Source organism: Mucilaginibacter terrigena, from assembly GCF_004168255.1.
Lineage (GTDB): Bacteria > Bacteroidota > Bacteroidia > Sphingobacteriales > Sphingobacteriaceae > Mucilaginibacter > Mucilaginibacter terrigena.
Genome location: NZ_SEWG01000008.1, coordinates 115,343 through 157,741, shown reverse-complemented (window position 1 = coordinate 157,741; position 42,399 = coordinate 115,343). Strand labels below are relative to the sequence as shown.

Here is a 42,399-nt window from a genome sequence, read left to right as displayed (position 1 = left end):
CCTACATTTCTGTAAGGCTTTGTGGGAGTTACTGGGTTCGAACCAGTGACCCTCCCGATGTAAAATCGGGATGCACTGAACCAGCTATTTTGAACTGGCAATAAGCTGTTGTATCATTTTTTTACTTTTCCAGGATTTTATCTGACGCTCGCGCATGCCTGCATCTTCTTTTGTAGGTAATGTTTCTGACCATTTAATTACCCAATCGGGAGCCCTGCCGGTGAAGCCTTTGTGGTTAGTATTATGTTTTTTTACACGTTCATCCAAGTTGGATGTAGAACCAACATAGTATTTGTCAAGCGACATAGAATATAGTATGTAAGTGAAAAACATATGCTTAAACAAAAAGCCCTACATTTCTGTAAGGCTTTGTGGGAGTTACTGGGTTCGAACCAGTGACCCTCCCGATGTAAAATCGGGATGCACTGAACCAGCTATTTTGAACTGGCAATAAGCTGTTGTATCATTTTTTTACTTTTCCAGGATTTTATCTGACGCTCGCGCATGCCTGCATCTTCTTTTGTAGGTAATGTTTCTGACCATTTAATTACCCAATCGGGAGCCCTGCCGGTGAAGCCTTTGTGGTTAGTATTATGTTTTTTTACACGTTCATCCAAGTTGGATGTAGAACCAACATAGTATTTGTCAAGCGACATAGAATATAGTATGTAAGTGAAAAACATATGCTTAAACAAAAAGCCCTACATTTCTGTAAGGCTTTGTGGGAGTTACTGGGTTCGAACCAGTGACCCTCCCGATGTAAAATCGGGATGCACTGAACCAGCTATTTTGAACTGGCAATAAGCTGTTGTATCATTTTTTTACTTTTCCAGGATTTTATCTGACGCTCGCGCATGCCTGCATCTTCTTTTGTAGGTAATGTTTCTGACCATTTAATTACCCAATCGGGAGCCCTGCCGGTGAAGCCTTTGTGGTTAGTATTATGTTTTTTTACACGTTCATCCAAGTTGGATGTAGAACCAACATAGTATTTGTCAAGCGACATAGAATATAGTATGTAAGTGAAAAACATATGCTTAAACAAAAAGCCCTACATTTCTGTAAGGCTTTGTGGGAGTTACTGGGTTCGAACCAGTGACCCTCTGCTTGTAAGGCAGATGCTCTGAACCAGCTGAGCTAAACTCCCTTTTTGATTTCAACTCTTTGGCCAGTGACTCTTCCGATTTAAATCGGAATGCTCTGAACCAGCTGAGCTAAACTCCCGTTCGTTTTGGGACTGCAAATATAGAATTTGCAGCCAATACCTCAAAAAATAATTTAAATTATTTGTAAATGGTAGATATACAGCTTGTTGTATTTATCACATGGCTATATTTTGGCTTCCGCGCGGGTCTTCGGGCAAAATTTCCATATCGGGGTACTCAATATAATCAGCATACCATTGTATCGCGCTTACTACATCAAGCGCGTCATCAGCGGTAATGTTAATGGTTTCAAAAGCGTAAAGCTTCCCAAACGCGTATCCGTATAGTTGAATTTCGCTGTCGCTGGGGTTAAACTTATCTTCACTAAGGCAAAAAACCCTGATCTTTAAACCGGTGTCTCTCGAGTGTATCACATCCCTGCAAGGGTTGTTAGGGTCGGTAGCCAATAAATACACATTGTAATCCATACTAACTGTAACATTGTTAGTTATAATAAGTTTCTAATAAATTATCATAAGGTTATAAACAAATTATACGCCCGGTTAACATACGGGTAAATTTTTTTCTACACAGTGAGAACCAATTTCTACATTATAAAAACGGGTATTATTTATAAAGTGCAGGTTTTAAGCCAAAACAGGCATTTTATAAACAGGCACTGCATTTGTATATAGTTAAGCAACCCTTCTCAAAGGGAGTTTTTCATAGGTAGATGTAGGGCCGAAATACTGCGAGAGTTTTTCGGCCTTTTTTGTGCTTTTAAACCTTTTCTTACTCCAATTTGCTATAAACGATACGATTTTAAATCCGGGTTAAAACTTTGTGCGTAAGTGACTGTAATAATCTTACAAAACATTTACAAATTAATCAACTTATGAAAACAGACTTTAACCCAACTACCGGCGGGGCAAATATGGCCAGAAGGTCGTTTTTGCGTTATGCCGGCGCCAGTGCAGCAGCAGTAGCTGTTATGAGCGCAGCATCCTGCACAAAAAATGACCCTATCATTCCTGGTCATAAACCAGACACAGGTGGTAGCACCGATGGCAAAGGCATTACCGATATTGGTTCGGGCGATATAGGTATACTTAACTATGCTTACGCGCTTGAGCAACTGGAAGCCGCATTTTACGTACAGGTAGTTGCTAACCCATATAGTGGTATATCGGCTACTGAAACCGCTTATCTTACAGATATACGCGGCCACGAGGTGATACACCGTAAATTTTTTAAAACCGCTTTGGGTGATAAGGCCATAATGGACCTTACCCCTGATTTTAGCAAAATAGATTTTAGCGACCGCACAAGCGTACTAAAGGCTGCAAAGTTATTTGAAGACACTGGTGTAAAGGCCTATAACGGCGCAGGTTATTTAATAGAAAGCGACGAGTATTTAACACTTGCAGGCAAAATAGTTTCGGTTGAGGCCAGGCATGCCGCCCTTATATCAAACTTATTGGATAACGGCACTTTTGTAGCGTCAGACAACGTTGATGCCAACGGTTTAAACGAATCGGCTACTATTGCCCAGGTCCTCGCCGCTGCAAATGGTTTCTTAAAAACCAAAGTTACTGCACCAAGTTTTCAATATAACTTTAAATAATACCGCCATGAATTTATTCAACATATTAGACGAAATAGAAACAGTAGATCCGGAAATAAATGAGCGCCTGAGCCCTCGCCGCGATGCTATTAAAAATATAACCAGCTTTGGCTCTAAAGTAGCCGTTGCAGCCCTGCCTTTTGCTTTAGGTACAATGTTTAAAAAAGCTTACGGGCAAGCTGCTTCACCTGCGGTTATCGAAGTATTGAATTTTGCACTTACCTTAGAGTTTTTGGAGGCAGAGTTTTACAATACTGGAAAATCTTCGGGAGTGATACCTGCCAGTGACAAGCCGTATTTAAATGTAGTTGCACGTGACGAAAACGCCCACGTAAAATTTTTACAGGATACCATCGCCGCTTTAGGCGGTACAGCCGTGTCAAAACCAAATATCGACCTATCGGGTGGTAATGGTAGCGGTAATGGCCCCTTCAAGAACGCGTTTAACGATTACGCTTTGTTTTTAACTGCCGCTCAGGTTTTTGAAGACACCGGTGTACGTGCTTACAAAGGCCAGGCGCCAGCCCTTAAGGGTAACCAGGTGGTGTTAACGGCAGCTTTATCAATACACGCTGTTGAAGCCCGCCACGCCTCGGCTATACGTAAATTGCGTTTTGATAAAGGGATGACCGATAATAAACCCTGGATAGAAAGCACGCTTGATAACGGTAACGATACCAAGGTATCTTTAGCCAATGGCAATTATGCCGGCGAAGAGAATATTACCCAGGGTGGCGTAAACTTATCAGGTTTGGCTTCTACACGTATCCTAACCGCATCGTTTGATGAACCGCTTTCAAAACAAGCAGTACTTGACCTTTTAGTAGGTTCATTTATAGTTGCATAATCAGTATAAAAAACTACTGATCTTATAAAAGAGTTACCTGCGCAAGCCGGTAGCTTTTTTTTTGCAGGTATTTTCCTGGCGGGTGCCGGTAAATAAAAGAGCACATGTTAAAAACATGTGCTCTTTGTAAATAGGGTTATTTATTAGCTACGCGGGCGATGACCAGCGGCCGGGCTCTGTTGCTGGCGTTGCTGTTCCTGTTGTTGCCTTTGCTGTTCGCGTGCCTGCTGCTGTTGCTGGCGTTGCTGCTCCTGCTGTTGTCTTTGCTGTTCGCGTGCTTGCTGCTGTTGCTCCTGCTGCTGGCGATGCTGTTCGCGTGCTTGCTGCGCTTGCTGGCGTTGCTGCTCCTGCTGCTCGCGGGCCTGCTGGCGTTCCTGCAGTTGCTGGGTTTGCTGTTGCTTTTGTTGCTTTTGTTGCTCGCGTGCTTGTTGTGCTTGCTGGCGCTGCTGCTCCTGCTGCTCGCGGGCCTGCTGGCGTTCCTGCAGTTGCTGGGTTTGCTGTTGCTTTTGTTGCTCGCGTGCTTGTTGTGCTTGCTGGCGCTGCTGCTCCTGCTGCTCGCGTACTTGCTGGCGTTCCTGTAACTGCTGTTTCTTTTGTTCTAATACTTGCTGGCGCGCCTGTTCCTTTTGTTGCGTTTCGGCAGTATTATCGGTAACTGCCGGGCGGGTTGCGCGCTGTTGCCTATGGGCCTCCTGTTGTTGTGCGCGTTGCTCAGTGGCTTGTTTTTGCTGTTCGGTTTGCTGCTCACGCGCTTTCTGCTGCTGTTCGCGCATTTGCTGGCGTTGGGCAACACTTTGCTGCTTATCTATATCGCGCTGGTGTTGTACATCGCCGGTAACTGCCGGCCTGTTTGTACGGTCGGGTTTGTTATCATTATTGCGGGTTGCAGCATCGGGCCTTGCAGGGCGTGTTGCCGGGTTAGCGTTGGCGCGGCCATCAACATTGGTGTTTACCCTTACCAACTTCGAATCGGGCTTGCTATCCCTTGCTGCCTGCGCCAGTTTAGCTGCATTTGCCGCATTGTAAATTGTGCCTTTGCTGCGGTTGCTGCCGGCTATACGGTGCGCCGGGTTTTGCTGTTTGTAAGCGGCACCATCAACCACCCTTGCAGGGCGGGCATCAGTGTTTTGCCTAACAGCGGGCCTGTATATATTAATAGTGTTCTTGTTCACTGTAATACGCGATGGCCTGTTTACATTAGTTATGTTGTAAACGTGCACCGGGCGATGGCTGTAACGCTGTATATCCTCGCGGCGCGGGCCTGCGTTGTAGTTATGGTTATTGCGGGTGTACCTGTTACGCATCCAATGCGTGTTCCTGATAATATAATTTACCCTGGTATGCGGTACATAGTAATTGTACACATTGGTGTAGTTAATGTAAGCGTATGGCGCAAATATCCAGTAGTTATCAGGCACGCTGTAATTGTCGGCATATGATGCATCAAAACTTACGCCCGGCTCCATTGGCGCCCAGCCATAATAGCCGCCGCCATCTCTCCAGGTAACCCATGCCGGTGCCCATTCGTTCCCGGGGATCCACTCCCATCCGTAATAATCGTCAAAATGCCACCTGCCGTAATGGAAGGTTGCCCATCCCCACGGATAATCTGATACCCAGGTGTTGCCATATTCGGTTAATGCCCAGTGGCCGCGGGTTGCGTAAGGCCTAAAATCTTCTTCAACATCGGGCACCCAAACAGTACCATACTGCGGGTCTTCTACCCAGGTGCCGTAAGGCTGCAATTCGTCGTAAAACTCCTGGTCGGATATATATTGGCCCTCTTGCTGGGCTATGGTTTTGTGCGGGGCGGCTAACATCAGCATAAATGCTAATAAGCCTATTCCCCATATTTTATTTAAAATTTTCATGTTGTACGGTATTAAAACTGGTATATAGCATTTGACTTGCTTTAATCAGAAACGTTTAAACCTGTAATTGTTTTAAAGCCAATGTCATAAAACAATTACACAGCTACGGATATTTTATCAACCTGGCGGAGGATTATCTCCGCTGTTTTAGATAATTTTGGCTTTTAATATCGAAACTATGAGTACAGTAAATATCCCCCGGCTTGATCTTAACACGTATATAAATGGTACGCCCCAGGAACGTAAGGCTTTTTCAGACAGTATTGGCAAAGCTTTTAACGAAACCGGCTTTGTAACCATTACCAACCATGGCCTTAGTAAGGCGCTTATTGATGAACTTTACACCCAGGTAAAAGCGCTTTTTGCCTTGCCCGAAGAAGTTAAAGATAAGTATGAGATCCCCGGCCTTGCAGGGCAGCGCGGTTACACCGGCAAAAACAAAGAAACCGCAAAAGGATTTAAAGTGCCCGACCTGAAAGAGTTTTGGCAAATAGGCCAAACCGTAACCGATGGCGACCCCATAAAAGAAACCTACCCGGATAACATTGTAGTTGCCGAGCAGCCTGGATTTAACAGCACCACATTAGAGGTTTATAAGAAATTGGAAGCAGCAGGAACGCATTTGCTGCGTGCCATAGCGGTTTACTTAGGCCTTGATGAAAATTACTTTGACGATAAAGTGCACAACGGTAACTCGATACTGCGCACCCTGCATTACTTCCCGATTGAAAACCCCGATGCATTGCCTGACGATGCGGTACGCGCCGGTGCACACGAGGATATTAACCTGATAACCCTTTTGATAGGCGCAAGCGCCGATGGGCTTGAACTGCTTACCCGCGATAATACTTGGTTCCCGGTTACCGCTTTTGGCGAAGATTTGGTGGTTAACGTGGGCGATATGCTGCAGCGTTTAACCAACAACAAGCTAAAATCAACCACGCACCGGGTGGTAAACCCGCCGCGCGAGCAAATGAAGAATTCGCGTTTTTCGGTGCCATTCTTCCTGCACCCTAAAATAAGTATGGACCTTACCAGCTTGCCATCAACTATTGATGCACAGCACCCCAAGCTCTACACCGATATTACCGCCGGTGAGTACCTGGACGAGCGTTTAAGGGAAATTGGTTTGAAGAAATAATAGGATACAAGAAAGCCCCGCAATTGCGGGGCTTTCTTGTAAGGAAAATTTTGAAAGCTCAATTCCCTCCCTTGGGAGGGGTGCTGTTGGTTTGCGCGATGGGAGGGAGGGGTTTGTACGCCTTGTTATTAAACATGGCGAATAACCCCTACCCCCTCCTTCCCCAGGGAAGGAATCGCATGTCCCTTTACTCATATTATTCCAACACCACTTTCTCGTGCTGGTAGGGGATCTGGATATTATCAAATCCTTTTTCTTTTATTTTTTCAGCAAAGTGCTGCTGTACCTCGTATTCGCCGTGTACCAGGAAAACTTTCTTAACCATTTCAGGGTCCTGGCAGGATAGAAAGTGCAACAGGTCCTCGTAATCGCCGTGGGCGCTCATACTTTTGATAGATCGCACATCGGCATTCACCTGGTATTGCTCGCCAAAAATGTAAACCTCTTTTTCGCCGCGGGCAAGCCTGCCACCCAGCGAATTTGGCTCGGCATAACCCACCATTAGTATAGTGTTTTTTTGATTGCTGATGTTGTTTTTGATGTGATGCTTCACCCGCCCTGCCTCGGCCATGCCCGATGAGGAGATGATAACACACGGCCTCACATCATCGTTAAGTGCTATAGATTCCTCGGTTGATTGTACAAACCTAAGCCCCTTAAAACCAAATGGGTCGGCATCAACCTTCATTACTTCTTTTACATCCCTGTTATATTCTTCGGGGTGGTCTTTTAAAACCTGGGTAGCTTTTTCAGATAGCGGGCTATCCACATAATAGGGTACATCGGGTAATACGCCTTTAAGCTCTAATGCATTTAAGGCGTACAGTAACTCCTGGGTACGGCCCACGCTAAACGCCGGGATAATCACCTTGCCTTTTTTTACCTCGCAGGTTTGTTTAATAACATCTAATAAGGCTTCCTCAATGGGGCCAATATCTTTGTGGAGGCTGTCGCCATAGGTCGATTCCAGTAAAATATAATCGGCCTGCGGGAAGGTTTGCGGGCTTTTAAGTATCAGGTCGCCGTACCGGCCAACATCCCCGCTAAAAGTAATATAAGTTTTTTTGCCGTTTTCGGTAGCTGCTATATGTACTGCCGCGCTGCCCAGCACATGCCCGGCATCGGTAAATTTAAATTTAAGGTTTGGGTTGATATGGTATTCCTGGTGGTAATTAACAATTTTAAACAGGCCTAACGCGGCAATAGCATCTTCTTCGGTATATAGGGCTTCTAACAGGGGCTGGCCTTTGCGGGCGCGGTGCTTGTTGCTATATTCAATATCCTGCATCTGGATCTTGGCCGAGTCCATCAACAGTATGCGCGCCAGGTCCATAGTGGCAGCGGTGCAAAATATCTGCCCTTCAAAGCCCTCTTTAACCAAACGGGGTATCAGGCCGCAATGATCTATATGCGCATGCGACAATATAAGGTAATCAACCTTTTTGGGGTTAAAGCCAAAGTGTTCGTTCATGTCCTCGGTTTGTTCGCCAAGGCCCTGGAACATGCCGCAATCTAAGAGGATGCCTGTGCCATCCTGTAGCCGTAGTAAGTGCTTGCTGCCGGTTACGTTACGGGCGGCTCCGTGAAAGGTAATATCCATTTATAATAGGTTGTAATAAAATTAAGCCCCCTCTAAATCTCTCCCAGTAGGAGCGACTTTTTAAACCCCTCCCTTCCGGGGAGGGGTTGGGCAAAATAAGTTGTGATTGATAACCAAATAGACAAATAAAAGTTTAATTAAAAAATAAACTAAACATTTAGTTGTAAATTAAATTTATATGATATACCTTAGCATTAACATACCAATAATCATCTTAAATAAATGGAAATAAAAGATTTAACCCGCGCCGAAGAGCAAATTATGCAAGTGCTGTGGCAGCTGGAAAAAGGCTTCGTAAAAGATGTTTTAGATGTTTTGCCCGAGCCGAAACCCGCTTATAACACCGTATCAACCATCATCAGGATACTGGAAACCAAAGGATTTGTTGACCATAATGCCTTTGGTAAAAGCCACGAGTATTACCCGGTTGTAAGCAAAGAGGAGTACAAGAACTTTGCCGCTGATAAATTACTTACCGGCTACTTTGATAACTCGGTGAACAGGATCTTATCCTTTTTTGTGAACAAGGAAAAAATTAACCTGAAAGAGGCTGATGAGATCATGAAACTGATTGAGAAACTTAAAGACAAATAATTATGAACTGGTGGCATTATTTATTGCTGGTAAATATTTACCTGACGCTGTTTTTCGGCTTCTATAGTTTACTGCTGCGCCGCGAAACGTTTTTTCAGCTTAACCGCGTGTACCTGGTGGGCACTGCTATCCTTTCGTTTTTTATCCCGTTGATACAAAGCGAATGGGTTAAAGGCCTGTTTATTACCCAAAAGGTACAATACGGCATTTACGGCGGCAATGCCATCACCATTACCGATCTGGCCCCCATAAAAGATAACCCCATAACCATAGGCCAGGTATTGATAGCGCTGTATACGGTAGGGGTTATCATATTAGCTGTAAAGCTTATTATTCAACTGATTTTATTGAGACGAATAATTAAAGACCCTTCACCATCAGTATCCTATTCTTTTTTTAACAAGATAAGGGTAAGCGATGGTATAGATGGCAAGGAAGTAATAGAAAGCCACGAGCTGGTGCATGCCCGCCAGTTCCACTCAGCAGATGTGCTGATCATAGAAGCGGTGATGATCATCAATTGGTTTAACCCCGTGGTTTACCTTTACCGGTTTGCTATTAAACACGTGCACGAGTACATCGCCGACAGGCATACGCTTAAAGCAGGCACCAACAAGGCAGCGTACGCATTGTTATTGCTGAGCCAAACGTTTGACACGCCGGCACACCAGTTAGTTAACCCATTTTATAATCACAGTTTACTAAAAAAACGGATCATGATGTTACAAAAGGATAGATCGCAGCGCATAAAACTGATCAAATACGGCTTATCTGCACCATTATTTATACTAATGTTGGTGTTATCGTCGGCAACTATAAGCAATAGCAACGCGGTAAGTACTATCCACGAAAAAGCCGAAAAGGTATTCCGGGCACCGGCAAAGGAAGTATTGATTGATACTACCTACAAAACAACCATCGTTACATACGACCCGAAAAAGGATAAATTACCTTTATTGGATACCATCCCGGAAGAAAACAAGACGCAGGTTTTTACCGCGGTGGAGCAATCGCCGAGGTTCCCGGGGGGGCAGGCTGCATTTGCCAAATATTTAGGCAAAAATATTAAATACCCTGCCGAAGCGAAAAAAAATAAAGTGGAAGGCCGCTCGGTTTTAACTTTTGTGGTAGAAACGGATGGATCGCTTACGGATATTAAAGTGTTAAGAGCATTAGGCAGCGGCACGGATGAAGAAGCGGTACGGGTGCTTAAGGCATCGCCAAAATGGGTGCCGGGCATACAAAACGGCAGAAAGGTGCGTGTTCAGTATTCGGTACCGGTAACTTTTTCACTGGGAAATAAAATTGCAGCGACCGGCGAACCAACAGGCGCCGATGCTAACCCTGTATTTGTAGCTGTAGAGCATACGCCCGTGTTTCCGGGTGGGGATGCTGCCTTTGGCAAATGGCTTGCCCAAAATGTAAAGTACCCAAAAGATGCACGCGAAAAGAATATCCAGGGCCGGGTTATAGTAACATTTGTTGTTGAAAAAGACGGATCGTTAACGGATTTGAAAGTTATAAGAGGTGTTAGCCCTGATATTGACGCGGAAGCATTAAGGGTAATGAGTACAAGCCCTAACTGGAAACCGGGAATGCAAAACGGCCGCGAGGTAAGGGTTGCGTACAGCCTGCCGATAAATTTTGCCTTAGCCCCTGATGATGATAAAGCAACAAAAACAGGATACGAACCTGTAAAGCCATTCAGTTTAAATGATACTATAAAACAATATGTGCCAATAAAGGGGAATAGCCCTAATTCGATACAAAACGCATTGTACGTGGTCGACGGTAAAATTGTAAAGTCAATTGACGGGATAAAACCCAGTACTATTGAGCGGGTTGACGTATTGAGTGATAAAAATGCTATTGCCTTATATGGTAAAGAGGGAGCAAATGGTGTAGTAAGAATTACCCTTAAGAAACCTGCATACCGTGTACGCTAACTAAACCCTGATATTTAATACCCGGCCGGCTTGTTTACAGGCCGGCTTTTTTATGATTTAAAATTCCGGGCCTTCAAGTTTTGCTTCCTGCTGCTCGCGCAGGTTGCGCATAATTTTGGTAAAGCCCCGGTGATGCCCATCCTCGTCATACAAAGGGAATACCAGGCCGCTTCCCCAAAAACGGGTGCCATCTTTGCGCATATGGTAACGCTCGTCTATCGCGCGGCCTTCTTTTAGTGCAGTGTTAAGTTCATATCCGGGCGCGCCTTTGGCAACGTCTTCGGGCGTAAAAAATATGTCGGCACATCTGCCCACGGCCTCCACTTCGGTATAACCTAAAACGCGTTGCGCTCCGCTGTTCCAGCTGTTAATGTCGCCATTTTTATCGGTGGTGATCACAGCGTAGTCTTCCAGGCTATCCAACACCTGCCTGAAAAAGTCCTCGCTCATGCGGAAGTAACTGTCCTCAAAAATGTCTTCGCCTGTAATCTGGGGGTTCAGGGTAGCGTAATCAACTTCAATAACCACATCATCAACTCCACAAGCCATTTGCATGGGCTCGCGGGTTATCTTATAAAAGGTGTTAAAGCCATTGGGCAGGTTATGCAGTTTGGGTTTTTCCCTAACAGGTTTGAGTACCAGGTTTGATGCCTCGGCAGCAGTACTTGCCAGCACGTAGGTGTATCCTTTTTCTATAAGGTCGCCAAGTAGTTGAGGTGTAAAGGGAATATTCATTTGCTTATATAGCGGTTGGTTTGCGTATCAGGCCAAATAAAAATACAATAGCAGCAAGTATTAACACTATATGTATAAGACTGCCAATTGTAGTAAGGAAAAAGGCAACTGCCCAGCCTATAACAAGTATTATGGCAATAATGTACAGTAATGAATTCATGGTTGATGATTTTAATATTTTTAGGGATAGTGTAATAATATTAAATGCCCTTAAAATGTTTTAAGATTATAAAATTGGCATGTAAACAGGTTATCACCGGTAAGCTATTTATTAGCCCGCGACAAAAAAAGCCCCCTATCCGTTTTCCGGATAGGGCGCCTATAGTAAGCATGGGTTGTACTTACAGCTTCAACCATTTTTTACGCACAGCTAATTGCTGCGGCGTAGCGTTTGGTAGTTCGGTAATGATGTATTTAACGTTGTCGTTACGTTTTAGGGTAACCGGTATTTTAAATGCCTGTGCATCGCGGCTAACGGTTACTACAATTTTATCGCCCACCTTTTTGCCTTTAATAACAGCCGCAAGGTCGGTAACCGGGGTATCGTCAATATGGGTTATCTGGTCGCCCACGTTCAGGCCATCAACCCAGCCTGCACCGTCGCGTACTACCGTAGTAATAATATTGCGCTGATTGGTGAATACGCCCAGGGTAGGTTCGTTAGCAGGTGCAAGTTCATCTGTTAGCTTATAACCCGCATAACCCAGGTACCTGTTGTAATTAATTGGCGCTAAACCGTTAATGTACCTGGCGTAAAACTCGTTCAGGTTTTTACCGGCAAATTTTTCAAAGCCGGCTTTAAATTCGGCATCGGTATAACCACGTTTTTTAGTTTTGTAATAGGTATTGTACATATACCTCATTACATCGTTAAGGCTGTATTTTCCGTTGCTGCCGTTGATGATCTCCAGGTCTAAAAGCATACCTACAACAGCGCCTTTATCGTAATAAGATATGCCTGTGTTAAATGAGTTTTCGTTAGGGCGGTAGCTTTTTATCCAGGCATCAAAGCTCGATTCGGACAGCGGCTGTACCTTGGCGCCCGGCTGGTTCTCAACAGTATTGATATCGCCTGCCATATCACCAAGGAAGCCTTCGGGGGTCGACAGGCCCGCATAGCGTAAAGCAATGTTTTGGTAATAGGCTGTAAAGCCCTCTGCTATCCACAAGTTAGTAGTATAGTTTTCATTATCATAATCAAACGGACCTAATGCAATTGGGCGTAAACGTTTTACATTCCACAAGTGGAAATGCTCGTGGGCTACAAGGCCTAAAAAGCCGTGGTAGCCACGGTCGTTGTTGTACTGATCGCGCGATGCACCTAATACAGTAGAGCTTAAGTGCTCTAAACCGCCGCCGTTACGTTGTTTGTTATGCACTATAAAAGTGTAATGCTTGTTTGGGTTTTCGCCAAATACAACGGTTTCGGCTTCTATTACTTTAGCCATATCTACTTTCAGGCGTTCTTTATCGTAATTGCCGCCGCCATACATGGCTACCTCATAATGTACGCCCGCGGCATCAAACGTAAATATATCCTGTGTACCAATTTCTAAAGGCGAATCGTACAAAATATCGTAATTGGGCGCGGTGCGGGTAAATACATCGCCTTTAACCGTTTCTAAACTGGTGGATACCTTGGTCCAGTCCTTATAAGGTTTTATGGTGATGGTTGAGGGCTGGCTCAGCATCCCTTTGGGAAATAAAAATATCCCGGTGGTTGACAGGAATGCATGCGATACATCAATAAAGCTGGTACGTACCGATAGCTCGAACGCGTAAACTTTATATTTTACCGTTACCGATTTAAGGCCCGCGGTGGCAATGCGCCATGTATTCTTATTTATTTTGGGTGCCGATACCGGTTTGCCGTTGGCGCTAACGCTAAACCCTTCAATGTTTTTGGCAAACTCCCTTACCAGGTACGATCCCGGCGCCCAAACAGGCATTTTAACCTCAAGAGAAGGCTGGGCTAAGCCGGTAATATTCATCTCTACATCTACATAATGTGCCTGCGCTTCCGGAAAGCTAACCGTGTACGAAATTTTAGCTATGCCAGCCGCTTTGCCGGGTGTAGTGCTCATAAAAAAGAATATTAAATAAACCAGTGCCGATAGTTGCAATTTTTTCATGTGGCAAGTTATAAAATTTATGTTTTTAAATAAACTACCTAAAAACAGTAGTGTTGTAAAATGGTTGATACATGCAATCAATTTGATTGATAAGCCGTTAATATTGCAAAATCATAGTATAAAGTACTTTTAATTAGTAATTGTACATAGCAACTATGTTTAAACATTTATATTTATATGCGCTGTAACTATAAGTACAATAAATTTATGAAGGATAAATCATACTGCACCAACAAGCTAATATGAAAACAAAATACGTTATATATACTTTGCTCGCACTGCTTGTTGCGTTTTTAGTTTATAATAAATTTTTCAGTAAAAGGGCTAAACAAAACAGCGTGGCCACTGCCGGGAAGGGTAAAAAAAAGAACGGCCCGGTATCGGTTAATATTATGGTGGTGAAAGATACCGCTGTAAGTAACCAGATAGATATAACCGGTACCATTGATGCTAACGAAAAAGTGAACCTGATAAGCCAGACCGCAGGCAATATTACCGGGATATATTTTACCGAGGGCACCCGTGTACAAAAAGGGCAGTTACTGGTAAAGGTTTACAACCAGGACCTGCAGGCATCGCTTCAGCAGAACGAAGCGCAGATGGTGCTTGCCAGGGATATTAACAACCGCAACAAAATATTATTGCAGAAAGAAGCCGTAAGCAAGGAGGAATACGAAACCTCGCTTTCGTCATTAAACTCCATGAAGGCACAAGCCGACGTGATAAGGGCGCAAATTGCCCGTACCGAGATCCGTGCGCCGTTTTCGGGTGTTATTGGGTTAAGGAATGTTAGTCCGGGTGGTTACCTGTCGCCGGCTACTTCAATTGCCACACTGGTAAACATCGACCCGGCAAAGCTTACCTTTTCGGTCCCCGAACGCTACCTGCCCATTATAGGTAAAGGCAGTAAGGTTACTTTTACGGTAGAAAGCTCGCGCGAGAAATTTAATGCTGTCGTTTATGCCATCGAGCCTGCTTTAGATGCTAATTCGCGCACCATTACCGTGCGTGCCAAAGCACCAAACCCTAAAAACATCCTTACCGCGGGTTCATTTGCCAAGATCAACTTAACGCTCGACCAAATCCCTAAAACCATTATGGTGCCCACCGAGTGCGTTATACCCGACCTGAAAAGCAGCAAGATCTATCTTTATAAAAACGGTATAGCCGTTGCCCAAAATGTAAAAACCGACCTGCGTACCGATACAAAAATTCAAATTATTGATGGGTTAAAGGCGGGCGATAGTATTGTGGTTTCCGGCCTGATACAAATACGCCCTAAATCTCCATTGCAGATCCTTAAAGTTATTAAGTAACCAATATGAGTTTATCCTCGGTAAGTATAAAAAGGCCCGTATTGGCAACAGTTATGTCTGTTGTAATAGTTGTATTTGGTGTTATCGGGTATAAGTTTTTAGGCGTGCGCGATTTTCCGTCGGTAGATCCGCCAATTATTTCGGTGTCAACCAGTTATTCGGGTGCAAACTCCGATGTTATCGAGTCGCAGATAACCGAGCCCCTGGAAAAAGCTATAAACGGTGTACCGGGTATCCGTAATATATCGTCAACAAGCTCGGTGGGGTCAAGTAATATCACGGTTGAATTTGAGCTGGATGCCGATCTGGAAACCGCCGCTAACGATGTGCGCGACAAAGTTGGGCAGGCACAGCGCCAGTTACCGCAGGATATCAATGCACCATCGGTGGTAAACAAGGCCGATGCCAGCGCCGATAATATTATTACACTTACCGTAAGCAGCACCACCCGCAACATAACCCAGGTAAATGATTTTGCCGAGAACGTTTTGCAGGAAGGCTTGCAAACCATACCCGGCGTAAGCGCCATAAACATACAGGGGCAGCGCCAATACGCTATGCGCCTTTGGATAGATCCTAATAAACTATCGGCGCTGGGGCTTACAGCTACCGATATCGGCGCCGCTTTGGCACGCGAGAATGTGGAACTGCCCGCAGGTAAAATTGAAGGGAACAATACCGAAATTACCATACGCGCGCTTGGCAAGCTAACCAGCGAAAAAGATTTTAATAACCTCATCATCCGGGCAGATAGTAACCGTGTTATAAGGCTTGATGATATTGGCTACGCCGTATTAGGGTCGGCCAATGAGGAAACCTCTTTTAAAGAATCGGGCGTGCCGATGGTTGGTTTGGCTGTGGTGCCGCAGCCGGGGGCCAACTACGTGCAAATAGCCAAAGATTTTTACAAACGCCTGGACCAGATAAAAAAAGACCTGCCGCCGGATATTACGGTAAAGGTTGCGCTGGATAATACCAGGTTTATCAACAACTCCATTACCGAGGTAAAAGAAACGCTGCTGATATCGTTCATCCTCGTGGTAATTATCATTTACCTGTTCTTCAGGGACTGGCTCATTGCTTTCCGCCCGCTGATAGATATCCCGGTATCGCTTATCGGGGCGTTCTTTATTATGTATGTGTTTGGGTTCTCTATCAATATATTAACATTGCTGGGCATAGTGCTGGCCACAGGTTTGGTAGTTGATGATGGTATTGTGGTTACAGAGAACATCTACAAAAAGGTAGAAGCAGGTATGGCTATCCGCAAGGCCGCGTTTGAAGGTTCGGCCGAGATCCTTTTCGCGGTAGTATCAACATCGGTAACCCTGGCCGCGGTTTTTTTACCTATTATATTTTTACAGGGTTTTACAGGCAGGCTGTTTCGCGAGTTTGCGGTAGTTGTGGCGGGGGCGGTATTGATATCGGCATTCGTGTCCCTATCGTTAACGCCTATGCTTAACGTAAAGCTGATCCGTAAAAGCCAGAAAAAATCGAAGTTTTATGTAATGACCGAACCCTTTTTTGTGAACATGACCAACGGCTACACCGAAACGCTGGTTAATTTCATGAAAAAAAAATGGGTATCGTTTGTGATACTTGGCGGCTCGTTATTACTTACCGCGGTATTGTTTAAAATAACACCATCAGAACTGGCCCCGCTTGATGACCGCAGCTTGCTTCGCTACTCGGTTACCGGATCGGAAGGTGCAACGTACGAGTACATGACCCGCTACATGGATAAAGTTGCCGACCTGATAACCGACTCTATCCCCGAAGCTAATGTTAACCTTGAGATAGTTTCGCCATCATTTGGTGGCGGCGGCTCGGCCAACTCGGGTTTTGGCCGTATTGGGCTTACCCCGCCCGATGAGCGCGGGCGAAGCCAGCAGGAAATAGCCGACTGGCTAAATAAAAAATTAACCCGCATGCCCGATGCCCGCGCTATTGTAGTGCAGGAACAAACCATAAGCGGCGGCGGCAGCGGCGCGCGTACATCGTTGCCGGTGCAATTTGTCATCCAGAACCAGGATTTTGAAAAGATCCGAAAAGTGCTGCCCGAGTTTTTTGCCGAGGTATCAAAAAGCCCGGTTTTTCAGGGTACGGATGTGAACTTGAAATTTACCAAGCCCGAATTAAGGGTTACTACCGACCGCGACCGTGCCCGCGACCTTGGTGTTTCTGTTGATGACATAGCACAAACCTTACAACTTTATTATAGCGGCGGCAGGTTAGATTATTTCCTCATAAATGGTAAACAATACCAGGTAATTGCACAGGTTGACAGGGCCAACCGCGATCAGCCTTTAGATCTTAAATCGGTTTACGTGCGCAGCAGTAAGGGCAACCTGGTACAGCTTGATAACGTGGTGAAGGTGGCAGAAAGCGCCAGCCCGCCTTCTATTTATCACTTTAATAGGTTTAAATCGGCAACGGTACAGGCAGGCCTTGCCCCCGGCCAAACTGTAGGGGACGGTATTGCCGAAATGAACCGCATCTCGAAAAAATTGCTCGACGAAACATTCAGCACCGCGCTTACCGGCCCATCCCGGGATTTTGCCGAGGGTTCGTCAAACATCGCGTTCGCGTTCTTATTCGCGCTGCTGCTGATATACCTGGTGCTTGCCGCGCAGTTCGAAAGCTTTGTCGATCCGTTTATTGTGATGCTCACCGTACCGCTGGCTATATCGGGCGCTTTCATATCCCTTTGGCTCTTCGATCAAACTTTTAACATATTTAGCCAGATAGGTATCATCACCCTGGTGGGGCTGGTAACCAAAAATGGTATTTTGATAGTGGAGTTTGCCAACCAGCGTATGGAGGCCGGCCTGAATAAGTACGAGGCTGTTGTCGAGGCGGCAACATCGCGTTTACGCCCCATTTTAATGACCAGTTTGGCGGTAGTGCTTGGCTCTATGCCTATTGCGCTTGCCCTGGGCGCGGGCGCTAAAAGCCGTGTATCGTTAGGTATTGTGATTATAGGGGGGATGCTTTTCTCGCTGGTGTTAACACTTTATGTTATACCAACCATGTACATGGTATTCGCTTCAAAAACACGCCGCGACCCTGATCATGAACCGGCCGAAGACGAGGCTAATGAAGAGCTTAAATCTAAATTGATAATAGAAAAACATTAAGCAATATGAATATTAAAAAAATAATTTGCTTGATTTTTTGCATCACCGCCCTTACGGCCATGGTAAAGGCACAGGAAGCCCCTTTGCTTACCTTAAAGGATGCCGTGGAGATAGCGCTTAAAAACAATTATAACATACGGATATCGCAAAACAACGCAGCCATAGCAAGCAATAACGTTACATTGGGTAACGCGGGTTTTTTGCCTTTGGTTACCGGCGATGCTGCTTTAAATAAAAGCAGCCAGAAAATAAAGCAAACCCGAAGCGATGGAACCGTTAACAATTTAACCGCCAATAACAACAATAACAACTACGGCGTAAACCTTAACTGGACAATTTTTGACGGTTTTAACATGTTTGCCAATTACGACATGCTGAAAGAGCAGGACAAACTGGGCGCCATCCGCCTGCAGGACACTATTCAAAGTACGGTTGCCAACGTTATTACCACCTATTATAACCTCATTAGCCAAACCGAGCAGATAAAGGCTTTGCGCGGGGCCATCGAGATCTCGCGAACGCAGTTGCGATACTCAAACGATAAATTTACCGTTGGCCGCGTATCAAAACTTGATGTGTACAACGCACAAGTGAATTTGAATACCGATACATCCAACCTGATAACCCAGCTGCAACAGTATCGTACCACAAAAATTCAGATGAACCAACTGCTGGTGCGCGATCTGCAGACAGATTTTATAGTTGGCGATACCATTGTAGTGAACAACACCCTGATATTAGGCGATATCATAGCCAAAGCCCAGGCGCAAAACCCCGATATATTAGCATCCCAAATAAACAAACGCCTGGCCGAGATCAACCTAAGGCAGGTAAAATCAACCCGGTACCCGGTAATTGGGGTAACATCGGGCTATACCTTTAGCAACAGTAAAACCCCCGCGGGCTTTACGCTTAGCCAAAACGCGCATGGTATAGCTTACGGATTAACAGCATCTATCAATATATTCGACGGCCTTAACCAATGGCGGCGCGAGCGCAACGCCAAGCTGCAAATTGCCAATGCCGATATAAGCCAAAAGCAGGTGATGCTTGATGTGGAAGCGCAGATAAGTAACTTTTACGTAGCATACCTTTCGGGCCTCGATCTGATAAGAATTGGCCAGTCGAGCGTGGAGTTGGCTAAGAAAAACCTCGAAATTTCTTTGGAGAAATATAAAATAGGCAACATCACCCAGTTAGAGATCCGCGAAGCGCAAAGAAATTACCTGGATGCGCAGTCAAAGTTCTTTTCGGCGCAATACCAGTCTAAAATGGCCGAAGTAACCCTGCAGCAGATCACCAACAGTATAAATATTCAATAATCTGTATTTAATTGTATTAAAAGATTATTTTTGAACTACAATGCCTGTTCACTTTAAAACTTGCCTGCTGATAGATGACAATTATATTGACAACTTTGTTACGCGCAAAATTTTAGAGAGCGGCAACTTTGCAGATAACATAATTGTAATACAATCGCCCCACGAGGCCATAGAGGCTTTGCGCAGCGGGAGCGTAAAACCAGACGCGATCTTCCTGGATATCCGCATGCCTATGATGTCGGGATTTGAGTTTTTACAAGAATACGAGGCGCTGGAACTGGATAATAAGGAAGTGGTGAAGATATTTATGCTTTCGTCATCGCTGGACCCAACCGATATGAACAATTCAAAAAGCAACAGGTATGTTGCAAGCTTTGTTCATAAGCCGCTAACCCAACAGGCGCTTGAAGAACTTAGTACATGATATTAGTAGCAGATAGCGGATCTTCAAAAACCGACTGGCTTTTATCCATCCCAGGTGAGCCAAATAAGGCGTTTAAATCTGCCGGCCTTAACCCATATTTTTTAACCGAAAAAGAGATCGGGAAAATATTGCAGGACCAGGTGCCCGACATGATTGCCCTTGCCGCCGATATTACCGAGATCTATTTTTTTGGCGCCGGCTGCTCAAGCCCGGACAGGCACGAGATCGTTTCTAATGCCATCAGCGGCTTATTCCCTGATGCCTATGTAAGTGTTGATAGCGATCTTTTGGCTTCGGCATACGCCACCTGCGGGCATGAGAAAGGCATCTGCTGCGTATTGGGCACCGGTTCAAACATCTCTTTTTTTGATGGCGAGGACATCCACGACGGGCAGCACGGCCTGGGCTATGTACTGGGCGATGAAGGGTCGGGCACATGGTTTGGCAAAGCCCTGGTAACCGACTACCTGTATGGCAATATGCCCGATGATATTGCCGCGAAATTTAAAAAAACGTATCACCTGCATAAAGAGGATGTTATTAAAAACGTGTATCAAAAAGCCCGGGCAAACTCTTACCTGGCCTCCTTCTCCAAATTTTTAAGCGAGATAAGGGAAACGCCCTACGCGCAGGCGATGCTTCATAAAGGATTGCTCGAATTTGTTGATACCAACATTAAATCGTACCCGCAATACAACAAATTTAAATGCCATTTTGTAGGCTCGATAGCCTATGTTTTTGCCGATGAGTTAAAAGCCATTTGCGAGCAAAACGATGTACACGTCGGCAAGATCATCCGCCAGCCTATAGTTGATCTGCTGGAGTTTATCATCAAAAGGGGATAATACTTCCGTCGTGAACCACCCGTTCATTAGTCGCCTTTGCACCCGCCGGGCCAAACCAAAAAGGCCCAACTTTGCTTTAACTAAAAGGAGGTAATTATGAGAAAGCTAATTTTGTCAGTAAGTGTTTCGCTGGATGGTTATGTTGAAGGCCCTAACGGCGATATGAGCTGGATGCAGGTTGATAACAGTAACGAATGGGACGATTTGTTTGAAAGCCTTTACCAGGTAGACCTTTACATATTAGGTGCCGGGATGTGGCCAGAGTACAGAAACCATTGGAAGAAGCAGCTTGCTGACCCGAATGCCCCTGCCAACGAGGTGAAATACGCGAAACTGGCCGATAAAACGCAGCATATCGTATTCTCGAAATCCCTGAAAAATTCCGGATGGGACAATACTATCATCAACAATGGAGATGCAATTGAGGAGGTTAAAAAGTTAAAGGAACAGCCCGGCAAAGATATCATGACATTTGGCGGAGCGGCATTCGCCACCTCGTTGTTAGATGCGGGCCTGGTTGATGAATATCGCCTGGTAATACACCCGGCAATTGTCGCCGGCGGCAAATCATCCTTTCATCGTGTAAAAAACAGTCATAAACTTAAGTTGGTAAGCGTAAAGCAGATAGGCGAGTTGGTAGCATTGACTTATAAGCAATTAAATACCAACGCCTAAAATCAGGGATTACAATTCACTCCCAAGGGCGGGGGATAGCCCATCATTGAACAGTCAGCTTTTTCATCAAACGTTCCGATGGAACGAAACGAAATTCACTTAATGTTGCTACCAACCAATCGTTCCTACGGAACGTTAGCGCCCTTTTTCATCCCGTAGGGATGTATGGTTGGTAGAAAACAAGTAATAAAGCGGTACATTCCATGGGAATGTTTGGTGCAAATTAAATCTATGTCTACTCATGGGCTATTATCTCAAGAGGGTTATGGATGATATGTATTAACATAATAACAATGCATAATGGTGGCGCTACTTTGTCACCTGTTTGTTATGTTTATAGCTGATTATGAGCTTTTTGCATTTTATTAGCTGGTTGTGTGTATCGTGAACGTGAACATTTTACCACTTATTAATGGCTAAATCCCTTTTTTATCCCGATCAAAAATATTCCCAATACCGCTAAAATGCTGGCAGCCTTAGGGATGTAATCACCATATTCAACGTAGAAGGTAATGTCCGAGTTTAGGTTGATATCTTGTTTTAGCGCGGTACGTACCCACCATTTGCTCTGCTGAACGATATCGCCCCTTTGGTTAATAAATGCCGAGATCCCCGTATTGGCCGAGCGGCAAACCCAGCGGCGGGTTTCAATAGCGCGCAGTTTGGCATAATCCAGGTGCTGGTCTTTACCCGAGGTATTTTCCCACCAGCCATCGTTGGTAATAATGGCTATGAACTGTGCACCCTGTTTAACCGATTTGGCAACCCACTCGCCCCATATAGATTCGAAGCAGATAACCGGTGCCGCGCCAATCCCGCTTTGCGAGTAAAACACCGTTGGTTCGGTTTGCATGCCGTATGCACCGGTTGCGCCACCCAGGTGCTCAAAAGCCGGTTTCAGGAATGATAAAGCACTTCCAAAAGGCAATAGCTCGGCACCCGGTACCAACCGCGATTTATGGTAAAATTGTACTTTTGCCGAGTTTTCGATATTAATGGCCGTACTAAACCGGTCGTAATATATTCCCGGCTGGTTGGGTAACTTACTGGCCGTTTTTGTGGCCTGTTTGGTGTAAAATTTATGGGTTTCGCCACCGGTTAAAACATTGGCGTTTTTAAATTTATTTAAAAATTTCTTCACCTGCAGGTAGCTGTTGTCGGTGTAGATATGGTCCTCGTCCATATCCTCCGAAATGGCGGTTTCCGGCCATATAAAATATTCAGTATTACGTTGCCCGATGGAATCTGACAGTTGAGTAAGCGTAGCTATCTGGTCATATACCGGGATAGTGCCTTCTTTTTCGTATGGGTCGATATTGGGTTGCGCCACCACAATGTTTGATGGATTTACCTGTTCTTTGTAGCTGTAATATTTATACAGTGAAAAGCCTAACGGAAGGATCAATACCAAAGTAAACGATACGATCAGTTTTTTACGCACCTGCACAGCCTGTGCCTCGCGCAAGCCAACATAAAGCAAAAACAGCAGAATATTAATGGCCCAAACCCAAATGGTGCCGCCATAAACCCCTGTGTACTCGTACCACTGCACCCATTTGTGCGATGTGGCAAAGCCGTTGCCTAAGGTCATCCAGGGGAAATTTAAGTCCCAGCTTTGGTGCAGGTATTCGTAGCCTATCCAAAAGCAAACCAGGGCTACTAACGAAAGCTTGCGCCCGGCAATAAGCCTTACCCGGTAATATAGCCAGCAGGCCGTAGCCATTAACAATGGCCCAAGCGAATAGGGTATAAGCGATAAAGGGGCAGCTACAACAGGGCCAACAATTTTAAGAGAGTTATAAACCCAATAAACGCACAGCGTGTTCCAGATAAAGAATCCAAGGAACGTGGTATTAAAGATCTTTTTCCCCTTCCCGGTAGCTTCCGACCGGATGATGTTTTCCATAGCCAGCAGCATAGGCGCCATCCCCACAAATAAAAACACGGTAGTAAACTGCGTAGGCGGCCAGGCTACCCAAAGCAGCAAACCCGAGAATATGGAGAGTAGTAGGTTTTTTTTCATTTGTTATTTATATAATCACGCATATTCCCACATGTCATTGCGAGGAGCGTAGCGACGCGGCAACCTTAGAGGACAAGCGGATATGCTAAGATTGCCACGCTATCGCTCGCAATGACATATTTATTTATTACCTATTCCTCCTCCTCATCCCCATACTTCTTTTTCCTTTTATCACCTTCGGCAGGCGCGGCACCGGCAACGCACATTACAAACTCGCCTTTTAACGGGTGGGTTTCAAAGTATGCTTTTACTTCGGTTACCGTGCCCCTTACGGTTTCCTCGAACATTTTTGTCAGCTCTCGCGATACGGAAAGCTGGCGGTCGGCGCCAAAAAAGGTGGCCATTTCGTCCAGCGTTTTCAATAAACGGTGTGGCGACTCGTAAAGTATAATGGTGCGCTCTTCAGTAGCCAAAAATTTATAACGGGTTTGGCGGCCTTTTTTTAGCGGCAAAAAACCTTCAAAACAAAACTTATCCGTAGGGAAACCCGAATTAACCAGCGCGGGCACAAAGGCTGTTGCGCCGGGCAGGCACTCTACGACTATGTTAAATTTCAGCGCCTCGCGCACCAGGAAAAAGCCGGGGTCGGATATGGCGGGGGTGCCGGCATCACTTATCAGCGCGATGTTTTGCCCCATCAGCAGGAACTTAATGATCTCGTTGCTGGATTGGTGTTCGTTATGCTGATGATGCGCGAACACTTTATTTTGGATCTCGAAATGCTTCAGCATCGGCGCCGAAGTGCGCGTATCTTCGGCCAGTATCAGGTCGGCCTCTTTTAAAATACGGATAGCCCTGAAGGTCATATCCTCCAGGTTGCCTATGGGTGTGGGTACTAAATAGAGTTTGCCGGTGGTGCTCATAAATTCGCGGTCGATAGTCCATAGACGATGGACCATAGCTGCCAACAGAAAATCTATCGACTATGGACTATGGACTATGGACTTATTTATATCTTTGCCTTTTAAAATAAAATCAATGCTGCAAGTTAGTTATATCCGCGATAACAGGGAACAGGTTTTAGAACGTTTGGCTGTAAAAAATTTCAAACAGCCCGAATTGGTTGATGAAGTGATCAGTTTGGATAACGAGCGTTTGATATCGCAACGGGCCAGCGAAGAAGCAAAAGCCGCTGCCAACCTTTCTGCCAAACAAATTGGCGAGTTTATGCGCGCCGGTAAAAAAGCGGAAGCAGAAGAACTAAAAACCCAAACCGGTAATTCTAAAGATTATATCAAAAAGCTTGATGATGAGTTGGCCGTTATCGAGGAAAACCTTTATCAAAAGCTGATATTATTACCCAACCTGCCGCATGCATCGGTACCTAAAGGCATAACGCCGGAGGAAAATGAAGTGGTATTGGAGAATGGTACTATCCCTGAATTGCCTGCCAACGCTTTACCACACTGGGAGCTTGCTGCTAAATACAACTTGATAGATTTTGAACTGGGTGTTAAAATAACCGGTGCCGGTTTTCCTGTATATAAAAACAAAGGTGCCAAACTACAGCGCGCACTTATTAATTTTTTTATTGATGAAGCCGAGAAAGCAGGTTATAGCGAAGTAAGCGTACCCCTGATGGTGAACGAGGCATCGGGTTTTGGTACCAGCCAGTTGCCGGATAAAGAAGGCCAGATGTATTATGTTGGGATAGATAACCTGTACCTGATACCAACCGCCGAGGTGCCCATTACCAATATGTACCGCGATGTGATCTTAAAGGGTGAAGAACTGCCGGTTAAAAACTGCGGGCACACACCTTGTTTCCGCCGCGAAGCCGGTTCTTACGGCGCACATGTACGCGGCCTTAACCGCCTGCACCAGTTTGATAAGGTTGAAATTGTACAGGTGGTGCATCCTGATAGATCATACGAAGTACTGGAAGATATGAGCGCCCATGTACAGGGCTTGCTGCAAAAACTGGGTTTACCTTATCGTGTATTGCGCCTTTGCGGCGGCGATATGGGGTTTGGCAGCGCATTAACCTATGATATGGAAACCTGGAGCGCCGCGCAGCAACGCTGGCTGGAAGTATCTTCAGTATCAAACTTCGAGACCTTTCAAAGCAACCGTCTTAAACTGCGTTTCCGCAATGCGGAGGGTAAAACACAATTGGCCCACACCCTTAATGGCAGCGCACTGGCCCTGCCACGGATTGTAGCCACATTGTTGGAGAATAACCAAACGGATAAGGGGATTAAAGTGCCCGAGGCGCTTGTACCTTATACTAAATTTGAGTGGATAAATTAAGGATTCGATACAACTGTCATCCTGAGGAACGAAGGATCTAATGTACGCCATGCTTATGTGCGACAGGACGGCGAATAGATGCTTCACTACGTTCAGCATGACAAAATCTTGAACAAGAAAAGCCACGGCATGCCGTGGCTTTTCTTGTATATTGGTTACGTGTATTACATCCCCTTCTGTATCGCCTCATAAACCGCGTCTTGGATCCTGGGGCGGATATTGAGGCTGCCAAGTTTGTTGCCCACATTTGGGTGCACACGGTTGGATAGGAACACATAAACCAGGTTGTATTTAGGATCAACCCATACGCATGTGCCCGTAAAGCCGGTATGGCCGTATGCCATATCCGATGCTGATTTGGATGGGTAATGCCTGTCGGCAATTGGGTCCCAGCGGTCAAAACCTAAACCGCGCCTGCTAACCGGCGATTGTTTGGATGTCCACAGGTCAACCGTTTCGGGTTTTACATATTGTATGCCGCCATAGGTACCGCGGTTAAGCATCATCTGGTAAAGTATGGCTATATCGTTTGCCCCTGCAAATAAACCGGCATGGCCGGCCACACCGCCCATCAGGGCAGCGGTAGGGTCGTGCACGTAGCCGTCTATCAGCGTTTTGCGATCTTTTCTGTCGTCTTCGGTTGGCGGTATGCGGTTGGCCGGGAAACGGTAAAGTGGTAAAAAACCTGCGGTTTGCATCCCCAGCGGGTTGTAAAATTTATCCTGCACATATTTGTTTAGCGGGATAGCGGTAATAGCTTCCTCTATCTGCTGCATAAATATCATGCCCACATCACTGTATACATATTGCCCGCGGGTTTTCACCACCGAGCGCAGGGCTGCGGGCAGCATTACTTCATCAAAGTAATTTTTGCGGACATAATAGTTTTCGTTCACTTTGGTTGGAAATGCCGCGGATGAATCTGTGCTATGGTCGGTTGGTCTTATGGCCTCAAAAGTAGAAATGTCGGGTATCAACCCTGCCTGGTGCTCTAACAACTCGCGAACGCTAAGGGTTTTTTTGTTGGTGTTGCGCGTAATAGGCATATAAGTACCCAGGGTCGAATCGAGGTGTAATTTCCCTGCATCATAAAGCTGCATAGCCTCCATCGTTGTGGCCGAGATCTTGGTCATGGATGCCACATCAAAAATATCGGTTATCCTGTCGGGGATGGCATTATCATAGGTATGGTACCCATACGCTTTGTTGAATATCACTTTACCATCTTTAGCAACTAATACTACGCAGCCTGGTGTAGCACGGCTGCTGATGGCCTCGCGGGCAATATCATCAATGGCTTTGGTAAGGTTATCGGCATTGATGCCTGCATCTTCGGGCACGGTATATTGCAGGCGTGTTTTGCTTGTTAAAAATCCGGAGTTAGCCGCATATTTGGCCGAGTAGGATTTTGTTAACCGCTGCGTTATAGCTACACCGCCAAAAATAGCCTGCGCGCTAAAGTAAGCTGCCACCGGCGATACCCGTGCCGACCAGATAACGGGCGAGGTAATACTGTTTAATTTTGTTAATGAATTACCGTTTCCAATAAGCGAAACGATAACGTTCTTCATTTTTTGATTATCGTTTATAAACCCAATGATCTGTAGGTTATTAACCTCAGCATCGGTTAACTGCACAATAAGGGTGTTATAAAATTTGGTATCCTGCGATAAATTATCAAGCGTTTTTACGCTTAGGTAATCCAAACCGTTAAACAGGTCTACTTTGGCATACTTGTTCAGCAGGCTGTCAAAACCTGCCGCGTAGATCCCCGAAAAACGAATGCTGGCTATTTTATTATTATCCAGGTTTTGAAGGGGGATAAGGTGCTTTTCGTTATTAAGCAATACTGTTGCCTGCTCGGCTGATAGCTGCTCTTTTACATAAGCTTTACCCGTTAATGGTGGGTTTTGCGCGCAGGCGCTGTTAAAAAGTACAAACCCCGACAATAAAAGGAGGCAAATATTCCGCCTATTTTTTCTCATAAACCTTAACACCATTTATATACGTTTTTAAAACTTTAACTTTTGGCAGCGCGCTACCTTTTATCTTCATGATATCCTGATCGAGTATTACAAAATCGGCATATTTGCCAACTTCGATACTCCCTTTTTCATGCTCTTCGAAATTTGCTTTAGCTGCCCATATGGTCATACCTTTCAGGGCTTCTTTGCGGTCAATCGCGTTATCCATTTGAAAGCCATCTTCGGGGAAACCTTTCAGGTCCTTACGCTCGGTTGCTGCATAGAACGTGTACAGCGGGTTTATGTTTTCTACCGGGAAATCGGTACCCAGCGGCATCCATCCGTTTTGTTTTAAAAGCGCTTTGTACGCATAACCGGTTTTTAAACGTTCGGCCCCGAGGCGTTTAACGGCCCAAACCATATCAGATGTGGCATGTGTTGGCTGCACCGATGGGATAATATTGTTATCGCCAAAAAGCTTAACATCCTCGGGCGCTACTATTTGCGCATGTTCTATCCTCCAGCGTTTATCGTTTTTACCTTTCAGGTTTTCGGCATAAATTTTTAGCATCACCCGGTTGGCGCTATCGCCAATAGCATGCGTAGCCATCTGGAAACCATGCGCTGCTATTTTTTTAGCCACTTCTTCAAAATGCGCTTTCGGGCTTAATAAAAAACCGTTCCAGTTTTTTTGGTCGGTATAGGGGTGCAGCAGGCAAGCGCCCCTTGAACCCAGTGCGCCATCGGCATAAACCTTAAACGCGCGCACATTAAGGCCGGGTGTTTTATATGCGCCACGCTTAAACAGGTACTCGTAATTTTCGGGCTGGTCGGCCAGCATTACATACAGGCGCATTTTTAACGCGCCTTTATGCTGCAGCGCAGCTATTGTGCTTACCATGGTATAAGGCAAGCCGCAATCGTCAACAGTGGTTAAGCCAACTGCAAAGCAATTTTGCTGTGCATCCAATAACGCGGCTTGTGTAACTTGCTCGGTAGGTGGGGGTATTTTACGGGTAACTATACCTACAGCATTATCTACCAGTATACCGGTAAGTTTGCCGTTAATGGTTTCTATTTTGCCGCCTGTAATGGTTTGGCCTGGTTTTATACCAGCAATGTTTAGCGCGGCCTGGTTTGCTATTGCGGCGTGCCCGTCGATACGGCTAAGCAGCACCGGCCTTACAGGAAATAGCGAATCGAGCTTGGCTTTGTTGGGGAAGGTTTTATTATTCCAGATATTTTGGTCCCAGCCGCCGCCAATTATCCAGCCGTTGGTACGGTGCCTTGCGTAATTGCTGACAGAATCTACAACCGCATCCCAGCTTTTGGTGCCAACTAACTTTACATCCTGCAGCCCCAACCCATATTCGTAAAAGTGCGCGTGCGCGTCAATAAAACCCGGGTAAACCGCTTTGCCGCCGGCATCAATCACTTCGCGGGCAAAATATTTTTTTTCGAGGGTGTCGATATCGCCAACGGCTAAAATTTTGCCGCTGTAAACCACAAAGGCATTGGCGGTAGTAAAGGTACTGTCGACAGTATATACGAGGGCGTTTTTTACAAGCAGGTCGGCATTGTATTCTTTTTGTTTGCATGCCGCTACGAGCAAAAGCAGCACGGGCCAGAGTTTCTTCATATTAATAAACAGGTAGATGTAAATATTATTAACGTAAATAGTATATACAAGTATGTAACGGTAAAGTTATGCAATCAAATATTTAATTTAGCACCTGAAAAGGGTGTATAATAAAAGCCTCACCCCAACCCCTCTCCAAAGGAGAGGGGCTTTACCTTTTTGAACCCTCTCTCCCGATAGCTATCGGGATGGAGAGGGCAGGGAGAGGCTAAACAGAGAAGGGAAATATTTTTAATGCCAGATATAATTCAGCTTTTACCGGATGCCGTTGCCAACCAGATTGCCGCCGGCGAAGTAGTGCAGCGACCAGCATCCGCGGTAAAAGAATTGATAGAGAACGCGATAGATGCCGGTGCCGATAAAATTCAGCTGATACTAAGGGATGCCGGCAAATCACTGATACAGGTTATTGATAACGGTTGCGGCATGAGCCTTACTGATGCGCGCATGTGTTTTGAACGCCACGCCACGTCAAAGATCCGTAAGGCCGAAGACCTTTTTGCTATCCGTACCATGGGTTTCAGGGGCGAGGCCATGGCTTCCATTGCGGCTATTGCCCAGGTGGAACTAAAAACCCGCCGCCACGAGGACGAACTGGGTACCTGCATCCAGATAGAAGGATCGGAAGTGATAAGCCAGGAGGCCTGTTCGGCTAATTTTGGCACATCCATCTCTATCAAAAACCTTTTTTACAACACACCTGCCCGCCGTAACTTTTTAAAAAGTAACCCGGTGGAGATGCGCCACATCATCGACGAGTTTCAACGCGTGGCATTGGCTAACCCGCAGGTGTTTTTAACCATGCACCACGATGGGCAGGAGGTTTATCACCTGCCATCGTCTATCATGAAACAGCGCATTGTGCACCTGTTTGGTAACAATTATAACCAGCGCCTGGTACCTGTTGAAGAGGAAACCACCATCATCAACCTGCGTGGTTTTGTAGGCAAGCCCGAGTTTGCACGAAAGACCCGGGGTGAACAGTTCTTTTTTGTGAACAACCGTTTTATAAAGGATGCATACCTGAACCATGCAGTGCTAACAGCTTTCCAGGAATTATTGCCTGATGAGACCTTCCCGTTGTATGTGCTTTTTATAGATATCGACCCGGCCAAGATCGATATCAACGTACACCCTACAAAAACCGAGATCAAATACCAGGATGAGAAATCTATTTATGCTATTATCCGCTCGGCGGTAAAACGTTCGCTCGGAAAATATAATATTACGCCTACGCTTGATTTTGACCAGGAGAACAGCATAGGCCACCTCATCACTCAAAAACCTTTTGAGGAGATAGTACAGCCTACCATTGTCTTCAACCCCGATTTTAACCCCTTTGCGCCCGAGAAAAAAGCAAGCGAACGGGAAATCCCTTTTTTGCGCGATACCAATAACCACCATACGGCTATCCCGCGTAACTGGGATACCCTGTACGAGATCAGCAAAAAAGAAGACACCCTGCAGCACCAGATGCACGAGGAGAAGAGGATCCCGGTGAACGAGCAGGAGATCACCAAAAGCAGCGAGAAACAGTTCTTCCAGGTGCATAACAGGTTTATCCTGTCGCAGATAAAATCGGGCTTTATGCTCATCAACCAGCAGGCCGCTCACGAGCGGATCTTGTACGAACGTTTTTTGCAGCAATTGCAAACGCATAGCGGGGTTAGTCAGCAAAGTTTATTTCCGCAGTCGGTTACACTAAACAGCAGCGATTTTGAGTTATTGAAGGAACTGTTACCTGATATCCGTGCGCTTGGTTTTGATATCCGCGAGTTTGGGCGCAATACCGTTGTGGTAGAGGGCGTACCGGCTGATATACGCGATGCCAGCGAACACCAGATGCTGGAACAGTTGCTGGAAGGTTTTAAAAACAACCTGGCTGTATTAAAGTTAGATAAGCGCGACAACCTTGCCCGCTCGCTGGCGCGCAATGCCGCGTTAAAAGCAGGGGTAAAGCTATCTATGGAAGAAATGAACCAGCTGGTAGACCAGCTTTTTGCCTGCCAGATGCCAAACCTGGCCCTAAATGGCAAGCCTGTAATTAGTACCTTTACGCTTAACGAATTAGCAGAACGATTTGAAAAATAAATAAGGCTTAAACCAAAATTACATATATAAACAATGCAATCACCTTTTGCCAATATGCCACCGGTTGTAAAAAACCTGCTGATCATTAACATCATATTTTTTATTGCTACATACGCGCTGGCGCAGTTTGTTAATTTACAGGCCCTATTGTCTGCTTATTATTTTAATTCCCCATTTTTTAAGCCGTGGCAAATTATTACTTACATGTTTATGCATGGCGGTTTTGGGCATATCTTTTTTAATATGTTTGCGCTGGTATCATTCGGGCCAATGCTTGAATATACATTGGGGTCAAAAAAATTCTTTAATTACTATTTCCTCACAGGCATAGGCGGTTATGTGCTTTATACATTTATACAAGCCATAGAGGTACATGCTATTACAGGTGGGTTTACAATTGCCAATCCGCAGTTAGTGCAATCTTATGAGATATATGGCCAACGTGCAGAGGATTTAAAAAATATTTATGGCGGGGCATTACTGGGCGCTTCCGGGGCTGTATTTGGTATACTGGTAGGCTTCGCTATGCTGTTCCCTAATTTGGAGATGATGATCATGTTTATCCCTGTACCTATTAAAGCAAAATATGTGGTTATAGGGTATGTGGCTATAGAGTTGTTTACCGGTGTGGGCCGTTTTGCGGGGGATAATGTCGCGCACTTTGCCCACTTAGGCGGGGCGTTATTTGGCTTCCTGTTAATTAAGCTTTGGGGGATAAAAAAGCCCAACAATTTCTATTAGCAGCGGTTAATCATTTATAAAATTGATGTATGAATACCCTTTGGAAAGATATACAGTTTAAGCTATTAAGATCGGGCAACAAAGTTAGCCTGCTTATTGGTATAAACGTAATTGTTTTTTTGGGTATAAATATCCTTGCTGTAGTTGAACAATTGTTCAGAGGGTTTGGTAACAGCCTGGTATTAACATTCACCAACGAATATTTACTTTTACCTGCCTCCCTGCCCAAACTACTCTACCGTTTCTGGACACCGTTTACCTATATGTTTATGCATGCGGGTGTGCTGCACATTTTATTTAACATGCTTTGGTTGTATTGGATGGGGCAGATATTTGAAGAATACCTGGGCAATAAACGCACAATAGGTTTATATCTGTTAGGCGGGCTTTCGGGTGGGCTGTTATTTGTGGCGTGTTATAATCTTTTACCGGCTTTTACCAGTATAAACGCGGCGGCCGGCGGCCCATTGGTTGGCGCATCGGCAAGTGTAATGGCTATTATTATTGCCACAGCTACACTGCTGCCAAATTATACCATATCATTAATACTAATTGGCCCGGTAAAATTGAAATGGATAGCGCTGTTTTACGTGATAATTGACTTTTTAGGCATTGCAGGCGCTAATGCCGGCGGCGAAATTGCACACCTGGGCGGGGCTTTATTTGGCTTTATCTACATCAAACAGCTGCAGCGCGGTAATGATTGGATAGGCAGCATCAATAAACTGGCTGCGGCTAAGCCCAAAATGAAAGTTGTAAGCCACAACGGTAACCAACGCAAAACATCATCTACACCCAAGCAGGAAGAGATAGATCGCATACTTGATAAAATTTCGGTAAACGGGTACGATAGCCTTACCAAACACGAAAAAGAAACCCTTTTTAGAGCAAGCAACAACAATGAAGGCTAAAAAAAGCAAATTACCCCTTATTGATAAGGTTTTTTTGTGGATAAATTATTTGCTGTGCATTGCCCTGCTGCTTGGTTACCTCGCCCCTTACGCAGACCCGCGCAAGTTTTGGCCTATAGCGTTTTTTGGGTTGGCCTACCCACCCATGCTTGTGGCAAACTTGCTTATGATGCTTTACTGGCTTATTCGCAAAAGCTGGTACATTGGCCTGTCGCTGATTGCTATATTAATAGGGTGGAATGTTTTAACCGGTAATATAGGGATACGCCTGCCGGCGGGTGCAAGCCAGACAACGCCTCAAAAACAATTGCGTTTAATGACCTATAACGTGCATAACTTTAAGCGCTATGGCGAAAAAAACGATATATCTACCAAGCACGAGATACTTGACCTGGTAGGCCAGGAGCAGCCGGATATTATTGGCATACAGGAATTTTTTACCCGTAAAAAAGGCCAGTATGATATGATAGATTCGGTAAAAAGGATAATGCGTGCCAGTCATTATTATTTTGAACCCACCATGACCAGCGCCAGCGAATCCATTGGCATGGCTATATTTTCTAAATACCCTATAAAATCGTACGGGCTGGTGCAGCTGGCGTTTAAGGGCAGCGGTAACCAGTGTGTATATGTTGATGTTGAAAAAGACGGCGGTATATTCCGTATGTATAGCGTCCACCTGCAGTCTATCAGTTTCGATCCGCAGGATTATAAGTACCTGGGTAACCTGTCGTCGAAAGGCAAAACAGATATCAGCGCAACCAAGCGCGTTGGCTGGAAATTAAAAACAGCTTTTCAGAAACGTGCCGAGCAGGTGTTTATCATTAAGGATCACGCCAAAAAATGCCCCTACCCTTATATAATATCCGGCGATTTTAACGATACGCCATCATCATTCGCAGTAAACCAAATGGCAAAAGGATTAAAAAACGCTTTCCGCTTAAAAGGGGCGGGGCTTGGGCGTACCTACAATGGCGCTTTCCCAAATTACCAGATAGATTACGTAATGGCCAGCCCGCAGTTTGATGTATGGGAATACAAGATCATCGAGAAAAAATTGTCAGACCATTATCCTTTAAGCACCGTACTGGTATTAAAATAACATCTTCCAAATTAAACTCCACGCCTAAAATTGTAAGTTTGCGCACATGGAACAAAAATTGTTTGTTTACAACACTTTAACACGTAAAAAAGAAGAATTTATACCGCTAAACCCGGGCCATGTGGGCATGTATGTTTGCGGCCCCACTGTATATAGCGATGTACATATAGGCAACTGCCGTACTTTTATTTCTTTCGATCTTATTTTCAGGTACCTTTTGCACCTGGGCTATAAAGTGCGCTATGTGCGCAACATAACCGATGCAGGCCACCTGGAAGGCGATAGTGACGAAGGGGAAGACAAAGTATCCAAAAAAGCAAAAATAGCCCAGTTAGAGCCAATGGAAATTGTACAGAAGTACACGGTTGATTTCCACAGTGTGATGCAGGTATTTAATGCCCTGCCACCCAGTATCGAGCCTACTGCTACCGGCCACATTATAGAGCAGATAGAGTTAGTTAAAGATATCCTGGCAAAGGGATATGCTTACGAGGTTGACGGCTCGGTTTACTTTGATGTAGAAAAATACAACCAAACGCAGGATTACGGCATTTTGAACGGCCGGAAGCTGGAAGACATGCTGAACAACACCCGCAGCCTTGGTGGCCAGAACGAGAAACACGGCAAACTTGATTTTGCGCTTTGGATAAAAGCCAAGCCCGAACATTTAATGAAGTGGCCGTCGCCCTGGGGTATGGGTTTCCCGGGCTGGCACCTGGAGTGCTCGGCCATGAGCAATAAGTACCTGGGCCACCAGTTTGATATCCATGGCGGCGGTATCGACCTGATGCCCACCCACCATACCAACGAGATAGCGCAGAACGTGGCCTGCTGCGGTAAAAACCCGGCATCGTACTGGCTGCATACCAATATGCTTACTACCAACGGGCAAAAAATGTCAAAATCGTTAGGGAACAGCTTTTTACCGCACGAATTATTTTTGGGCGCGCATCCCTTATTGAAGAAAGGCTACAGCCCTATGACAGTGAGGTTCTTTTTTATGCAGGCCAGTTACCGTAGTACGGTTGATTTTAGTAACGAGGCTATTGAAGCGGCAGAGATCTTTTATAAAAAGCTGGCAGAGACGGCTAAAAAGCTGGCAGTGCTTCAACAGAATGCCGTTACCGGCGTTGATGAAGAAACGGATAAGGCCATAAATGAGTTCTGCGATGATTGCTATCACAGCATGAACGACAATTTTAATTCGCCAAAAACGTTAGAGGCGTTAAATAACCTATCCAAGTGGATCAATTCGTACTCGGCTAATACACGTAACTCGGGCGAGATAACGGCGGCGACATTTGAGCGGATGAAAAAAACCTACAACGATTTCTTTTTTGATGTTTTAGGTTTAAAGCAGGACGATAATGAAAATGCCGATACCGATGACCTGATGAACCTGGTTATAAAGCTGCGTAACGAAGCCAAAGCGAATAAGGACTACGCAACATCTGATAAGATACGCGAAGGCCTTAAGAATATTGGGTTCCAGTTAAACGATAATAAACAAGGTACCACCGATTGGATACGGATATAAATAATGCAAAGCGTAAAAACAATTTTGCCCCGGCGGGCTTTATGTTTCAGTTAAAATAATATTAAATTGCCCAACCAAAACAATACTATCGTCACCATGAAGAGATCATTATTAGCTGCTATAATATTATCGGGGCTTAGCCTTTCGGCCATGTCGCAAACAAAGGTTGAAGTTTCCTCGGTTGTAACTGCCGAAGAAAATTTTAATAAATTAGTAGAACGTAAAGGGATTAAGGAGGGCTTTTTAGCTGTTACCGATGCAGAGGGGATTGTTTTTAGGCCTAACGCGGTTAAAATTACCGAGTTTTATAACAGTATTGATAAGCAGCCGGGTAAGCTAAGCTGGCAGCCTAAAATTGCACGTATATCTGCCAATGGCGACCTGGGTTTTACCGCAGGCCCCTATGTATACCAAAATGGCAAATCAGATGATGATAAGGTTTATGGCGATTATGTTTCTGTATGGCGGTTAGATGCCGATGGTAAATTTAAATTGCTGATAGACCTGGGCATACAGCATCCCGAGCCTGAGCAGGAATTAGTGACCGATTTTAAAGAACCGGACCTGGGCAAGCAAAAGGCGCCAAGTAAAGATCCGTTTGCGGGTAAAAATATATTAACTGCAACAGATAAAACTTTCAATCACTCGCTTTCATTATCGTCGCTGGCTGCATATAAAGAGTTTTTAAGCCCCGAAGCACGTTACTATTTCCCTGGTTTTGAACCCATTACCGGTACCGATAAGATCCTGAAGTTTTTAGATAACGAAGGCATCAGCATATCCGGCGAAACCGTAAACGTGGGCCGATCTACCAGTAACGATCTGGCATATACCTATGGCACTGCCCGCATAAAAAAGGGGAATATCGTTAATAACTATAACTATGTGCGCATATGGGAAATAGATGCCAACCACAGGTGGAATGTGCTGCTGGAGATCTTCTCGACTGTAGAAAACTAAAGGAATTTTAGATTTAAGAATTACGATTTTAGATTTCCCTAACCTTTTCTGATTTTAGGATTTCAACCTAAAACAACTGCTCGATAATATCATTGGCGGTTAATCCTTCGGCTTCGGCGTGGTAACTGCGTACTATGCGGTGGCTTAGTATAGGTTTGGCCACGGCCTGCACATCCTCAATATCCGGCGAATACTTACCGTTTAACACAGCATGGCATTTAGCCCCCAGGATAAGAAATTGCGATGCGCGCGGGCCAGCGCCCCAGTTTAGCAAACGCTTTACCTGCGGGCTTGCAAACTCGCTGTTTGGGCGGGTTTTTGAAACCAGCTTAACAGCGTATTCCAGTACATTATCGCTAACGGGGATATTACGTACCAATTGCTGAAAGTAAATGATCTGGTCGGCATTTAATTGTTTGCTAACACTGGCCTGTAATGTGCTTGTGGTATTTTTAACCACCTGCAGTTCTTCTGCAAACGAAGGGTAGTTTAACGCAACATTAAACATAAAGCGGTCCAGTTGTGCTTCTGGTAACGGATAGGTGCCTTCCTGTTCAATAGGGTTTTGTGTAGCCAGTACAAAAAACGGCTTGGAAAGCGTGTGTGTAACACCCGCGGCCGTTACACATTTTTCCTGCATGGCTTCTAATAAAGCCGCCTGTGTTTTTGGTGGTGTGCGGTTTATTTCATCGGCCAGTATGATGTTTGAGAACACCGGGCCGCGTATAAATTTAAAGTTACGGTCTTCGCCCAATATCTCCGAACCAATAATGTCAGAAGGCATCAGGTCGGGGGTGAACTGGATGCGCTTAAAGTCGAGGTCTAACACCTGTGCTACCGTTTGCACAAGTAACGTTTTGGCAAGCCCTGGCACACCAACAAGCAGGCAATGCCCGTTGCTGAAAATGGATATCAGTACAAACTTAATTACTTCATCCTGGCCAACTATAACTTTACCAATTTCTGCCCTAATTTGCTCATAAGCTTTCTTCAGGGCATCAGCAGCCTCAACATCCGAGCGGTATTGCATATATTATTCCGTTTTGGCTTGGGCGGTGGTTTCAGCAGATACCCAGCCTTTTAAAGGCGGGCAATCCTGGTACTCGGGATCAATTTTAATAAATGTTTCTTTACGGCGTTTATCAAACCATTGCGTTATGGTACGGGTAAGTTTCTGGTTAGTAGCATCCTCTTTCAGTTTGGCAAAATCCTGTTCAAGGTTGGCTTTATGCGCGTTAGTAACCGATTTCAGGTACAATATTTTGTAGCTTTTTTTGCCTGTTTGCGGGTCGGTAAATAATGCCGGCTTCGATATCGAACCTACTTTCATGGTATCGGTAAGCAAGGCAACCTGCGGGTCAAGCTTATCAGTTGGGATGTAGGTAGAACGTGTTTGAACATTCTCAGCATTTAACATCATGCCACCGTTAAACTTAGTTTCTTTATCATCCGAATAAAATGCCGCAGCGCTCGAAAAATCAAAGCTTTTGGCTGTTGTTAGCAGGGTATAAACACTATCGGCAGTAACTTTTGAGCGGTCTAAACTTGCCTGCGTAATGGCTGGTATTACCAGTATATGGCGTGCATGTACCTGCTCGCCGCGGCGTTCTATCACTTGTAAAAAGTGAAACCCGTTTTCGGTTTCAAATACAGGGGATATTTCGCCGGTTTTTAATTTAAACGCCTGCGCGGTAAACTCCTTTACCATTGCCGTACGGTCAAAAAAGCCAAGGTCGCCACCCTCCGGAGCAGAACCCGGATCTTGCGAGTATAGCCTTGCCAATGTGCCAAAATCTTCACCTTTTTTAATCCTTGCTCTTAATTCTTCGGCTTTTTGCTTGTAAAATTCTTTCTCTTCTTTGATCAGTTTAGGCGAAAAAACGATCTCGCCAACTTCAACCTCTTTGTTATAAGTAGGCAGGCTGTCTTTAGCCATTGTTTCAAAGTAATTTTTTACATCCTGCGGCGTGGTGTTCACTTTTTCGGTGATCTTTGCCCGCATACGCTGCGCCACCAGCGATTCTTTAATGTCCGGGCGCATCTCGTCTTTATATTGAATTATCGAACGGCCTAAAAATTGCTCTAACCTGTCCTGGCTACCCGCGCGTTGTATAAAAGACCGCATACGGCGGTCAACTTCACTGTCAACTTCCTCGTCTTTTACCTGTACGCTATCAATAACTGCTTGCTGGGCAAGTAATTTTTGTGTTAGCTGGGTTTGAAGGATAAGGCACTTAACACTTGGGTTGGGGCGCTGGCCGCTTACCAGGTATTGTGCATATTGCAGCTCGATATCTGATTGAAGGACGATGCTGCCGCCTACAACAGCCGCAATTTTATCAAGTGTACGTACCTGGGCCTGGGCAAATGACAGAAATATAAAAAAGGTTAAAATGGACAGTCCGATTTTTCTCATGTAATTGTTAACTAATATCACGGATAGTTTATCCGTTAAAAATGCAAATTTCGGTAAAATTTATTAATAATAATGTATAATTAAGCCGTAGTACGAATATGCTTATAATGCTTCAACAGGAATAGGTATTTTTGGTTAAAATATGTTAAATATGAAAGTTGATAACCCGCAGGCCTTCCGTTACATTATGCACGACGAAATTTACCTGCTTGCAGCAGATAAAGCACTGCTGATACCCCCTGCGGTTGAAAATGCACCAGACCCGGCAGAACAACCCGCCGCAGAAACCACATTAGCGGTAGCCGAAGCTGCGGAACCTGCTACTCCTGTTATAACAGAACAGCCCGTAGCGCAGCCGGCACCCATTGAGGCTACCTCAACTACACACCAGCCAACTGTACAAACGGCTGATACCGAATTTAATTATCTGGGTAAAAACAATAAAAACTTCCTGGTGCTGGTTAATTACCCCAATGAAGAACATATCGCGGCAGCACACCTCCCTGCTTTAGAGAGTATCCTTAAACGTAAGGAATTATCGCTTGATGACGTAGCCATTTTAAACGTTAACAAATACGCCCCGGTAAAACTTGCCGCGCTTGCAGCTTATTTTAAACCCACCAGGCTGGTAATTATGGGGAGCGATTCGATGCCGGACGGCATTGGTAACCTGCCGCTTAATAAACCTTTACAGGGAAAGAAAACACATGTGCTGTACAGCTTTAGCTTTGACGAGATGATGAGCAGCAATGATAATAAGAAAACCTTTTGGGAACACATGAAAACCCTGTAATATGCAGCAATTAGTTTTTGCCACAAATAATGCCCATAAGTTAGAAGAGGTACAGGCCAAAGCAGGCGATAAAATAAAACTGCTTAACCTTAATGATATTGGCTGCCATGATGACATTGCCGAAACCGGCTTAACTTTTAACGAAAACGCGTCCCTCAAAAGCCATTACATCTATCAAAAATATAAGCTTAATTGTTTTGGTGACGACAGCGGGCTGGAAGTAGAAGCCCTTAACAACGAACCCGGAATTTTTTCCGCGCGATATGCGGGTACCCATGGCAACCACGAGGGGAATATTGATAAAGTGCTGGAAAAGCTAAAAGGCATAGACAATCGTAAGGCCCGTTTCCGCACGGTAATTTCCTTAATATGGAATGGTGAGGAATATTTTTTTGATGGGATAATAAACGGAACTATCCGTACAGAACGTTGCGGTACCGCCGGCTTTGGCTACGACCCAATATTTGAACCGGATGGATACGATATTACCTTTGCAGAAATGAGCATGGACGAAAAGAACCGCATCAGCCATCGCGGCCGCGCGGTTGACCTGCTTATCCAGTTTTTAAAAATCCAGGCTTAAGGCCTCGTTGCCGTAGTATCCTTCTTCGCTTTAATAAAACCGGGTGTTTTGCGTTTAACGGTATCTGCAGCTGCTTTAGTAACAGGTACCGGGCTGCCTTTAGTGGTGCTATCCTGGCCGGGTTTAACCGCGGGCGCTTTAATAACGGGTGCCTGCCCGGTATTAACACTATCCGTTTTTGCTTTTACCACCGGGGCTTTTAGTGCAGGTGTTTTAGCTTCACCTGCTTTGCTCCCGCTTGTTTTGGTGCTATCGGTTGCCGGTAATTTGTTTTGTAACGAATCTGTTTTTGCCTTATCTCCCGGTTTGGCGGATTTTAATTTATTGGCGTCGGCGATTTTTTTATCGGCAGCCGCCTGTGCACGCGCCCTTTTTTTGTTGTATGATGGGATGATGGATTCTTTAGAAACAGGCCTTTCTTTAGGCTTCCATATAAAACCTTTCAATATCCGCTCATCCTCGGTAAACTTGGCTAAGGGGCCGTACCTGTGCTCGGGCTTACTGATAAAGAAAATATTTGATGCGCTGCCATTCTTAAAATAAATGCGCATTTTACTGCTTAATGATCGTTGCATGCCATCCACTTTCTTCAAGCTATCGCGGCTAAAATAAATGCTCTCGGCGTTGCCCACTATATACATGCGGTCCAGTTTATCGCTTTTAAAAAAACCTTTCATTTTTTTACCCGCTATCTGGTTAAAATTTGTGGAATCGCCCTTTTCAATATTTACAATAAACGATGAGGGGAACAAATTAAGGTTATCCAGCTTTTTATTCTTCATCTGCATGGTTATGGTATCGCCAGAAAGTTGCGAACCCTGTGTCCATATCAAAGGGTTTACAAAACAGCGTAGGGTGGAGTCGCTGTAACTATAAAACATGGAGTCGGCCTTAGCCTGTAGGTCTGATTTAAAAAGCTTGGCGCTGTGGTAGGCTTTAATGATCCTTACCCTTGCCGTATCGCTTAAGGTAACCGGCGGGGTAAAAAATATAGGGTCGTCTACCTCTTCCGCATCAGGGTTTTTTGATGCCGGTTGGTTGTTATTTAATGTGCCGAAAGCGCCGGCATCATCTTTCAGTTTATTTTTGCCTTGTGCGCTTGCTGCAGGTACGGGCTTTGGTTTCCCAAAAAAGTTGCGGTACAGGTGTAGCGTGTCGTTTATCCACTTTGGCGCATTTAAGGTCAAAAACTTGTCGGCTTTTTTTTGCTCGGCCGCGCTTAACTTTTTAGCTTTTGTAGTAGTATCGCGTATACTCAGCAGGCGTTGCTGCTCCTGCATTATCTTCAGGTCCTTGTATGTCAATATCTGTGTTTCCAGCGTATCGGCAGAAATGTAGATCGAATCGCGTTTTACTTTTTTCCCGGGCGGTTTTATTTTCGCAACAGTATCTCCCATCGGGAAAGCAGATAGCCCCGCGCCTTTAGCCGGCGTTTTTCCCTTAACTGATCTGGCATCGGCTGTAAGGTTTTCCGCACGTGTTTTGGCAACGCTATCGGTTATCACTTGCAGCGGTACTGTGCCCGGTTTAACAGGTATACCGCCGGGCCGGGGCTTAACCGCAAGGGCATCCGCTTTTTTCACCACGTTAGCCGCTGCGGTCTTATTGGCGTTTAAAGCGCCTTGGCCCACTTTAGTTAAGCTATCGATATCCTTTGCTGCCGGTAATTGAAGGCTTTTAACAGGTGCAGTACCTGCGGGAGGTTTAACCGCAAGTGCATTGGCCATTTTTACAGTTGCTGAAGCTTTAACTGCCGTGGGGTCGGCTTGTTTAACGCCGGGCTGTATATGCACGGTATCTGTTTTGGTGGTATCTTTTTCTTCGGTAACAATAATTACGTAAGGGTCTTGCGTTACTACGGTGCGTTCGCCTTTTTTATAGTAAGTAGCAAGGTCGCCTTTAAGGGTTATGTTTTGTTCGCGGTCATGAAAGGTAACCCGTTTTACAGCGCGGCCATAACCGTTTATTTTGTCATAAAACAAGCTATCGCCGGTCAGCGTTTTAGTACCCTGTTTATACAGGTTTTTTTTGCCGA

The 42,399-nt window shown here is 45.1% G+C and carries 36 protein-coding genes and 1 tRNA gene (1 of these 37 running past the window's edge); 20 read left to right on the top strand and 17 right to left on the bottom strand.

Translation table 11 applies throughout. The features are described from left to right. Positions 1–84: 84 nt before the first annotated feature. The 5 genes from EWM62_RS17645 to EWM62_RS17615 all read right to left on the bottom strand — a co-directional run bounded on the left by EWM62_RS17645 (position 85) and on the right by EWM62_RS17615 (position 1,633). Entirely contained in the window at positions 85–333 is a 249-nt protein-coding gene (locus EWM62_RS17645; RefSeq protein ID WP_129877704.1) for a GIY-YIG nuclease family protein, read from the bottom strand. 101 nt (positions 334–434) lie between these two features. Beyond that, complete coding sequence (locus EWM62_RS17635) at positions 435–683, bottom strand: GIY-YIG nuclease family protein (RefSeq protein ID WP_129877704.1); 249 nt, start codon at positions 681–683, stop codon at positions 435–437. Positions 684–784: 101 nt separating this feature from the next. Then, the gene (locus EWM62_RS17625; RefSeq protein WP_129877704.1) at positions 785–1,033 is read right to left on the bottom strand and encodes a GIY-YIG nuclease family protein; all 249 of its coding nucleotides are present in this window, start codon (positions 1,031–1,033) and stop codon (positions 785–787) included. A gap of 39 nt (positions 1,034–1,072) precedes the next feature. Then, a tRNA-Val gene (locus EWM62_RS17620) sits at positions 1,073–1,147 on the bottom strand. 174 nt (positions 1,148–1,321) lie between these two features. Then, on the bottom strand, positions 1,322–1,633 hold the full coding sequence (locus EWM62_RS17615; RefSeq protein WP_129877996.1) for a hypothetical protein: 312 nt from the start codon (positions 1,631–1,633) through the stop codon (positions 1,322–1,324). 407 nt (positions 1,634–2,040) lie between these two features. Here EWM62_RS17615 and EWM62_RS17610 point away from each other — a divergent pair, with 407 nt between their 5' ends. Beyond that, positions 2,041–2,769 (top strand): ferritin-like domain-containing protein, encoded by a 729-nt coding sequence (locus tag EWM62_RS17610; RefSeq protein WP_129877995.1) that lies wholly within the window; start codon positions 2,041–2,043, stop codon positions 2,767–2,769. A gap of 7 nt (positions 2,770–2,776) precedes the next feature. Continuing rightward, positions 2,777–3,616 (top strand): ferritin-like domain-containing protein, encoded by an 840-nt coding sequence (locus EWM62_RS17605; protein WP_129877994.1) that lies wholly within the window; start codon positions 2,777–2,779, stop codon positions 3,614–3,616. Positions 3,617–3,759: 143 nt separating this feature from the next. Here the strand turns inward: EWM62_RS17605 and EWM62_RS19370 are convergent, their stop codons facing one another. After that, the gene (locus EWM62_RS19370; protein ID WP_162499866.1) at positions 3,760–5,487 is read right to left on the bottom strand and encodes a cell envelope integrity protein TolA; all 1,728 of its coding nucleotides are present in this window, start codon (positions 5,485–5,487) and stop codon (positions 3,760–3,762) included. A gap of 178 nt (positions 5,488–5,665) precedes the next feature. On the opposite strand from EWM62_RS19370, the gene EWM62_RS17595 reads away from it, so the two are divergent. Beyond that, positions 5,666–6,628 (top strand): isopenicillin N synthase family dioxygenase, encoded by a 963-nt coding sequence (locus EWM62_RS17595; protein WP_129877993.1) that lies wholly within the window; start codon positions 5,666–5,668, stop codon positions 6,626–6,628. 196 nt (positions 6,629–6,824) lie between these two features. On the opposite strand, the gene EWM62_RS17590 is transcribed toward EWM62_RS17595, so the two are convergent. Next, positions 6,825–8,228, bottom strand: coding sequence for an MBL fold metallo-hydrolase RNA specificity domain-containing protein (locus EWM62_RS17590; RefSeq protein ID WP_129877992.1), 1,404 nt, complete (start codon positions 8,226–8,228; stop codon positions 6,825–6,827). 222 nt (positions 8,229–8,450) lie between these two features. Here EWM62_RS17590 and EWM62_RS17585 point away from each other — a divergent pair, with 222 nt between their 5' ends. After that, positions 8,451–8,822 (top strand): BlaI/MecI/CopY family transcriptional regulator, encoded by a 372-nt coding sequence (locus EWM62_RS17585; RefSeq protein WP_129877991.1) that lies wholly within the window; start codon positions 8,451–8,453, stop codon positions 8,820–8,822. 2 nt (positions 8,823–8,824) lie between these two features. Beyond that, positions 8,825–10,768: a M56 family metallopeptidase gene (locus EWM62_RS17580; RefSeq protein WP_129877990.1), complete on the top strand. Its 1,944-nt coding sequence runs from the start codon at positions 8,825–8,827 to the stop codon at positions 10,766–10,768. Positions 10,769–10,825: 57 nt separating this feature from the next. Here the strand turns inward: EWM62_RS17580 and EWM62_RS17575 are convergent, their stop codons facing one another. The 3 genes from EWM62_RS17575 to EWM62_RS17565 form a co-directional block, all read right to left on the bottom strand. Further along, complete coding sequence (locus EWM62_RS17575) at positions 10,826–11,503, bottom strand: PAS domain-containing protein (protein ID WP_129877989.1); 678 nt, start codon at positions 11,501–11,503, stop codon at positions 10,826–10,828. 4 nt (positions 11,504–11,507) lie between these two features. Further along, entirely contained in the window at positions 11,508–11,663 is a 156-nt protein-coding gene (locus tag EWM62_RS17570; RefSeq protein WP_129877988.1) for a lmo0937 family membrane protein, read from the bottom strand. A gap of 181 nt (positions 11,664–11,844) precedes the next feature. Next, positions 11,845–13,635 (bottom strand): M61 family metallopeptidase, encoded by a 1,791-nt coding sequence (locus EWM62_RS17565; RefSeq protein ID WP_129877987.1) that lies wholly within the window; start codon positions 13,633–13,635, stop codon positions 11,845–11,847. A 242-nt stretch (positions 13,636–13,877) separates the two neighbouring features. Between EWM62_RS17565 and EWM62_RS17560 the strand changes: the two genes are divergently transcribed. The 6 genes from EWM62_RS17560 to EWM62_RS17535 all read left to right on the top strand — a co-directional run bounded on the left by EWM62_RS17560 (position 13,878) and on the right by EWM62_RS17535 (position 21,354). After that, positions 13,878–14,951, top strand: a complete 1,074-nt coding sequence (locus tag EWM62_RS17560; protein WP_129877986.1) for an efflux RND transporter periplasmic adaptor subunit — start codon at positions 13,878–13,880, stop codon at positions 14,949–14,951. A gap of 5 nt (positions 14,952–14,956) precedes the next feature. Then, positions 14,957–18,088: an efflux RND transporter permease subunit gene (locus tag EWM62_RS17555; RefSeq protein WP_129877985.1), complete on the top strand. Its 3,132-nt coding sequence runs from the start codon at positions 14,957–14,959 to the stop codon at positions 18,086–18,088. Between the two features lie 5 nt (positions 18,089–18,093). Then, positions 18,094–19,410, top strand: a complete 1,317-nt coding sequence (locus EWM62_RS17550; RefSeq protein ID WP_129877984.1) for a TolC family protein — start codon at positions 18,094–18,096, stop codon at positions 19,408–19,410. A 40-nt stretch (positions 19,411–19,450) separates the two neighbouring features. Beyond that, the gene (locus tag EWM62_RS17545; RefSeq protein WP_203235077.1) at positions 19,451–19,834 is read left to right on the top strand and encodes a response regulator; all 384 of its coding nucleotides are present in this window, start codon (positions 19,451–19,453) and stop codon (positions 19,832–19,834) included. Further along, a complete protein-coding gene (locus tag EWM62_RS17540; protein WP_129877983.1) occupies positions 19,831–20,679 on the top strand; it encodes an N-acetylglucosamine kinase in 849 nt (282 codons plus the stop codon). Before EWM62_RS17545 ends, EWM62_RS17540 begins: the two co-directional genes overlap by 4 nt. A 96-nt stretch (positions 20,680–20,775) precedes the next feature. Further along, positions 20,776–21,354, top strand: coding sequence for a dihydrofolate reductase family protein (locus EWM62_RS17535; protein ID WP_129877982.1), 579 nt, complete (start codon positions 20,776–20,778; stop codon positions 21,352–21,354). 409 nt (positions 21,355–21,763) lie between these two features. Here the strand turns inward: EWM62_RS17535 and lnt are convergent, their stop codons facing one another. Together lnt and rsmI are read right to left on the bottom strand one after the other, a co-directional pair. Continuing rightward, positions 21,764–23,377, bottom strand: a complete 1,614-nt coding sequence (gene lnt / locus EWM62_RS17530) for an apolipoprotein N-acyltransferase (RefSeq protein ID WP_129877981.1) — start codon at positions 23,375–23,377, stop codon at positions 21,764–21,766. Between the two features lie 131 nt (positions 23,378–23,508). Further along, on the bottom strand, positions 23,509–24,276 hold the full coding sequence (gene rsmI, locus EWM62_RS17525; RefSeq protein ID WP_129877980.1) for a 16S rRNA (cytidine(1402)-2'-O)-methyltransferase: 768 nt from the start codon (positions 24,274–24,276) through the stop codon (positions 23,509–23,511). Positions 24,277–24,355: 79 nt separating this feature from the next. Here rsmI and serS point away from each other — a divergent pair, with 79 nt between their 5' ends. Next, entirely contained in the window at positions 24,356–25,627 is a 1,272-nt protein-coding gene (gene serS / locus EWM62_RS17520; protein ID WP_129878000.1) for a serine--tRNA ligase, read from the top strand. Between the two features lie 164 nt (positions 25,628–25,791). Here serS and EWM62_RS17515 read toward each other — a convergent pair whose 3' ends face one another. Together EWM62_RS17515 and EWM62_RS17510 are read right to left on the bottom strand one after the other, a co-directional pair. Beyond that, positions 25,792–27,612: a serine hydrolase domain-containing protein gene (locus EWM62_RS17515; protein ID WP_129877979.1), complete on the bottom strand. Its 1,821-nt coding sequence runs from the start codon at positions 27,610–27,612 to the stop codon at positions 25,792–25,794. Continuing rightward, the gene (locus EWM62_RS17510; protein WP_129877978.1) at positions 27,599–29,230 is read right to left on the bottom strand and encodes an amidohydrolase; all 1,632 of its coding nucleotides are present in this window, start codon (positions 29,228–29,230) and stop codon (positions 27,599–27,601) included. Before EWM62_RS17510 ends, EWM62_RS17515 begins: the two co-directional genes overlap by 14 nt. Positions 29,231–29,464: 234 nt before the next feature. Between EWM62_RS17510 and mutL the strand changes: the two genes are divergently transcribed. The 6 genes from mutL to EWM62_RS17480 all read left to right on the top strand — a co-directional run bounded on the left by mutL (position 29,465) and on the right by EWM62_RS17480 (position 36,572). Further along, complete coding sequence (mutL, locus tag EWM62_RS17505; protein WP_129877977.1) at positions 29,465–31,321, top strand: DNA mismatch repair endonuclease MutL; 1,857 nt, start codon at positions 29,465–29,467, stop codon at positions 31,319–31,321. Between the two features lie 33 nt (positions 31,322–31,354). After that, the gene (locus EWM62_RS17500) at positions 31,355–32,062 is read left to right on the top strand and encodes a rhomboid family intramembrane serine protease (protein WP_129877976.1); all 708 of its coding nucleotides are present in this window, start codon (positions 31,355–31,357) and stop codon (positions 32,060–32,062) included. Between the two features lie 29 nt (positions 32,063–32,091). Continuing rightward, positions 32,092–32,973 carry a rhomboid family intramembrane serine protease gene (locus EWM62_RS17495; RefSeq protein ID WP_129877975.1) on the top strand — a complete coding sequence of 294 codons (882 nt, stop codon included), beginning with the start codon at positions 32,092–32,094 and terminating at the stop codon, positions 32,971–32,973. After that, entirely contained in the window at positions 32,963–34,075 is a 1,113-nt protein-coding gene (locus EWM62_RS17490) for an endonuclease/exonuclease/phosphatase family protein (RefSeq protein WP_129877974.1), read from the top strand. Before EWM62_RS17495 ends, EWM62_RS17490 begins: the two co-directional genes overlap by 11 nt. A gap of 46 nt (positions 34,076–34,121) precedes the next feature. Then, on the top strand, positions 34,122–35,612 hold the full coding sequence (gene cysS / locus EWM62_RS17485) for a cysteine--tRNA ligase (RefSeq protein WP_129877973.1): 1,491 nt from the start codon (positions 34,122–34,124) through the stop codon (positions 35,610–35,612). 96 nt (positions 35,613–35,708) lie between these two features. Beyond that, positions 35,709–36,572 carry a nuclear transport factor 2 family protein gene (locus EWM62_RS17480; protein WP_129877972.1) on the top strand — a complete coding sequence of 288 codons (864 nt, stop codon included), beginning with the start codon at positions 35,709–35,711 and terminating at the stop codon, positions 36,570–36,572. 67 nt (positions 36,573–36,639) lie between these two features. Here the strand turns inward: EWM62_RS17480 and EWM62_RS17475 are convergent, their stop codons facing one another. After that, entirely contained in the window at positions 36,640–37,602 is a 963-nt protein-coding gene (locus tag EWM62_RS17475; protein WP_129877971.1) for an AAA family ATPase, read from the bottom strand. Positions 37,603–37,605: 3 nt separating this feature from the next. Further along, on the bottom strand, positions 37,606–38,988 hold the full coding sequence (locus EWM62_RS17470; RefSeq protein ID WP_129877970.1) for a peptidylprolyl isomerase: 1,383 nt from the start codon (positions 38,986–38,988) through the stop codon (positions 37,606–37,608). A gap of 151 nt (positions 38,989–39,139) precedes the next feature. Here EWM62_RS17470 and EWM62_RS17465 point away from each other — a divergent pair, with 151 nt between their 5' ends. Both EWM62_RS17465 and EWM62_RS17460 read left to right on the top strand, forming a co-directional pair. Next, positions 39,140–39,781: a hypothetical protein gene (locus tag EWM62_RS17465; protein ID WP_129877969.1), complete on the top strand. Its 642-nt coding sequence runs from the start codon at positions 39,140–39,142 to the stop codon at positions 39,779–39,781. A 1-nt stretch (position 39,782) separates the two neighbouring features. Continuing rightward, positions 39,783–40,364: a non-canonical purine NTP diphosphatase gene (locus EWM62_RS17460; protein WP_129877968.1), complete on the top strand. Its 582-nt coding sequence runs from the start codon at positions 39,783–39,785 to the stop codon at positions 40,362–40,364. On the opposite strand, the gene EWM62_RS17455 is transcribed toward EWM62_RS17460, so the two are convergent. Then, positions 40,361–42,399, bottom strand: the 3' portion of a protein-coding gene (locus EWM62_RS17455) for an OstA-like protein (protein ID WP_162499865.1). 667 nt of this gene lie beyond the right edge of the window; 2,039 of the gene's 2,706 nt are visible here — the last part of the coding sequence; the start codon falls outside the window, past its right edge; it ends in the stop codon at positions 40,361–40,363. The genes EWM62_RS17460 and EWM62_RS17455 overlap by 4 nt on opposite strands.

What these genes read in the sequence shown, in the direction of transcription:
- EWM62_RS17645 (WP_129877704.1), bottom strand. Translation starts at nt 333, where the DNA reads ATGTTTTTCACTTACATACTATATTCTATGTCGCTTGACAAATACTAT.
- EWM62_RS17635 (WP_129877704.1), bottom strand. Translation starts at nt 683, where the DNA reads ATGTTTTTCACTTACATACTATATTCTATGTCGCTTGACAAATACTAT.
- EWM62_RS17625 (WP_129877704.1), bottom strand. Translation starts at nt 1,033, where the DNA reads ATGTTTTTCACTTACATACTATATTCTATGTCGCTTGACAAATACTAT.
- EWM62_RS17615 (WP_129877996.1), bottom strand. Translation starts at nt 1,633, where the DNA reads ATGGATTACAATGTGTATTTATTGGCTACCGACCCTAACAACCCTTGC.
- EWM62_RS17610 (WP_129877995.1), top strand. Translation starts at nt 2,041, where the DNA reads ATGAAAACAGACTTTAACCCAACTACCGGCGGGGCAAATATGGCCAGA.
- EWM62_RS17605 (WP_129877994.1), top strand. Translation starts at nt 2,777, where the DNA reads ATGAATTTATTCAACATATTAGACGAAATAGAAACAGTAGATCCGGAA.
- EWM62_RS19370 (WP_162499866.1), bottom strand. Translation starts at nt 5,487, where the DNA reads ATGAAAATTTTAAATAAAATATGGGGAATAGGCTTATTAGCATTTATG.
- EWM62_RS17595 (WP_129877993.1), top strand. Translation starts at nt 5,666, where the DNA reads ATGAGTACAGTAAATATCCCCCGGCTTGATCTTAACACGTATATAAAT.
- EWM62_RS17590 (WP_129877992.1), bottom strand. Translation starts at nt 8,228, where the DNA reads ATGGATATTACCTTTCACGGAGCCGCCCGTAACGTAACCGGCAGCAAG.
- EWM62_RS17585 (WP_129877991.1), top strand. Translation starts at nt 8,451, where the DNA reads ATGGAAATAAAAGATTTAACCCGCGCCGAAGAGCAAATTATGCAAGTG.
- EWM62_RS17580 (WP_129877990.1), top strand. Translation starts at nt 8,825, where the DNA reads ATGAACTGGTGGCATTATTTATTGCTGGTAAATATTTACCTGACGCTG.
- EWM62_RS17575 (WP_129877989.1), bottom strand. Translation starts at nt 11,503, where the DNA reads ATGAATATTCCCTTTACACCTCAACTACTTGGCGACCTTATAGAAAAA.
- EWM62_RS17570 (WP_129877988.1), bottom strand. Translation starts at nt 11,663, where the DNA reads ATGAATTCATTACTGTACATTATTGCCATAATACTTGTTATAGGCTGG.
- EWM62_RS17565 (WP_129877987.1), bottom strand. Translation starts at nt 13,635, where the DNA reads ATGAAAAAATTGCAACTATCGGCACTGGTTTATTTAATATTCTTTTTT.
- EWM62_RS17560 (WP_129877986.1), top strand. Translation starts at nt 13,878, where the DNA reads ATGAAAACAAAATACGTTATATATACTTTGCTCGCACTGCTTGTTGCG.
- EWM62_RS17555 (WP_129877985.1), top strand. Translation starts at nt 14,957, where the DNA reads ATGAGTTTATCCTCGGTAAGTATAAAAAGGCCCGTATTGGCAACAGTT.
- EWM62_RS17550 (WP_129877984.1), top strand. Translation starts at nt 18,094, where the DNA reads ATGAATATTAAAAAAATAATTTGCTTGATTTTTTGCATCACCGCCCTT.
- EWM62_RS17545 (WP_203235077.1), top strand. Translation starts at nt 19,451, where the DNA reads ATGCCTGTTCACTTTAAAACTTGCCTGCTGATAGATGACAATTATATT.
- EWM62_RS17540 (WP_129877983.1), top strand. Translation starts at nt 19,831, where the DNA reads ATGATATTAGTAGCAGATAGCGGATCTTCAAAAACCGACTGGCTTTTA.
- EWM62_RS17535 (WP_129877982.1), top strand. Translation starts at nt 20,776, where the DNA reads ATGAGAAAGCTAATTTTGTCAGTAAGTGTTTCGCTGGATGGTTATGTT.
- lnt (WP_129877981.1), bottom strand. Translation starts at nt 23,377, where the DNA reads ATGAAAAAAAACCTACTACTCTCCATATTCTCGGGTTTGCTGCTTTGG.
- rsmI (WP_129877980.1), bottom strand. Translation starts at nt 24,276, where the DNA reads ATGGTCCATCGTCTATGGACTATCGACCGCGAATTTATGAGCACCACC.
- serS (WP_129878000.1), top strand. Translation starts at nt 24,356, where the DNA reads ATGCTGCAAGTTAGTTATATCCGCGATAACAGGGAACAGGTTTTAGAA.
- EWM62_RS17515 (WP_129877979.1), bottom strand. Translation starts at nt 27,612, where the DNA reads ATGAGAAAAAATAGGCGGAATATTTGCCTCCTTTTATTGTCGGGGTTT.
- EWM62_RS17510 (WP_129877978.1), bottom strand. Translation starts at nt 29,230, where the DNA reads ATGAAGAAACTCTGGCCCGTGCTGCTTTTGCTCGTAGCGGCATGCAAA.
- mutL (WP_129877977.1), top strand. Translation starts at nt 29,465, where the DNA reads ATGCCAGATATAATTCAGCTTTTACCGGATGCCGTTGCCAACCAGATT.
- EWM62_RS17500 (WP_129877976.1), top strand. Translation starts at nt 31,355, where the DNA reads ATGCAATCACCTTTTGCCAATATGCCACCGGTTGTAAAAAACCTGCTG.
- EWM62_RS17495 (WP_129877975.1), top strand. Translation starts at nt 32,092, where the DNA reads ATGAATACCCTTTGGAAAGATATACAGTTTAAGCTATTAAGATCGGGC.
- EWM62_RS17490 (WP_129877974.1), top strand. Translation starts at nt 32,963, where the DNA reads ATGAAGGCTAAAAAAAGCAAATTACCCCTTATTGATAAGGTTTTTTTG.
- cysS (WP_129877973.1), top strand. Translation starts at nt 34,122, where the DNA reads ATGGAACAAAAATTGTTTGTTTACAACACTTTAACACGTAAAAAAGAA.
- EWM62_RS17480 (WP_129877972.1), top strand. Translation starts at nt 35,709, where the DNA reads ATGAAGAGATCATTATTAGCTGCTATAATATTATCGGGGCTTAGCCTT.
- EWM62_RS17475 (WP_129877971.1), bottom strand. Translation starts at nt 37,602, where the DNA reads ATGCAATACCGCTCGGATGTTGAGGCTGCTGATGCCCTGAAGAAAGCT.
- EWM62_RS17470 (WP_129877970.1), bottom strand. Translation starts at nt 38,988, where the DNA reads ATGAGAAAAATCGGACTGTCCATTTTAACCTTTTTTATATTTCTGTCA.
- EWM62_RS17465 (WP_129877969.1), top strand. Translation starts at nt 39,140, where the DNA reads ATGAAAGTTGATAACCCGCAGGCCTTCCGTTACATTATGCACGACGAA.
- EWM62_RS17460 (WP_129877968.1), top strand. Translation starts at nt 39,783, where the DNA reads ATGCAGCAATTAGTTTTTGCCACAAATAATGCCCATAAGTTAGAAGAG.